A 57671-nucleotide genomic window follows, 5' to 3' on the forward strand; every position below is an offset into this window, starting at 1 on the left:
ATAAACATGTACGGACCCAGAATCCAGCGGATTGGTTGATCGTAGCGGGAGATGTAGCTGAGGATCTGGATACGGTCATTGAGGTTTTGCAGGAATGCACTCGGCGCTTCGATACCGTCATTTTCACCCCAGGTAACCACGAAATGTATTCGCGGGAGGCAGATGAACTTAAAGGCCGAGACAAGTACGACGTTCTCATTGCACTCTGCCGCGAATTGGGGGTGGTAACGCCCGAGGACACGTACCAGTCCTTCGCGGGACGAACTATCGTACCTGTGTTCACGCTGTACGATCACACGTGGCGGGATCCCGAGTTAACGCGGGATGAAGCCTTGGCTGGGGCGCAAGAACGTGGCATAGTGCTCACGGATTCCGTGGCCATTGAACCATATGAGGACGTGGGGTTATGGTGCCGCGACCGCTTGGCCTATACACTTAAACGGCTGGCCGTTGTCGACGAGCCCACGATACTGGTCAACCACTGGCCCCTAGTGCGCCAAGCCATTGATCAACTAAAGTACCCAGACATTGGATTATGGTCTGGAACCCGACATACACAAACGTGGCCCGAAAGGTACAAAGCCGAGACCGTAATCTACGGTCACTTGCACATCCCCACACAAATATCTGTGGAAGGTGTAACGCATACAGAGGTTTCACTCGGTTATCCCAGAGAGTGGCAAGCGACTTTGCCGTTGCGATTAAGTAAGAAAGCCTGGCCCTATCCAGTGCTCGTTGACGAGGAGGTGAAGTGATGAAGGTCGATTACGCCAACGGTGTTAGTGCCGTGGACTTTAAAGGTGTAGACGTCGCCCCCATTATTCCAGACCTGATGCTTCCCTCCGGTACCCGCTGTGTAGAGTTGCATTCTTCGTCGCACGATTTGTCGCGATTCCACACCCTTTCCTCCGAAGAGCAACAGCTGGTGGAGAATGCAGTGGACCGCCGGAAGGCGGACTTTGGTGATTCGCGGTGGTGTGCGCACGAGGCTATGCGCCCCATCGTGGAAGACCAGCCCATCATGCGGGGGGTGCGCGGTATGCCCCTGTTCCCTGAGGGAGTCTCTGGGTCGCTAACCCACACCGAAGGTTTTCGTGCAGCGATTGTCGGCCGCAGCCAGCGGTGGCGTTCGCTGGGGATCGATGCCGAGCCCGCCCGTGATCTCCCTGAGGGCGTGCTGCACGCCATCGCATCACAGCGGGAGCGGCGCCGGCTGCGCGGACTGGCAGTTCACCATGGTGTGGATTATGCCGATACCGTGCTGTTTTCCGCTAAAGAGGCCACATACAAAGCGTGGTTCCCACTGACACATCGGTTCTTAGACTTCGACCAGGCCGATATCGACTTGCGAGCGGATGGCACTTTCACCTCCTACCTGCTGGTTCGTCCGGTTCCGGTGCCGTTCATCCAGGGGCGCTGGCTGGTGCGTGACGGTGTCGTGGTGACAATCGCGGCGGTTGCTCGTTAACCCCACTCCCTAATCCAAACCCTGCGGTCGCGCCACGAACACGCTAGCCGCCCGTTTGCCCTTTTCCTTGACTAGGGCAATGGCGCGCCCCTCCGGGGTGACCGCCGCGCGGATACCGGAATTCCCCACGGGCTCGAGCCATTTGCCGAGTGCCAGCTCCTCGCCCTCCTGGGTGGAGATTTCCCTGGTGGGGAAGCACGTCGTCATGGCGACATCTAGATCCAGCGCCAGTAGTTCCTCTGGTTGCTGCCCCGACTCGGCAGCGTTCGCGAGCCGCTCCAACGTCGTCGCTTGTGCAATGGTAAACGGACCCACGGATGTCCGCCGCAACGCCGTGAGGTGACCGCCCACCTTGAGCGCCTCGCCGAGGTCGCGGGCAATCGAGCGGATATACGTACCGGAGGAGCAGTGGACCGCGATATCCACGTCGATGTGGTCCACGGCGGCGTCACCAAAAGAAACAACGTGCCCCGCCGCGTCCAGCGGGCGAATAGCACCCACGTGCAAAGAAAAGATAGTCACGGGGCGCTCCGGTAGGACAACGTCGTGACCCTCGCGAACTAGCTCGTGGGCGCGGCGACCATTGATTTTGATGGAGGAGACGGAACTTGGTCGCTGCATGATCTCCCCAGTTAGCCGGGCCAGCTCGCGGCGAATGCCCTCTTCGGTCACGGCAACAGGTGCAGTACTGTTGAGCACGTCGCCTTCCATGTCATCGGTGACGGTCGCAGCCCCCAAACGCACCGTGGCCTCGTAACGTTTGTCGTGAGCGACCACGTGCGCCAAAAACTTGGTGCCTCGCTCCACGCCGACCACCAACACTCCCGTGGCCATCGGGTCCAACGTGCCGGCATGGCCCACGCGCTTGGTGCGCATCACTCGGCGTAGTTTGGACACCACATCGTGACTGGTCATTCCTGCCGGCTTGTCGATGACAACCAGCCCGGACCGTGTGAGCACGCTGGCGGTTGGGGCGGGCAAACGTGAGGCGGAACGAGACTGCGATGCATTCATGGCACAAGTCTATGGGCTAGCATTTCACTCGTGAGTATTTGGTACGGATTGGACAGAATTCCAGCCTCCGTGGTGAGCGAAGGCAGCGCGGTGACTATCGGCGTATTTGACGGAGTACACCGCGGGCACCAGCAACTGGTGAAGCGGGTCATCGAGAAGGCGCGCGAACTGGACGTGCCCAGCGTGATGTTCACTTTTGACCCGCACCCCACAGTTGTTTTCAGCCCCGAGCGCGTGCCTGCGCAGTTGGGAACCCTCGAACAGCGCGTGGAGCTGGCCCACAACATGGGTATCGATCACGTCGTGGTGGTGGGGTTCACCGCAGAGATTGCCTCGTGGAGCCCCGCAGAATACGTTGACCATGCCTTAGTTGAGCTGTTGCACGCCAAAGCAGTGGTGGTGGGCGACAACTTCACCTTTGGCCACAAGGCTGCGGGTACAGCGCCGATGCTGAAGCGGTTGGGCGCCGAACGCGGCATTGACGTGGAGGTCCTGTCCCTTCTTTCTGATTCCGACGCCCCCCTGGAATCCGTAGACGGTACCCCTGGGGACTGGGTGGTGTGTTCGACGTATATCCGTGAGCAGCTGGCCGCGGGCGAGGTTACAGCTGCAGCCCGTGCATTGGGGCGCAATTTCAGCGTTCGTGGCGAGGTCACACACGGTGCGGGGAGGGGAGGACGCGCCTTGGGGTTTCCCACCGCCAACTTGTATTTCCACGATAAGTACGCGCTGCCGGCCGATGGTGTGTACGCCGGATATGTGACGATCCTGCCGGATCAGGTAGACAGGGAGGCGCAAGCGCAGCAGCCAGGTGAACCGCCGATCGTTGTGAAAGCCGGGCAGAAGGTTGGGACAATGCCGGTGGGGCAAAAGCTGCCCGCCGCTATTTCCGTGGGCACAAACCCTACGTTTGGGCACGAACCGCGCAGTGTGGAGAGCTTCATCCTAGATGGCGAGGCGGATCTATACGGTCTCAATGTGGACGTGGAGTTTGTCGAACGCATTCGAGGTCAAGAGACTTATTCGGATCTCGACGAATTGATCAACGCGATTAATCGGGACGTGGAGTCAACGAGGGCTGCCCTGCGTTAATTGGTTGCGCTAACTACGGCGAATTGGTGGCTGGCGCCATTGGTGGTAACCTTGGGCGGTCTGTGACTGTGGTCTGCGGTAGTCACACAAGGTCCGAGCGGTCGGGCCATATTTTCGCGCAGACTGAAATAACGATTTAAAGGAGATAATCCATGGCTCTCACTAAAGAGCAGAAGGCGGAGACCCTCAAGGAGTTCGGCCTTCACGAGACCGACACCGGTTCCACCGAAGCCCAGGTCGCACTGCTGACCGTTCGTATCCGTCAGCTGACTGAGCACCTGAAGTTCCACAAGCACGATCACCACTCCCGTCGTGGTCTGCTGTTGATGGTTGGTCGTCGTAAGGGTCTGCTGAAGTACCTGGCAGAAAACGACGTCACCCGTTACCGCTCCCTGATCGAACGACTGGGCCTGCGCCGCTAAGACCGCAACCCAACGCACCCGCTGCGCCTTTCCCGAAGACAAGGGAAGTGGTCGCAGCGGGTTTTTGCTGTGTGAATTAAGGGTTATTGCAACACGAAAGCCGTGAAGGGGCGGCCCTTGTGTTCAAAGGTACCGAGGACGTCGAAGCCGAGATTGTGGTGCAAGCGTGTGCTCTTCCGGTTGGCATCGTCAACGAAGGACACAATTGCCGATGTGCCCAGTCTTCGGCTTTCTTCTTGGACCGCGTGGATGAGGCGGCCACTGAGGCGTTTACCGGCTGCGGAGGGGGTGACGGCCAAAGGGCCGAAGACCATCGTCCGTTCTGCATCGAGGTCTGACTGCTGGATGGTTGTATACAGCCCACCCGAGGGATGATCCGCCGGCGCGGGGCCGGCGGGGGGAAAACATGCACACACCCACAATTTCGTTTGCCTGCACGGCGACCATGCCGCCACGCTGGGGGCTTTCCAACCAGGTGTGGAGATTGTCATCACTCATATTGCCTTGGACGAATCCCTTTTCAGCGCGCTTTTCGGCTGACAAATCTTCGTTCTTCGCAGCGCGCAGCAGGGCGCCGATCTGAGGAGCGTCCGCAGGTGTGGCACGGCGAATACTCACTGGGGTGTTTGGTGTGGGTGTGTCCACTTCGTTCATCAGTTCTCCCGTTAAGTCAGAATCTGGTAGCGTTGTTGCTGGTAATTAGAACATTTGTAAACGATTGCAAGCTCACCTATGCGCGCGGCACCGACGATCAGCGTTGCAAGCGGTAGAGCATCAAAGGCAAACGCAGCAGAAAGGCGATTGCATTCACAATGAGTCCACGTAGCACTCAACAACCAAAGTCCGGTCGTAATTCCACCCGTTCCGGGTCCCGCGGAAAATCCACGAACTCCCGTTCCCGCAGCACCAAGCCGGCACGGCCACAAATTCAGGCCGAGCTTATTGATCCAGAGGCGGGAGTGTGGGAAGCTACCGCCACCATCGACAACGGAGATTTCGGTAAACGCACCGTTCGGTTTGAAAGCGGACTTCTGGCGCGGCAGGCCGATGGCGCAGTCACGGCCTACCTCGATGACGACACGATGTTGTTGTCCACGACCACCGCGTCCCGCAACCCCCGAGAGGGCATTGACTTCTTCCCGCTGACGGTGGATGTGGAAGAGCGTATGTATGCCGCAGGTCGCATTCCCGGAAGCTTCTTCCGTCGCGAAGGACGCCCAGGCACCGAGGCCATTTTGGCGGCGCGCCTCATCGACCGGCCGTTGCGCCCCACTTTCGTCAAGGGGTTGCGAAACGAAGTCCAAGTCATCATTACCGTTTTGTCGATTGATCCGGCAGAGATGTACGACGTGCTCGCGATCAACGCAGCTTCGGCATCTACGCAGTTGTCTGGGCTGCCGGTCTCGAGTGCCGTGGGTGGCGTGCGTATGGCACTGGTCGTAGATGAGGATCACCCCCAGGGCCAGTGGGTTGCATTCCCGACGCGCGAGCAGATCGAGGCATCCGTGTTCGAGCTGGTTGTCGCGGGCCGAGTGACTGAGCCGGTGAAGGGTGGACGTGGGCGTCGACCCAAAACTGACGAGACCAACGTGGCAGTAATGATGGTGGAAGCAGGCGCGACCGCCAACGCCGTGGAGCGAATCGCCGACGGTGCGCCCGCCCCAACTGAGGCGGTCGTTGCCGAGGGCATCGAAGCGGCAAAGCCGTTCATTGCCACCCTGTGTGATGCACAGGACGCGCTGTCCCGCGCTATTGGCAGCGAGGCGCGTGAGTTCGAACTGTTCCCTCCATACGATCAGGACGTGTACACCTCGGTCGAAGCGGAGACCGCCGAGGCTCTGGGTGAAATCATGTCAATCGCCGACAAGCAGGAACGCGATGAGGCATTGGCTGAGAACATGCAGGCAACGGTGGACGAGCTGGCGGAGGAATTCCCCGAGCGCGAAAGCGAAATCCGCGCGGCCCACAACGAAGTCACCAAGCAGCTGGTGCGCCAGCGGATTCTGGAAGAAGGCTTCCGCATCGACGGCCGCGATTCCACCACGATTCGTGACCTGGGCATCGTTGTGCAGCTGGTACCACGTGCACACGGTTCCGCGTTGTTCGAGCGCGGTGAGACCCAGATCCTGGGCGTGACCACCCTCGACACATTGAAGATGGAACAGCAGATTGATTCGCTGGGCCCAGAGAGCTCCAAGCGCTACATCCACCACTACAACTTCCCACCGTTCTCTACTGGTGAAACCGGCCGGGTGGGTAGCCCGAAGCGTCGTGAGATAGGCCACGGTGCCTTGGCAGAGCGCGCGCTGGTTCCTGTGATCCCATCTCGCGATGAGTTCCCGTACGCGATCCGCCAAGTCTCCGAGGCCATGGGATCCAACGGATCGACCTCCATGGGTTCTGTGTGTGCTTCCACCTTGAGCCTCTACAACGCCGGCGTGCCTCTGAGGGCACCGGTGGCTGGTATCGCCATGGGCTTGGTGACCGGCAAGGTTGGCAGCAAGGACAAGTACGTGACCTTGACTGATATCTTGGGCGCCGAAGATGCCTTCGGAGACATGGATTTCAAGGTCGCCGGTACCGAATCCTTCGTGACTGCCCTGCAACTGGATACCAAGTTGGACGGCATTCCTTCCGACGTACTGGCTGAGGCCTTGGGGCAAGCACGCACTGCTCGCTTGGAGATTCTGCAGCTCATGGAAGATGCAATCGATTCCCCCGATGATATGAGCGAGTTCGCTCCCCGCATCACGACCATCTCCATTCCATCATCGAAGATCGGTGAGGTCATCGGCCCGAAGGGCAAGACCATCAATCAGATCACCGAGGAAACGGGTGCAGATATCTCCATCGAGGAAGATGGCACCGTGTTTATTTCTGCCACCGGTGGCCAGGCTGCCGCAGCGGCCGAGGAAAAGATCAATGCGATAGCGAACCCACAGCTGCCGAAGATCGGAGACCGCTTCTTGGGCACGGTTGTGAAGACGACCGCATTCGGTGCATTCGTCTCCCTAGTCCCAGGCCGTGACGGTTTGATTCACATCTCGAACTTGGGTGGAGATCGCCGCATCGAGCGTGTCGAGGACGAAGTGTCTGTTGGCGATAAGATCGAAGTGGAAATTGCTGACGTGGATAACCGCGGAAAGATTTCCCTCGTGCCGGTGGATGAGAACTAGATAGACGTTCACCCCCTGTGTGCCCTACCGGCCCACTGGGGGTTTTCCCATTGAAAATGCTAGGAGTGAAAACGATGACGAAGATTGGTGTTCTAGGAGCCAAAGGTCGTGTAGGTAGTGCCATTGTGGCTGCCGTCGAGGCCGATTCGAAGCACGAGCTGGCCGCCGCTTTAGATCACGACGATGAGCTGCAGCAGTTGGTGGATGCCGGGGTAGAGGTTGTGGTGGACTTCACCGTGCCCGATGCCGTGATGGAGAACGTTGAATTTTGCGTACGCCACGGCATCCATGTTGTCGTTGGCACCACTGGCTGGACCGAGGACCGTTACAACCAGGTTCGCGAGTGGTTGCAGAACTCCCCAGAAACCGGTGTGCTGGTCGCTCCCAACTTCGCCATCTCAGCTGTGTTGACCATGAAGTTCGCGGAGATCGCCGCGCCATTTTTCGAGTCCGCGGAAGTCATCGAACTGCACCACCCCAATAAGAAAGATGCTCCCTCCGGGACCGCTGTTCACACTGCGGAGGGCATCGCAAAGGCTCGACGGGCTGCGGGAATGGGAACTCAACCCGACGCCACCGAGCAGAGCCTCGACGGCGCCCGCGGGGCGGACGTGCAAGGCGTGCCGGTGCATGCAGTACGCATGACCGGAATGGTTGCACACGAGCAGGTTATCTTCGGCACCCAGGGGCAGTCGCTCACAATCAAGCAGGATTCTTATGACCGGGATTCCTTTGTTCCCGGAGTGATGGTGGGTGTGGAAAAGATCGCCACCTTCCCAGGGTTGACCGTCGGGTTGGAGAAGTTCCTGGGGTTGGAGAACTAGTCCATGGCCACGATTGCTGAGCTGCACGTGCAGCTCGTTGGGCACACCGCGTTTTCCTCCCCGCAAGACGTGCCGTGGAAAACGGACGGCGCACCAGCCAGCCAGCTGGTGGAATTTGCCGGTCGCGCGTGTTACGAAACGTGGGATAAACCAAATCCGCACACGGCGACCAACGCGGCCTACGTGCGCCATATTCTGGATGTGGGGCACCTGACAGTGTTGGAACACGCCAGCGCGACCATGTACCTGCGCGGGGTCTCTCGTTCCTGTGCTGCGGAAATCATGCGACACCGGCACTTTTCGTTTTCCCAACTTTCACAGCGATACGTGCCCACCCACGAAGCCCGCGTGGTTGTGCCCGAGCACATCAAGAAAGACAGTCACCTCACCGACCTGTTTCTACGCTCGGCGGATCTCGCCCACCAGGTGTACGAGGAACTACTGGAAGGCATGGACGGGGAGCAGGTCGGCGTCGATAAAGAAACAACAAAAACCCGATCCAGCGGTGCCAATGCCGTGTTGCGCGCCAAGCAGGCCAGGCAGGCGGCCCGGGCGGTATTGCCCAATTGTGCGGAAACACGCTTCGTTATGACAGGTAATCTGCGCAGCTGGCGACACTTTATCGCCATGCGGGCGGCCGAGCATGCCGATCCGGAGATTCGCCGCATCGCGGTCACGTGCCTACGGCAACTGAAAGAGATCGCGCCAGAGGTTTTTGACGATTTCTCCATTACAACGCTGCGTGACGGTGGGAACATGGCGACAAGTCCGTACGTCAGCGAAACCTAGAAGTACATCGGCACAGAGCGTGCGTCGGTCGACCAAGGGCAATAACAAATCACGGAAGTGATAGGGTTCACAACTTGCGTGACCTCAATGCTTCGAGAACACAAGAGAGAAGGTAGTCTGGGAAGTCATGAGTACAGGTATTGCAGCGAACAAGGGTGCTGACGTCTTCGGCACGATTTCAGTTGCGATGGTTACCCCGTTTAATGCAGACGGCTCCATCGACGTGAACAGGGGTGTGGAAGTTGCCACACACTTGGCCTCTAAGGGCTGCGACTCTCTCGTCCTTGCCGGCACGACTGGCGAATCGCCAACCGTGCGTGGTGAGGAGAAGTTGGACCTGCTCAGAGCAGTACGTTCCGAACTTGGCGATGCGGTGAAGCTGATCGCCGGAACCGGCTCGTACGATACCGCCGCCACCATCGAGTTTTCGAAGGCTTCGGCCGCTGCGGGGGCAGACAGCCTATTGGTTGTTACGCCGTACTACTCGCGCCCGAGCCAGGAGGGTGTGTATCAACACTTCACCGCGGTTGCCGACGCGGTGGATGTGCCCATTTGCCTTTACGATATTCCTTCCCGTTCCGTTATCCCCATCGAGTCAGAGACGATCGCGCGTCTGGCTAAGCATCAGAACATCCAAGCCGTGAAAGATGCCAAGGGCGATTTGTACGCGGCGATGGAGCTGATGCAGAACACTGACTTGGCCTGGTACTCCGGCGATGATCCGTTGAACCTGCCGTGGTTGGCCAGTGGCGCTACCGGTTTCATTTCGGTTATCGGCCATGTCGCGGCCGACAAGCTCAAGGAGCTAAGGGATAGCTACGACGCCGGCGACCTCGCACGCGCTCGGCAGATTGCCGTTTCTTTGGCGCCCTTGCAGCGCGCTCAGAACCGGCTCGGGGGAGTGGCGTTTTCGAAGGCAGCACTCAAACTTCGTGGATTGGACGTGGGAAGCCCGCGTCTACCCATTGTGGAACCTAATCAAGAAGAGCTGGAGCAGCTCGAAAAAGACCTGCAGGAAGCAGGCGTTTAAAGGAAGATATGACTGAACAGCGTTCGCAGAGCCGCAAGGTAACACGTAAGGCGGCTCCCCCAAGCGCGGAAACAGCCGCCACTTCAGAGGCTGGCAACACCAGCGCAGCTGAACAGGCGCATGCCAAGAATGCCTCAAACAAGGACCAAAATATGAATAATAATTCCCACACGGATGTGGCGACCACCTTTAATGACGGTGGGCAAGCACCCGCGTCCGATGCCCAGTTGGGCAACGACGGAAATGACCAGGGAGGAAACTCCCGCGGTGGTAACCGTTCCCGCCGGCCACGTCGTCGCGGTGGAAACGGCGGCAGCTCGAATAACAGCGGCAACAACAGCGGCAACAACAGCGGCAACAACAGCGGCAACGGTGGTAACTCCAACAAGGGTGGGGACAACAACCGGGGCGGTCGCGGTGCAAACAACCGTGGCTCTCGAGGGAGCCGAGGCGGGAACAACCGTCGTGGGGATGACCGTCGTAAAGGGTCGCTCAAGGCCATGCAGGGAGCGGACCTCACCAAGCGCCTGCCTAGCCCTCCAAAGGCACCGAAGAACGGTCTTCGCATCGTCGCGCTGGGCGGTATTTCGGAGATTGGTCGCAATATGACCGTGTTCGAATACAACAACCGCCTGCTTCTCATCGACTGTGGTGTCCTGTTCCCATCTTCCGGCGAGCCCGGTGTGGATTTGATTCTGCCGGACTTCACCTACCTAGAAGACAAGTGGGATCGCGTAGAGGCTCTGGTTGTCACCCACGGCCACGAGGATCACATCGGTGCTATCCCATGGCTGCTGAAGCAGCGCGCAGATATCCCTATCATCGCTTCGCGCTTCACCTGCGCACTGATCTCCGCGAAGTGCCAGGAGCACCGGCAGCGCCCCAAGCTCATCGAGGTTAACGAGGATTCCCACGAGTCTCGTGGTCCGTTTGACCTACGCTTCTTCGCCGTCAACCACTCCATTCCGGAGTGCTTGGGCATTGCCCTCAAGACCGGCGCTGGCTTGGTCGTTCACACCGGTGACATCAAGTTGGACCAGACCCCATTGGACGGCCGCCCAACCGATCTTCCCGCGCTATCTCGTTTCGGCGATGAAGGCATTGATCTGTTCCTGTGCGACTCCACCAATGCCACCACCCCGGGGGTATCCGGGTCTGAGGCTGACATTGCGCCGACGCTGAAGCGCCTAGTACGCGATGCCAAGCAGCGTGTGATCATCGCTTCGTTCGCATCCAACGTATCCCGTGTGCAGTCCGCCGTGGATGCCGCGGTGGCTGCCGGCCGTAAGGTGGCGTTCAACGGGCGCTCCATGATTCGCAATATGGAGATCGCCGAGCGGATGGGTTACTTGACCGCCCCACGTGGAACCTTCGTCACTATGGACGAGGCTTCCAAGATGGCGCCCCATAAGGTCGTGCTGGTGACCACCGGTACCCAGGGCGAACCCATGGCAGCGCTATCGCGTATGGCCCGCCGTGAGCACCGCCAGATTACGGTCCGCGATGGTGACTTGATCATCCTGTCGTCCTCCTTGGTTCCGGGGAACGAGGAAGCCGTCTTCGGCGTCATCAACATGCTGAGCCAGATAGGCGCGACCGTCGTTACCGGCCGCGATGCGAAGGTGCACACCTCCGGTCACGGTTATGCCGGTGAGCTGTTGTTCCTCTACAACGCAGCCCGCCCACGCAACGCGATGCCCGTGCACGGCGAGTGGCGCCACCTGCGCGCTAACCGCGACCTAGCGATCTCTACTGGTGTGAATGCCAACAACATCCCGATCGCCCAAAACGGTGTGTTCGTGGACTTGGTTAACGGACACGCGAAGGTGACGGGCCAGATGAATGTGGGCAACCTCTATGTCGACGGCGTACGTATGGGCGACATCGACAGCGAGGTTCTTGAAGACCGAACTGCAATGGCCGAGGGCGGCATGGTTTCCATTACCGTCGTCATCGACAACCGCACTGGCCGCCCACTGGAGGCACCGAGCGTGCAGACCAAGGGATTCTCCGACGATGCGCGTGACATGGTTGGTGAAATTCGCGAGGCCGTCGATAACGCTATGATGGACATGGCTGGCGCCGGTGAAAACGATCCTTACCGTATGGCGCAGTCCATCCGTCGGAAAGTAAGCAAGCTGATCTCCGACAAGTGGAAGCGCAGCCCACTGATCGTTCCAACGGTGGTCCCGATGACAAGCGAGATTGTCGAGGAGCTGGAAGAAGGAGAATCCCTGCCTTCCCTGTAAAGCTCTGAGGCTTAATCCGTCGCTGCACCTCCCGTCCGTGGGAGCGTGGGGCGGCGGATTTTTTGCGCGGTCGTGTCTGCATCGTGGCTACACTTGTAAAGCATGACACAGAATCACCACAATCCCTATGGCAACCCCGACGATGTCAATGAACCCAGCCTCGCTCCCGGTGGATCCGCTAGTATTTCACAATCGGAGCGCAGGCAACTGGCAGACCTGCTGCTGGCGAAGGGGCCCGACGCCCCAACGCTGTGCGAAGGTTGGACTACCCGCGACTTAGCGGTGCACTTGGTGGTGCGTGAGCACCGGCCGGATGCCGCTGCGGGTATGTTTGTTCCTTTCCTAGGCAACCACCTAGAGAAGGTCTCGGCTGAAACCGCGAAATTGCCTTACGAGGAATTGGTAGAAAAATTCCGTCAGGGGCCGCCACACTGGAATCCCATGCGCTTGGGCGATAAGTACCTCAATGCTGCGGAGAACTTCATTCATCATGAGGACGTTCGGCGCGGGGGAGGGGATACTACTCCGCGTGAGCTTCCCGCTGCGGTAGAGCGAGAACTGTGGAAGATTGCAACCCAGGTCTCCCGCCTTATGGTGCGCCCAAAGAATGTCCATGTCATTTTGCATCCCGTGTTATCTTCTACGGACATCGCTCCTGCGGCTACACCGGAGGTGTTTCGGATTGGCAACACGTCGGCTGCTGAAGTAAAGATCGAAGGGAAACCATCAGAGATCCTGTTGTGGGTTTTCGGCCGAGGCAAGGATACACACTTGACCGTGACGGAATCCGAGGCGGGCGCAAGGGACCGCGTGGATTTGCAGTCGCTTTAGGATAGGTTTCTGAGGGCGCTTTCTAGGCTTTTGTGCATGTTCGGTGTTTCGTGTGTGACTGATGTGACTTAAAGGGCTAAAGTGAATCCCATGTCTGTCACTAGTCGCCCCCGCAACGGATCCCGCTCTGCCCGTTCACGCTCCACGGCCCCTGCACTGAGTGAGGTCGAACGTAGCTCAGGCGACGAGTACGATTACGCCGATTTCGAACGTACCGGGAGTGCTTTCGGCGCAGTAGGTCACGGACTGGGTTCAGCCCTGTCCACGGTTGCCCGTGGAGTTGGTGGAGTGGGGAGAAGAATCGCTGGTTCTAACGATTCGGACAGCGATGAGCACGACCTGATGTGGGAGGAAGATACACAACACATGGCATCCGCACGGCGTTCGCAGCGTACGCAAGGAAACTCACGCGCTTACAGTCGGAAGCGCCCCAAACCCACCGGCTACGATGACGCTGAGGCGCCAACTACCAAGTTGGACCTCACGCGGGAAAGCGATGCGGAACTGCGAGAGGACGGTTACGTCGAGGGTTATTACGATCCCCATTCGGCTCGCCGCGTGGGCGGTGGACACGATGGCGCCGCACTGGGTGTGTTGGCCTTGGCAGTGATTCTCGCCGGAACCATGTGGTTCGGTGTCGGCGGCGCAGTGGGCAACGGCGTGGCGTCACTCATGAAGTGGGTTGTGGGAGCCGGAGCTTTCGTCGTACCCATCGCTTTGGGCTATGCAGCGTGGGTGCTGGCGGTTGGTGCCCGGACTACACAGCGCTCGCCGCTGCGTTTGGTCTCCGGTGTGATGCTAATTGTGGTGGGTGCATTGGCTTGCATCCACATTTTTGCAGGATTGCCCGCAGACAGTGAAGGACGGGCCTCGGCGGGAGGCATGGTGGGGCGGGTGATCGGCAGCCCCATGGCCGTGGGATTTAGCGAATACCTAGCAGTGCCGCTGCTGTTGCTGGCAATTGTCTATGGTGCCCTGCAACTGACGGGGATGACGTTCTCCCAGGTAGGATCCGAGGTCGCCCACTACTTCGGCCTCGGGATGGATCGCCTACGGTCCTTACATAATGCCGATGACGACGACGCGGTCTATGACGATCGAGACGAAGACGATCTCTATGGCAGTGTCGATCGTGAACTCGATGCCGCAGTATCCGGTGGACGAGCACCCAGGGCAGCGCGCAAAACTTCTCGCGAGCGCCACCCTGCACCCAACTATAACTACCGGGATGAGGACCACACGGGGCCGGAAGAGGCTCCCGCGCGCGAAGAGACTGCAATTCTTGGGCACGAGCCCGTGGACAAGCCCCGCCGTCGTTCCCAGCGCAAGAAGGTGGGTGCCGCTCAGTTGGATGACGTGGCCGAACTGCTGGACGATGACGAGCCCGTCACAGTAGAACCCGAAGTCGAGCCCGCGAGGAAGTCAGCGGCACGTCAGTCACAGCAGAGGAGCCTAGATTCAACGCAGTCTTCTCGTGCCGAGGGTGGCCGGCAGGATGCTGTGGCGGCTTCCCGTGAGTCCATTCGTCAGGCCATCGTGGCGCGGTCTGGTATTGACGCCGCAGCTATCCCCGCCACCGTCCCCAAGTCAGAGTTGGAGACGGTTGAGGCAGGGGGCGTCGACCAACAAAAGCCCGCAGTGGAGAAGGCGGCCGCAGAAAGCGACTACCAGTTGCCCAGTGCGGACCTGTTGATTGAAGGCGACGCACCGAAAACCAGGAGCGAAACCAACGATCGCATGATCGAGGCCATCACCGATGTGTTTGATGAGTTCAACGTAGATGCACAGGTGACGGGATTCTCCCGTGGCCCCACAGTCACCCGCTACGAGATTGAGCTGGGACCGGGCGTGAAAGTTTCCAAGATCACTAACCTGCAGTCCAATCTGGCCTACGCTGCAGCGACAGACAACGTCCGCCTGCTCACACCTATTCCAGGTAAGTCAGCCGTGGGTATCGAGGTGCCCAACAGCGATCGAGAGATGGTCCGCTTGGGCGATGTGTTGACCGCGCCGAAGGTTTCGGCAGATCTGGATCCGATGCTCGTGGGATTGGGCAAGGATATTGAGGGTGAGTTTGTGGCCCACTCCATCCAGAAGATGCCACACTTGTTGGTGGCTGGTTCTACAGGCTCCGGTAAGTCGGCCTTCATCAACTCGCTGCTGGTTTCTCTACTCACGCGTGCAACGCCCGAGGACGTGCGGATGATCTTGGTTGATCCAAAGATGGTGGAGCTCACTCCATACGAGGGAATCCCGCACCTCATCACGCCGATCATTACCCAGCCAAAGAAGGCTGCGGCTGCATTGACGTGGCTGGTGGAGGAGATGGAGCAGCGGTACATGGACATGAAGTCCTCCCGCGTGCGTCACATCAAGGACTTCAACAAAAAGGTGAAGTCCGGCGAGATCACCACGCCGCTGGGTAGCGAACGCGAGTACCGGCCCTACCCATACATCGTGTGTGTAGTTGACGAATTGGCGGATCTGATGATGACCGCGCCACGCGAAATCGAGGATTCGATTGTCCGCATCACACAGAAGGCCCGCGCTGCCGGTATTCACCTGGTGCTGGCTACGCAGCGCCCATCGGTGGACGTGGTGACCGGTCTGATTAAGACCAACGTGCCGTCGCGTTTGGCTTTCGCCACGTCGTCGTCAACCGACTCCCGAGTGATTTTGGATCAGGGTGGCGCGGAAAAGCTCATCGGAATGGGCGATGGTTTGTTCATTCCGCAGGGCGCCGGTAAGCCACAGCGTATCCAAGGCGCATTTGTGACGGACGAGGAAATCCAGGCCGTTGTGGATTCGGCAAAGAACCAGGCCGAGCCCGATTACACCGAAGGCGTGACCGAGGATAAGGCGGCTGAAGCTAAGAAGGACATCGATCCCGATATCGGCAATGACCTGGAGGATCTGCTGCAGGCAGTCGAGTTGGTTGTGACAAGCCAGTTCGGTTCCACCTCCATGTTGCAACGCAAGCTGCGCATTGGGTTTGCCAAGGCAGGTCGCTTGATGGACCTGATGGAAACCCGCGGCGTGGTTGGCCCGTCCGAGGGGTCCAAGGCCCGCGAGGTATTGGTCAAGCCCGAAGAACTAGAAACGATTCTGTGGATGATTAAGGGTGCGAACCCCGCGGATGCGCCAGACGAGCTGCGCGAGGAACCATCGGATGCGGAAAGTATCCCCAGCACGGGTGATAACGCTGTTAGTGGTCCAGGCGCAGGACCCAGCGCGGATAGCACCGCGGAGATTCCACGAGTGGTGCAGGCGGATCCGACAAAGGGCGCGTTTTAAGCACACGTGGGATTATGTGTAAGCTTGCACACCATGGAGGGGAGTACCCCAATCCGCCTGTGAACAACGGCACAGATCGTCAACACGGCAGGTCGTGAGATACGAGATTCTATATCCCGGTCGAAGACTGACCTCCCGGTCGTGCCGGTCGGGTTAGCCACATTGCGTGGACCCGACGGGGGAGACCTCCGGCTCATTCACCACGCTCTCATACTGAAAGCCGGAGGTTTTATCTAATCATGGAAGTTAATGCATTGACGTGGGGGATTACCATTGCGGTGGTCGCTGCGTTCTTCGTCTTCGATTTCTTTGCCCACGTGCGCACGCCACACGAGCCCACCGTGAAGGAATCCGCACTGTGGTCGTTGTTCTACATTGGCCTGGCTTGCCTCTTCGGTGGCTTTTTATGGCTGACATGGGGGGAGCCCGGTAATCCCCATCAACACGGTGTGGAGTTCTTCGCTGGCTATGTCACCGAAAAGGCGCTCAGTGTGGACAATCTGTTCATTTTTGCGCTTATCATGGCTTCTTTCCAGATCCCCCGTAAGTACCAGCAAAAGGTGCTGTTGTGGGGTATCGCCATGGCTCTGGTGTTCCGCGGCATCTTCATTGCCCTGGGCGCAGCGGTGATTTCCGCTTGGTCGGACGTGTTCTACCTTTTCGGTATCTTCCTGTTGTGGACCGCCGTCAAGCTGATCATTGATGAAGTTTCCGACAAGGAAGAAACTGACCCGGAAAACATGTGGATTGTTCGCACCATCCGCAAGGTAATCCCCGTTTCGCCCGATTACAACGGCGATAAATTGGCCTTCAAGGACAAGGGTAAGTGGATCATCACGCCACTGTTCGTGGGGCTGCTAGCCATCGGTTTCATCGACCTCCTGTTTGCGCTGGATTCGATTCCCGCCATTTACGGCATTACTAGCGAGCCGTACATCGTCTTCACGACCAACGCACTGGCGCTGATGGGATTGCGTCAGCTGTATTTCCTGCTAGATGGTTTGCTCGACAAGCTGGTGTACCTGTCCTACGGCTTAGGTGTGATCTTGGCCTTCATTGGTGTGAAGCTAGTGCTGCACGCTCTGCACGAAAACAATCTGCCATTTATCAACGGTGGACAAAACGTGCACGCCCCTGAGGTGTCGGTGGAAATGTCGCTCATCGTTATTGTGAGTGTTCTAGTTATCACTACTGTCCTCAGCCTCACCGTGGGCAAGAGGCACAAGGCAGCCAACGAAGAAAGCCACGAAGCTACTGATACCTCGGTGAGCTCCTAGTAGTATGAAAAATGTGGCTACGACATCGATGAATCGCACCAATCAGTCGTCGTTTGGACGGGTTGTGCACCGGCTCAGCTTGCCCAATGTCCTCACGACGGTGCGCATTGTGCTGATCCCGCTCTTCCTGTGGCTAATCCTCAGCTCGGATCATTGGGCCCAGGCCGGCCACGCGGATAAGGTCACACGCTGGTGGGCTCTCATCGTGTTCGTGTTGCTGATGTTCACCGATCAGCTCGACGGGTTTTTGGCTCGCAAATACGAGGTCATCACTGATTTCGGGAAGCTGGCCGATCCGATCGCTGACAAGGCGCTGATGATTTCTGCGCTGGTTAGCCTGAATATCCTCGGGGAACTGTGGTGGTGGGTCACCGCTGTCATCGTGTTCCGCGAGCTTGGCATCACGGTGTGGCGCGTGGTTCTGGCCCGTCGTGGTCGCGTTGTGCCCGCATCAAAGGGGGGCAAACTCAAGACCGTCCTGCAAACTCTGGCTGTGGCTCTGTACATCCTGCCTGCGGCCGGTGCGCTGACGTGGGTCGCACACATCGTGATGGGGCTAGCTGTCGTGGTCACTGTTGTCACCGGTGTGCAGTACTTGCTGGATTCTCGAGAACAAGCCCGGGCTGGCTCCGGTGAGGCTTCGGCCAACTAGTACGCCGTTCCGATGACCGCCCAGCAAAACCCTTGTGGTTACACACCGATCACTATTGACCGCCCACCCCAACAACCGCAGCAGGTGGTCGCCCAGCTGCGCGCGTCCGGCCGTACGATTGCCACCGCGGAATCCCTTACCGCGGGGCTGGTGTCTGCCACCATTGCCACCGTTCCAGGGGCCTCTACTATCCTGCGCGGGGGGTTGATCGTTTATGCCACCGATCTTAAGGCCAGGTTGGCGGGGGTGGACCAGCGCTACCTTCGACGCCACGGGCCAATCGATCCCGGTGTGGCCGCCGCATTGGCGAGGGGCGCGGCAACGGCATGCGATGCCGATCTCGGCATCGGGCTAACCGGGGTAGCGGGGCCCGACCCCCAAGAAGGCCATCCAGTGGGTGAGGTGTACGTGGGCGTCGGGACAAAAGAAGGAAATGGCACCGCGGTGGCGAAACTGCCCGCCAGCTGGTGGGATCCACAGGCCGACGACGTGAGAGCCAGCATCCGACAGGCTGCGGTGAGTTTGGCACTGACGTTATTGTCGATCGTAGATTCTGAACTTTCATAAAGCTGTCTGTGACCGCGTTATGGTGGAGGGAACAAATTCCCGCTGTCGTTCGTTAGAGCAAGTGATGACTCAAAACACTATTGTTATGGAATCCCGCCACAACGTGGCGGAGGCGCTGAAAACCGCGACGCGCCCGGTGGCTCCCGATCAGGAACCACTGTTGCGTGAAGCGTTGGGGGCAACGTTGCGCGAATACCGTTCCCAATCCGGTTTTAGTTTGCGTGAGTTAGCCAGCTTGGCCAGTGTGAGTCCCGGGTATCTCTCGGAGATCGAACGTGGCCGGAAGGAAGTCTCTAGCGAGCTTTTGGCAAGTGTGTGCCATGGAATGGGTATCAGCGTAGCTAGCGTGATTGTGGAAGCTGCTTCAATGATGGCCCTTGATGCCGCGGCTGCCGAACTGGCCGCGAGCATGTCGCACAAACGCCCCAATGCCGGTGCCGTCGCGCGCGAGCGTTGATACACTGAAGCGGATCATTTACGTCAGATAATTTTAGAGGAGTTTCGCGGTGGCGAACCCATTTGTTAAGGCTTGGAAGTACTTGATGGCGCTGTTCGACAGCAAAATTGAGGAAAACGCTGATCCTAAGATCCAGATTGAGCAGGCTATCGCCGAAGCGCAACGCCAGCACCAATCACTATCCCAGCAGGCAGCTGCAGTTATTGGCAACCAGCGTCAGCTGGAGATGAAGCTCAACCGCCAACTCGCCGAGGTTGAAAAGCTGCACGCCAATACCAAGCAGGCCTTGGGCTTGGCTGATAAGGCACGCGCTGATGGCGACCAGCAGAAGGCAATGGAGTACGAAAATGCGGCTGAGGCTTTTGCTGCCCAGTTGGTTACGGCCGAACAGTCGGTAGAGGATCTCAAGGGACTGCATGACCAGTCCCTGCAGCAAGCTGCTCAGGCCAAGCAGGCCGTGGAGCGCAATGCAATGCAGTTGCAGCAGAAGGCTGCAGAGCGCACCAAACTGTTGAGCCAGCTGGAGCAGGCCAAGATGCAAGAAAAGGTTGCGGAGTCCCTGCAGTCTATGAACCAGGTCGCCGCCGGATCCACCCCGAACTTGGATCAGGTGCGTGAAAAGATTGAGCGCCGCTACGCCAATGCGCTGGGTCAATCTGAGCTAGCCCAGAACTCTGTCCAAGGCCGCATGATGGAAGTTCAGCAGGCGGGGATCCAGATGGCGGGGCATTCCCGCTTGGAGCAGCTGCGTGCGGAGATGAATCACGATAAAGGCATTGCCGGGGGAGACAGTACACAGCAGCGATCTATCGAGCAGGCCCAGCCACAGGCTTCGAACTACACTGATGATGCAGTAGCGGAGCGGATGCGCCAGCTGCGCAACGATTCCTAATTGATTCCGCAGCGCGCACCGGCGATGACTTAATCCCCGGCGCCACGGCTGATCAGGGCTTCGCCAAAGGCTCGTGCGCGCAGCAGGCTGCGAACAAGCAGGGGCACACCAAAAGCGGTGGGGGAAAACCCTAGGCCCCGCGCACGTCGCGCTTCCAAAATCTCGGCTACGGTCACAGCCGTCAGCGGGATTAGCCTCATCGTCAAAGACATGGCGATGAGGATTTTTTCTGTCGGAAATCCGCGTCTGGCTAGGGGTTGGAGCAGTCGCTCCAACGCATCCATCAGCTGTTCCACGGTGGTGGTAAGCGTGAGGAGGATAGCGATGGCAATAGCCGTGAACAAGGTGGCGGTTGCGCATAGCGCGATCTCCCAGCTCTCGCGCCACCATGTCACCGCTCCGATGAACGCTACGACTGGCACAGGCGCCAGCATTTGGCGCCCAACTATCGCTGCGGGGATATGGGCCAGCACATACAAGACCACGACCAGCAACAATCCCCCGAGTGCGACTGGCCACCACCGTCCCAAGACCGCCGTCAGGATCACAGTGACAATAACCACCGACAGTTTCAGCCCCGTAGGTGCGGTGTGCACTACCGACCGCCCCGGGACATAGACACCCATCGGCACCACGTGGGGATTAAACACCGCCGTAGGCCTCCTCATATTGTTGGACGACGCCCCGCGCCCCGCCGCTTCCACTTCGACTGGAATCTCCGGCAATTCTTCCGTTGTCGATCCACAGCACGCGATCGAAATCGCGGATCAGATCGAGATCGTGAGTTACTACGATCACTTGTTGCGACAGAGCTGCGAGCTCGCTGGCAACCCGGCGGCGGTTGTGTAAGTCCAACAAGGTAGTGGGTTCATCAGCGATGATGATGTCTGGGCTCAGAATCAACACGCTGGCAAGGGCCAGCAGCTGCTTTTCTCCGCCCGATAAGGTGTGGGGGGAGTTGTTTGCGAGGTGGGCAATACCCATCGCATCCAACTGCGCCAGCGCACGCTGATGGCGCTGGGCGCGGGGCAGCTTGTGGCGTCGGAGGGAAAAGGCAACATCTTCTACCACGGTGGGCATAAGGATTTGGTTGTCTGCGTCCGAGAAAATGAAGCCCACGCGCTGGCGGATCTGTTTGGCTTGGCGGGCGACATCCAGCTCGCCCACGCGGACGTGGCCAGATGTGGGGGAGTTCAGGCCGTTGATGAGGCGAACCAAGGAGGATTTGCCGGAGCCGTTGGCGCCGATAATGGCCACCCGGTGCTCGGTGAGAGTGGTAGAGATATCGGATAGGATCCGACGGGTTGTGACACCGGTGGGAGAGGACTGGGTGACATCGAGGTTGATGTTGTCGAACGTTATCGGGTCATGGGAGATTTCAGCGGGTGCCATGGCTGTCTAATCGTTGGCGGCGGTATGACGGATTGGCAATTTTGCAGTGGGAATTAGATCAGGAACCGCGCGAATAGCTCCGGCCGCGATGATCGCGGCAACGACTGCTTTGGCTAGGTCGCCCGGGATGAACGGTGCGTTGGTGGCAAGGGCTGCGGTGAAATCCAGTGGTGTACGCGCCATGAGCCCGATAGTGCCACACAGGTATTGAATGGCAATGCCTGCCAGGCCCAGGATGATCAGCGTGACCAGCAGCGCGATGGGAGAGCGGCCTGAGCGACGGTGGGAGCGGATAATGCGATCAGCTGCATAACCGATCAGGAATGCCGTGACTAGGTATCCGACCAAGTATCCAACAGTGGGCCCAGGCAAAGCGGCCAATGTAGGGCGCCATCCGGCGAGGTTCGGCACACCTACCAGGCCAACTCCGAGAAAGAGAGCGACAGCTAGGCCACCACGGGTGCCTCCTAGGATGAATGCGGCCAAGAGGATACCCATGTTTTGCAAAACGATAGGAACGCCCGCGGTTCCCACTGGGATGGATACGGCGCCGAGCACGATGATGAGCGCGGCGAAGACGGCGATGAGGGCAAGGTCCATCGCGCCGAAGCGGGTGGAATGGGATGAATTGATTTCCTTCACAACAGTATTTTAGAGCACGGATTGAACGCTGTTCAAATTCGTGGAGGTGTTAGGTTGGACGACATGAGAATGGCGGAATTCGATCGATTGATGGAAGGCGAGTTCGGTGCGGACCGAGCATCGTGGGTGCTGGATACCCATTACCTATCGCGATTCGGTGGGTACCCAAAAGAGGTTATCGAACGCGGGGCCGATTTGCGGGACGTGTGGCTAGCGCTGTGTGATGACTTTGACGTGCCTGAAGATCGACGCTTAAGGGGAAGATTTGTAGTGCCGTGTCGATAGTAGAATTTCGAACACCCGTTCGTGTACGCTGTGGTGGTGTGAAAGTAGCAGCGTAGGATTCCGAGTGAACTTTTTCGGGGAGTTGCCGTGTCTAAACGGTTAGCCCCCCGCAAGGCCGGAGCCTGCGATGACATGTGGCGCTGGCTGCAGATAGCTGAACAGATTAAGCGAGGAGATTGAAGATGGCGACGAAGAAGAAGGCCGCGGCTGCGATGAGCAACGATCGTGCCAAGGCGCTGGACTTGGCCATGGCACAGATCGAGAAGGACTTCGGTAAGGGCGCCGTGATGCGCCTTGGTGATGACAATCGCCCTCCGATCCAAGCTATTTCTACTGGCAACATTGCCATTAACGTAGCGCTCGGTATTGGTGGCTTCCCGCGCGGTCGCGTGGTTGAAGTGTACGGTCCGGAATCCTCGGGTAAAACCACTGTGGCACTCCATGCCATTGCTGAGGCCCAGCGGGCGGGCGGCATCGCGGCGTTTATCGATGCGGAGCACGCGCTGGATCCCGATTACGCCCGTAAATTGGGTGTAGATACGGATGCACTGCTGGTATCCCAGCCGGATACGGGGGAACAGGCACTGGAGATCACGGATATGCTGATTCGCTCCGGTGCTATCGACATCATTGTGGTGGACTCGGTAGCTGCGTTGACACCGAAGGCGGAAATCGATGGTGACATGGGTGATTCCCACGTGGGTCTGCAGGCACGTTTGATGAGTCAGGCGTTGCGTAAGTTGACTGGTGCGCTGTATCAGACCGGCACGACCGCCATCTTTATTAATCAGCTGCGCGAAAAGATCGGCGTGATGTTCGGATCTCCCGAGACCACCACAGGTGGTAAAGCGTTGAAGTTCTACGCTTCCGTCCGATGCGATATTCGCCGTATCCAGGCGCTGAAGGACGGTCAGGATGTAGTTGGTAACCGCACACGACTCAAGGTTGTAAAGAACAAGGTTTCGCCGCCGTTCAAGGTTGCAGAGTTCGACATTCTGTACGGTGAGGGCATTTCGCGCGAGGGCTCCATCATCGATTTGGGTGTGGAAGCCGGAATCATCAAAAAATCCGGCGCGTGGTACACCTACGATGGTGATCAACTGGGACAGGGTAAAGAAAAAGCGCGTGAATTCCTAAAGGCCAATCCAGAGATGGCCAGTGAATTGGAAGACCGCATCATGCGTGAGCTCAAGGTAGGCCCGTACGCCAACGTCAAGCCGGAGCAAGAAGAGGAGATCGCACCGGAAGACCGACCCATTGACTTGGCGCCGAATTTCGATGACGACAACGACGACGAATAGGCCGTGCCCGCTAGGACAGGGGCCCACAGCCATGAATGAAACAAGGCATAATCCCGACGACAGAATCGCGCGGTTGCGGGATGCAATGGAAAAGATTGCCCGCGGGGAAGCCCACCGTGAATCCCAGATAGTCGATCGGGAGTTTGAGCAAGCGCTTGCCCCCGTGGCGGCAAAAGCAACCCGGTTGATCAATCATCGCGCGAGGTCGGAGCATGAGCTGCGGACGCGCCTACTAGAAGAGGATTTTGCTGCCGAGTTGGTCGAGGAAGCCATTTCCAGGTGCCAGAATAACGGCATGCTAGACGATGAGCAGTTCGCTTCGGAGTGGGTGCGGCAGCGTTCGCAGCACTGCAAGAAGTCAACATCCGTACTGCGCCAGGAGTTGCAGCGCAAGGGTGTGCAGGCCGGTCTTATCGAACAGGCCTTGGAAACAATCGATGAGGATCAGCAAAAAGAGATTATGCGACAGCTCATCGATAAGCGCGCCCGGAGTGTCAAGCGCCGTCCGACGGATTGGAAACAATATCGCAGTGAGCTACGTCGTTTAGTGGGCGTAGCAGCCCGGCGTGGTTTCCCCGAAGTCGAAGCGAAGGAATATGCCGAGATCGCGCTGAATAGGCGAATTGAGGAGCTGTAGTCGCCACCAGCGCGTTCCCCCCCCTCGGCACGCGTCCCCCAGTCGCGCACCTACTGGCGATTAGTAATCTTGCTTCAAATCGCGATAGTCAGGGTTGTGCCAGTCCACGTTGGTTTCGTCTTTGGTGACCACGCCCACGTCCTTTTGGTGTGGAACCTTCGCCACAATATTGCGGCGAGCACGACCGGCCCGTAGCTGGGTTTCCATACGTTCGGCCAGGCGGGAGAGCAGATAGTTGACCAGGATCATGACGATCGCGACCACAACCATCGCCGCCAGGTAGTTCTTGTACCACGATGCGGCCTGCAGGCTGGAACGCACAACCTCTACGTATCCAATTAGGTAACCCAGTGCGGAATCCTTCAAGGCGATGACCATCTGCGACACCAACGCTGGCAGCATCGAAGCGACAGCCTGGGGGAGAAGGATCTTGAACATAGTTTGGCGTCGAGACAATCCAAGGGCAATCGCGGCTTCTTCCTGACCGGCCGGCAGTGACCGAATACCAGAGCGCAGGATTTCGGCGATCACCGAACCGTTGTACATGGTCAGGCCGAAAATCACCGCGGCAAATGCCAAGTGTTTCGTTGGCACCAGACCATAGATAGCGAATACCTGGTAGGCAAAGATCATGAGCAGCAGCACGGGGATGGAGCGGAAGAACTCCACGATGACCGTGCATACCCAGCGAACTGGTGCGATCTCTGACAGACGGCCCAAACCGAGGATCGTGCCCACGATGATAGCCAGGATGATGGAAGCCACCGCGGCCTTCAGGGTGCCCCACAACCCGGGCAGGACGTAGGTTGTCCACATGTCGCCGGTAAGGAACGGCTGCCAATTCTCGGCTGCAAACTGGCCGTTGTTGTTCAACCGGATTCCGACCCACAGCGACACGGCCGCGGTGATGGCAATCGTGGCTGCAGTCAGCAGCCGGTTGATTTGTTGACCCCGGGGACCCGGGGCGTCGTACAAAACAGTTGCACGCGTAGACATTTATCGCTTCACCGCCAATCGCTTACCCGCTGCGCCGAAGATCAAGCCCATTGGCAGCGTGAGGATGATGAAGCCGAGGGCGATAACACCGAAGATCACAAACACCTGGTTAGCGTGATTCTCCACGGTGGACTTCATCAGTAGGGATGCCTCTGCCACACCGATCACGGACGCGATCGTGGTGTTTTTCGTCAATGCAATCAGGGTGTTGCCCAAGGGCACAATCGCACCGCGCAGTGCCTGCGGGAAGATGATGTGGCGGAAATTCTGCATGAAGCTCAGGCCCAACGAGCGGGCAGCCTCTGCCTGGCCAAACGGCACTGTGTTGATGCCAGAGCGTAGCGACTCGGCCACGAAAGATGAGGTGTACAGCACAAACGCCAACACAGCGAGGCGGAAGTTGTTGGTCGTCGTAAAAGTAGCACCTTGTCCTGCCAGGGCAATGTCCAGATTCACATACAGACCCAGCGAGGCGAACAGGACAATCAACGTCAAGGGTGTATTACGGACGGTGTTGATATAAAACGTCGCGAGGCTACGCAGAATCCCGACGGGGGAAACACGCATCGCCGTCAAAATTGTGCCTAGGATCATGGATCCCAGGGCCGACCAGAACGTGAGTTTCACGGTCGTCCAAAACGCCGGAATAAGCTCCGGCCCCATTTCAGACCATAGTTCGGCATTCATCGGTGTTACCCTCCTTCCTATTTCTTATCGATGAAGGAGAGGTCGCCGATCTTGGGCTTGTCTCCAGGTTGGATGGCATCACCGAGGTTGTCCTTGATGATGCGTTCGTATTCGCCAGAATCATGCATGTCGTTAAGGGCATCGTTGACAGCCTTTACCGCGTCCGGTTGCCCCTTGGCCATACCGATTCCGTAATTCTCGTTGGTCCAGTAAGAGCCGTCTTCCTTTTTCAACTCGACCACGCGCATCCTGCCGGGGTACTGCTCCGCGAACCCAGCCAAGATCGTGGCGTCGGTAGAAAGAGCATCCACCTTGCCACGCGCTAGCGCTTCCACGCAGGCGGAATAGGTGTCGAATTCTTGTAGTTGAACCTCTGGCAGCGCATTCTTGATCTTCTGCGCTGGAGTGGATCCCGTCACCGAGCACACCTTGGTGCGCGCGCCCATGTCACTAAGGCCCTGGATCGGGTCGTCCTTACGTACCAGAATTGCCTGGTGAGTAAGCAGGTACGGACCACCGAAATCCACGGACTTATACCGGCCCTTGTTGATCGAATAGGTGGCGGCGATCATGTCCACCTCACCGTTTTTGATCAGCGTTTCGCGCTGGGCCGATGGGGTCTCTCGCCAGGTGATCTGTGGCTGCGCCCAGCCGTTTTTCTCCGCGATGTGCTTGATGACATACCGCGAGACATCGGTATCCACGCCTTCGTAATCCTTGGACGGTGTGCGCACGCCCAGTCCCGGCTGGTCGAACTTTGTTCCCAGGATTACGTGACCGGACTTGATGGATTCCAACAGCGTGCGGGCTTCATTGGATCCGCAGGCCGCGAGAGCTGCTGCGCTACATAGAGCAACGATCGCCGCGAGGATCCGTTTGGGTAGCAATTGAGTTCGCATATTCGCCCGCTTCCTCTAGTGGCCCAGGATTTTGCCGAGGAAGTCCTTGGCACGATCGGACGTTGGATTGGTGAAGAAGCTCTCGGGGTCTGTGTCCTCCACGATGCTGCCATCGGCCATGAATAACACGCGATCAGCGGCTTTGCGTGCGAATCCCATCTCGTGGGTCACGCATACCATGGTCATGCCATCGGCAGCTAGGCCAGCCATGACGTCCAGCACCTCGTTGATCATTTCAGGGTCGAGCGCGGATGTCGGCTCGTCGAACAGCATGACGCGGGGCTCCATGGCGAGAGCGCGGGCAATGGCCACGCGCTGCTGTTGACCACCCGATAGTTGGGCGGGGTATTTCTCGGCCTGCGCGGCAATGCCTACTCGATCGAGCAGCTGCATCGCCAGCTTCTTGGCCTCTTCTTTGCCTAGGCCGCGAACCTTCATCGGGGCCAGTGTGACGTTATCCAGAATCGTCATGTGGCTAAACAGGTTGAAGGACTGGAAAACCATGCCCACTTCGGCGCGTAGCTTTGCAAGCTTCTTGCCCTCTTCGGGAAGTAGGTCACCGTAGATGCGAATCTCGCCGGAGTCAATTGTTTCCAGCCGGTTGATGGTGCGGCACAACGTGGATTTGCCTGAACCCGAGGGGCCCAGAAGCACGACAACTTGCCCGGAAGGTATCTCCAAGTTGATGTCGCGCAGAGCGTGGTAGTCGCCGAAATGCTTGTTTACATTCCGCAACGTGATTGCGGAAGTAGATGTGTTTTCTGCCATAGGCGATAGGTTAGTGCACGAGGGCTCACTTTTAAGAAACTTTGCGCCACCAATTACAGGTATTTGACGGTAGTTTCTGCTATTGGTGGTCTCTGCGATAGGATGGCTGGCTGTAACAACCCCCGCGTGCCCCCGCTGCTCATAGTTCGTTGACGTGGTGTTTTCTCACTTTTGCAGGCAGTGTAGACCGGCTCGGCACGCTCTTTTTTATTCCGACGCCCACGAGGTGAATAGCGACGATGAACCCCCAGGCCCGCACGTATGAGGTGCGCACGTTCGGCTGCCAGATGAATGTTCACGATTCCGAGCGGCTCTCCGGCCTCCTAGAAGACAATGGATATATACCTGTTGGTGACGGTCAGACTCCGGATGTCGTGGTTTTCAACACCTGTGCTGTGCGTGAAAATGCCGATAATCGACTGTATGGAACCCTTGGCCAGATGAAGGCGGTCAAGGAAAACCACCCGGGCATGCAAATCGCGGTAGGTGGATGCATGGCGCAGAAGGATAAGCAGACGGTTGTACAGAAGGCTCCGTGGGTTGACGTAGTCTTTGGCACGCACAATCTGGGTAGCCTGCCTACGCTGCTGGCCCGTTCCGCCCATAACGATCGCGCGGAAGTGGAAATTGTGGACAGCCTGGAAGAGTTTCCTTCGGTTCTTCCGGCCAAGCGCGAATCGGCCTACGCGGGCTGGGTATCCGTGTCTGTGGGCTGCAACAACACTTGTACGTTCTGCATCGTGCCCTCGTTGCGTGGCAAGGAGCAAGACCGCCGACCGGGGGAGATCCTGGCAGAGGTCAAGGCGCTCGTGGACCAGGGGGTGAGCGAAGTGACGTTGCTGGGGCAAAACGTCAACGCCTACGGTGTGAACTTCTCCGATCCCCACCTAGAGCGTGACCGCGGCGCGTTCGCGAAGTTGCTGCGTGCATGTGGCGAGATCGAGGGCTTGGAACGGTTGCGCTTTACCAGTCCGCACCCGGCAGAATTCACCGACGACGTGATTGAGGCTATGGCGGAAACCCCTGTTGTGTGCCCGCAGCTGCACATGCCGCTGCAATCGGGCAGCGACAAGGTTCTTAAGGATATGCGCCGGTCCTACCGTTCCAAGAAGTTCTTGGAGATCTTGGAGAAGGTGCGCCAGCGGATTCCGAATGCGTCCATTACGACGGACATCATTGTGGGCTTTCCCGGTGAAACGGAAGAAGACTTCCAGGCCACCCTGGATGTGGTAGAGAAATCCCGGTTTACCAGCGCGTATACCTTCCAGTACTCTCCTCGTCCGGGCACTCCTGCGGCTGAAATGGACAACCAGATCCCTAAGCATATCGTCCAGGAGCGTTACGAGCGCTTGCTGGATCTGCAGGAACGCATCAGTCGCGAGGAGAACGAAAAGCTTATCGGCACTACTCAAGAGCTGCTCGTTCAGGCAGATGGCCGCAAGAACGACGAAACTCGGCGCATGAGTGGGCGGTCCCGGGACGGCCGACTCATCCACTTTGACCCCACGGTGGAGGGCATTCGCGCTGGCGATATTGTGGAGGTTGAGGTCACCGGTGCTGCGGCCTATTTCCTTTTCGCCGACGCCGGCGTGCTCAGCCACCGCAGGACCAAGGCGGGGGACATGACTGCGGCAGGACAAACTCCAACCACGGCGCCCGTCGGCGTCGGGCTTGGAATGCCAGGATTCAGCCGGCACACGGCAAGTGTAGAACAGCAACCGGTAGAGACGGGATGTGCAACAGGAGGATGCGGCTGTGAGTAATCGAGACGCGCAAGAGATAAATCCGCAGAAAGCTAGTGCGCAACGAACTGCGACAGCTAACCCGAAGCGGGCGGATGCCCTAGCACAGTACCGCGGTGATCTGGAATCTGCCGAAAAGAACGCAGCGCGCGATGTAAATTATCAGCCGTTCCTGCCTTTCCTGGCGATTGGAATCTTCGGCGTGCTGCTGGCGATCTTTTTGCCACACGCGGGGCAGGTCAAGGGCTACGATGTGTTGTTTAATTCCCCGGTAGCCCAACAGTTCAATACTAAGTTGCCCGAGCGCGCTTTCAGCTGGCTGGCGCTAACGGGTGGCGTTTTGCTGACCGCGGGAACAATTGTGTCGCGGTCGTGGCTGGTCGCGTGGGTGAACTGGTTCTTCGTCGGTGTGGCGTGGTGGTACTCTGCTTTCGCGATCTGGATTCGCCAATCGCGTCCGGTGACGGATCCCGGTGAGGGACCTGCTTACGGCCTGATTATCGCCGCCGTATGCCTGACGATCCTGTTTGTCACGTTGTCGATCCTCTTGTTCCGCAAAACTCCGCTGCAAAAGGCCCTTGCTAAGGCTCGGCGCGAGGAGGCCCACCGGGACGAGGAATCGCGTCTCAAGCAGCAGCGTTTGCGCACGGGGCTGCAGGAGCGCGAGCAGGTCAATGATTTCGTGGATGACCGTCGCGCGGTTGTCGCGGAGCGCCGCCGGCAGCGCCGCGCCGTGCAGGATGCACCCGCGGACCAGCCTGAAGAGGACTAACTCTCGATAGCTGCTGCAGCGGTATCTGCCCACTGCTGCCACTGCGCCGCCTGCTCCCGGAGCGTGGCGGCTTTTTTGCTATTGCCCTTAGCTTCGGCGGCTTCAGCTTCTTGGCTGTACTGGTCGGCCTTGGCCTGAAACTGTGCAATTCTGGATTGCGCTTCTGGGTCGGTGCGGCGCCATTCAGCATCGGCGGCCTCGGACACACGCCGCTCTACAGCTGCGATTTTGTCTTCAAATTCACGCACTTGTCCACGGGGGACATACCCGATGTCTTCCCACTTTTCCTGCAGCTCGTGAAGAGCCTCGCGGGACTTCTCCACACCGTGCGTGGAGGGGTCGACCTTGGCATCATAGTCATCTAAGAGCTTCTGCTTGGCTTGGGCGTTCGCCAAAAATTCCTCGTCGCGCTTCGCATCGTTGGCTTTGCGGGCATCGAAGAACTTATCCTGAGCTGCGCGGAAGCGTTGCCATAGCTTGTCATCAACGTCGCGGTGTGCTCGTCCGGCGGCTTTCCATTCCTTCATAAGCTCGCGGTAAGCGCGGGAGGTCTCTGCCCAATCGGTGGAATCCTGCAGTGCTTCGGCGCGCTCAACTAGGTTTTCCTTGACGTTTTTCACGGCCACGCGGTTGCGATCTAGCTCGGCGAAGTGTGCTCCCCGCCGCTTGCGGAAATTATCGCGGGCTGCCGCGTAGCGTTTCCACAATTGATCGTCGGTCTTGCGATCCACGCCCTTGATGGATTTCCATTCGTCGACGATGGTGCGCAGGCGATCTCCCGTTGCCTTCCAGTCCGTGGAATCCGCAGCCAGTTTTTCTGCCTCGGTTGCGAGTGCTTCCTTGCGCTCGGTGGCCTCTGACCGACGGCGCTCCTTCAAGGACTCGACCTGCTGCTCGACCCCCACTGACTGCGTGGCAATAGTAGCCAAGCGGGTCTGCAGGCTTTCGATGTCTCCGATGATGGCGGCGGTATCGAGGTCCTCGCGGATTTTCGCGGCATCTGAACGGATGCGACGCGCTTCTTCCGGGTGGGTGGTCAGGCGCATTTCAAGCAACGCAATCTCCGTAGAGACGTCGTCGTAACGGGCGCCGAAGTGCGCTAGGCCCTCCTCGGGGGTTCCTGCCTTAAAGTCTCCGATGTGCCTTTCACCGCGAGAAGTCACGACATATGCAGTGCCGTCGTCCTCCACGCGACCCCACTTGGCAGGATCGTTGTGCGGAATGTGCACACTGCCCGTCAGTGCTTGCGCGCCTTTCGCTGCAGTGCGGTTTTTGGCCAGAGCAGCAGGGCTAGGCTTTGGCTGAGGCCTTGGATGTGGCTTTGGCTGGGACTGTGGGTCCTGCTGGTTAGCATTCGCCTGATCATGCGGTGGGTTGGTCATCGTGGTACTCCTTGCTCCCGCGCCTGGAGGGCTAGAAACTGAGTGAATGCTCTCCAGAGCGGGACTTTCATTCTTGCCGCGCGTCACGGCTGCCGTGGAATAGCTATAGAACAGCTATGGAATAGCTAACGGGTGCGATTCCTTCTTCTGCTGAGTATGGCAGATTCTTGCAATCTTGGGTGGAATTACTCCCCACTTATTCCTCGCCACTGTGTGAGGCCTCCTGGGGTGTGGGCCGCTAGACTGGCAAGTCATGAATGGAATTAGCGCCACTAATGGGATTAGCCCAGTGGCGGTGGTGGGGCCGACGGGCGCGGGGAAATCAGCAATGTCTCTCGCGCTTGCGCACGAACTCGGTGGTGAAATTATCAACATCGATTCCATGCAGCTTTATCAAGGCATGGATATTGGCACCGCTAAGCTCACTGTGGCCGAACGCGAGGGCATCCCGCACCACCAGCTGGATATTTGGCCGGTGACCAAACCGGCTTCCGTAGCCGAATACCGCGCGGGCGCGATTGCCGATGCCGAAGCAATAATGGCCCGCGGTAAAACACCCATATTTGTGGGTGGCTCCATGATGTACGTGCAGGCCTTGGTCGATGAATGGGACTTTCCTCCCACCGACCCTGCGGTCCGTGGGAAATGGGAAAGCACACTGGCAGAGATTGGGGTGGAAGCACTACACGCGCATTTAGCAACGGTTGATCCCCAGGCGGCCTCGATTATTGAAGCCCGGGATCCACGTCGCACAGTTCGTGCTCTGGAGGTCATTGAGCTCACAGGCAAACCGTTTGCCGCTTCTCAGCCACCCAAAGACCGCCCGGCGCGGTGGAACATGGACATCTTGGGTTTGCAGGCGGATGCGCAATGGCTGAATCCACGACTGGAACAGCGCGTGGACATCATGTTTGAGCGTGGCCTGGTAGCGGAAGTCGAGCGGTTGAAAGCTGCAGGACTGCGCCGCGATTCCACGGCTGGGCAGGCGATTGGTTACGCCCAGGTGTTGGACTACTTAGACGAGCACATGACGGAAGCACAGGCGCGGGAGGCCACGGTGATTGGCACTCGCCGTTATGCCCGCAGGCAGCGCAGTTGGTTCCGCCGTGATCCTCGCGTGCAATGGATACCGGCCAATCAGCCCGATGCAATCGGACGTGCGCTACAACTGGTCCGCTCACGGTAGGCTGGGACACCATGACTGACACACAATCTGCCCACGAGCCCGGTGTGAGCTTCCCGGAGGGGACAGCCACGCGCTTCATCAAGGCGCATGGCACAGAGAACGATTTCGTCTTCCTCGTCGACCCATCCGTCGCGGTTGATTTGACCGACGAACGGGTGCGCCGAATTGCCGATCGCCGTGCGGGGATCGGCGGGGATGGTGTGATTCGTGTGGCGACTGCTGCTTCTCTTATCGACGCCCGCGTCGTCGACGAATCCATTCTCGCCCCGGCCCCTGATGACCCATCGTCTGCTATCCAGGGGGATGAGTGGTTTATGGATTACCGCAATGCGGATGGTTCAATCGCGGAAATGTGCGGCAATGGTGTGCGCGCGTTCGCTCACGTGCTGGTCGCAGAACACCTGGTGGGCGGGGATAAACCAGAATTCCCACTGCAGGTGGGAGTAGGAACGCGTGCGGGTCGTAAGCTCGTCACCATTCACAGTGCTGATGAGGTGCACGCATACGTCAGTGTGAACATGGGCCAACCGGAGGTTACGGGGATGTCCACTGCCACGGTGGGAGGGTTCAAGCTGGCCGGGCTGGGCGTGGACATGGGGAATCCCCACCTGGCTGCGGTTATTCCCAACCTCACGGCGACCGACTTGGCAACCTTGCCCGTGGGTCAGCCCGTGGAGTGGGATAATGCGTTCTTCCCCAACGGGGTGAATGTGGAGATTCTCACGCCCTTAGAGAACGGTGCTATTCACATGCGCGTACATGAGCGAGGTGTGGGGGAAACCCGCAGCTGTGGCACGGGAACGGTAGCAGCCGCGGTGGCCGCGTTGGCCGACGCCGAACAGGAATTCGGCACGGTCACCGTGAACATCCCCGGCGGCCAAGTGATGGTAGACATTACTGAAGACGCCGCGATCCTCACTGGACCCGCGGAGATCGTCGCCCGAGGCGAGATGGTTGTGTAGCCACTAAGGTGTTGGTGCTGTGGTGGCTGTTGAAACTGTGGTGGGCGCTGCAGTCTCACTGGACGCCGGCAAGGTGAGAGTCCTCAGCTCTTGCTGGGGCCATGCCGTACTAGTGGGCCCCGCCGCAGCCACAGGTGCCGGACCCGCAACCTCCACTGGTGGCGCAGCTGGCGGCTTCGACGGCGGTGGCGGTGAAGGCGACGTCTCCGGACAGAATGAGCGGACGGGGCTGGCCGTTAATGCTCGTCGCCAACGCGACAAGATCCCCGGCGCTTTCCGGCAGTACCACCGAAAACTCGAACGGCGAGTGTACGGTGCACACCCAGAACGACTGTCCAGTCAGGTCCGACGTGCGTTTCACAACCTCCGTAGTCTCCACCGCGATGTGTGCTTTGGAGTGTGGCGCTGCAGCTCCCGAATTCATCTCGGAAAGCCCGATCGATTCCACAGTTCCCACAGAGGTGCCACCGGCGGCGGCGAAGAACGTGGCGTCGGTAAAAAGTGAAACATCGACGGCCAAAGCGGTCACTTCCACTGGTTGGTACTGCATGCTAGTGACATCGGCCAGCATGGGGCCCTGTGCAATGGTCGCGGTGAGGGAGGAAACGACCGGCGCATCTTGGTTGCTTGTTTGCAGCGCTGGGCTATCGTCGACGATGTCCAGCACGCCAACAACCTCGTTGATCATGGAAATGTGCGCGCTGGTGCCCACGCCGCCGGAAAAGCTAGCGAAAGAACCATATGGAGGGGCGGTAAGAATCACCAGGCGGGCTCCGCTGGGATCATCGTATTGGAGGACCTGTCCACCCTCGACCTCACCCGATACGGCTAAACGCCCAGAAGCATAAGCGGCCTCTAGCGCGTCCTGCCACTGTGGGAATTGAAGACCAACACTCGTCAGCTCAGCAATCATGAATCCCACTGTAGACCCCACAGTGTGAATGACCCGCATCGGATTGGTTTCGTGCAGGTAAACGTGCAAAAATAGTACCTAATGACTGAAGAAAGCAAGCTTTACCCCGGCGCTGAGCGCGCTACCGAGGGGGAAAACCTTTTTATCGACGCCACCACGCCAACCATTGGTGAGCTGGATTTGGAAGCACGTTCCTCCCTGCGCAGGCTCACACGCGGAACCAGCACTTACACCGATGAGCAAGCCGACGGTTATGACGTTGAGTACCGCAAACTCCGTCTTGAAAAGGTGGTGCTGGTAGGTGTGTGGACCGAAGGGACCGTGGAGCAAATTGAGGCGCGGCTCGAGGAACTGGCCGCGCTGGCAGAAACCGCCGGATCAGAAATCGCAGATATTACCTATCAAAAGCGAGATAAGCCCGATGCTGGAACGTACATCGGGAGAGGCAAGGTGGACGAACTACGGCAGGTTGTCGTGGAAACCGGTTCGGATACCGTGATTTGCGACGGCGAATTGAGCCCGGGACAAATGATCGCTCTGGAGAAGGCTCTGGATGTAAAGGTAATCGACCGCACCATGCTCATCTTGGATATCTTCGCCCAGCATGCGAAATCCAAGGAAGGTAAAGCTCAGGTTGCTTTGGCTCAGATGGAATACCTCATTACGCGCGTGCGCGGGTGGGGCGGTGCGCTGTCTCGTCAGGCCGGTGGTCGTGCCGGAGCCAATGGCGGTGTGGGTCTGCGTGGCCCGGGTGAAACGAAGATCGAGGCGGATCGTCGCAGGTTGCGTGCCGATATGGCACGGTTGCGAAAAGAGATTGCGGGAATGAAAAAGTCGCGCGATATTAAGCGCGAACGCCGTGATTCTGCTGCGATTGCGCAGGTCGCAATCGCAGGGTATACCAACGCCGGTAAGTCGTCGTTGATTAATGCCTTGACCGGCGCCGGTGTACTAGTCGAAGATGCGTTGTTTGCAACATTGGATCCCACCACGCGTCGTGCCGAATTGGCCGATGGCCGTGCAGTCATCTTCACCGATACCGTTGGATTCGTGCGCCATCTGCCCACGCAATTGGTAGAGGCTTTCCGTTCCACCTTGGAAGAGGTCATGGCCGCGGATGTGGTGCTGCACGTGGTGGACGGTTCGGATCCATTCCCACTGGAGCAGATCGCCGCTGTAAACAAAGTCATCGGCGAAATCGTGGAAGAAAGCGGCGAGCAGGCTCCACCTGAAATTTTGGTGGTCAACAAAATCGACAAAGCTGATCCCTTGGTTCTCGCGGAATTACGTCACCGTTTGAGCGATGTGGTATTTGTCTCCGCGCACACTGGTGAAGGTGTGGACGAGCTCGAAACGCGATTGGAGCTGTTCCTCAATTCGCTCGATTGCCAGGTAGTGCTGCATGTGCCGTTCGACCGCGGGGACGTGGTGGCCCGGGTGCATGAACTAGGCACCGTTTTGTCTGAGAGCTATGACGAAAACGGAACGCGACTAGAGGTCCGTCTCCCCGCCCAGGTTGCCGCGGAATTGGATCAATTCACTATCCGGCAATAACAGCCTTTAGAGTTTGAGGCTGTGAGTAACCATTTAAAATCCCCGGAACACGGCTCCTGGTTTGGGTGGGCCCTACACGGTGACGGCAAGACTATCGGTTTTGGCGAGGTAGTCGCGCCCGAAGAGCGCCTATCGTGGGGTCGCACCATCGGAATCGGAATGCAGCACGTCATTGCAATGTTTGGTGCCACGTTGTTGGTGCCGACCCTCACCGGTTTTCCTGTGAACACCACTTTGCTGTTTTCTGGTGTGGGAACCATCCTGTTTCTGCTGGCCACCCGAAATCGACTGCCGTCGTACTTGGGTAGCTCTTTTGCATTTATCGCTCCATTGACCGCGACGCAAGCGCAGGGAATCGGCGCCCAGCTGGGCGGTGTCATTGCTGCGGGCGCGGTCCTCATCGCTGTAGGCATCGTGGTTACTGCTTTGGGCCGAGGCGTTATCGACGCCGTGATGCCGCCTGCCGTGACTGGCGCAATTGTTGCGCTCATCGGATTGAACTTGGCGCCAACTGCCACCGCCAACGTGGAGAAGCAGCCTCTTATTGCTGGGGTCACATTGTTGGCGATCGTATTGATCACCGTGGCGGGGCGGGGAATGCTGGGGCGCCTCGCGATTTTGCTGGGGGTGACTATTGGCTGGGTGTTCGCATGGACCACCGGTGGCATTAGTAGCGAGTCCCGGGAAGCGATCGCCGCCGCCCGATGGGTTGGACTGCCACAGTTTCACCAGCCCGAATTTCACCTGGCAGCAGTGGCAGTGACCTTGCCAGTAGTGGTGGTGCTCATTGCGGAAAACGTCGGGCATGTGAAGGCCGTAGCAACCATGACTCAGCGCAACCTGGATGACCTGGCGGGGCCCGCGTTGATGGCTGATGGTGCCGCCACTGTCCTCGCGGGTGGGTGTGGTGGAAGTGGCACTACGACGTATGCGGAGAACATCGGGGTGATGGCCGCTACCCGTGTTTATTCTTCTGCTGCCTATTGGGTGGCGGCGACCTTCGCAATCATCTTGGCCTTCATTCCTAAATTCGGCGCCGTGATCCTGACGATTCCAGCCGGAGTTCTTGGCGGGGCAACGATCGTGCTCTACGGCATGATCGGTCTGCTGGGAGTGCGTATTTGGCAGGATAACAAGGTGAAGCTGACTGACCCCGTGAACCTGACGGCAGCGGCTGTAGCGCTCGTTGCAGGCATCGGCAACCTTACCCTCAATGTGGGCTCTATCGCGCTGGAGGGAATTGCATGGGGTTCGGTGGGGATCATCGTGGCCTACCCAGCGATGCGTTGGCTCTACGACCATGTGGGTGAGGGGCAACAAAGTAGACAGCTTGACTAGGTGCCAGGCTGGGCAAAGACCACGTCGATTCCCGAATTTTTGAGCGCCTGTACGTAAGTATCGGGCGCCCCGGGATCAGTCACGAGCATTGATAAATCGTCAATGGAGGCAAAACTGACCAGGTAGTCCAAGCCGAACTTTGAGGAATCGCATAGGGCGACGACACGGTCGGCATTGGTGACCATGCAGCGCTTGATTGCTCCCTCCGCGGCGTCGGGAGTAGAAAGCCCATGTGCCATGGTGAGTGCGTTTGTACCGATGAAAGCGACATCCGCGTGAAGCACACCCAGTTGTCGGGTGGCGATGGGACCAACGACGGCACGGGATTGAGGGCGCACGTCACCGCCGATAAGCAAAATGTCAATGGAGGGCGTGTTTGCCAATCGGTAGGCAATGTGGAGGGAGTTGGTGATCACCCGCAGTGGGGGAAAGTGCGTGGTAGCCCCGCTGTTGGGGGTGGGCGATGAGTGATCCCGGCGGGACTCTGCCTGGCCGGGAGAGATTCCGTCACCGTCTGCGTCGATCAGATGGGGGGCGTTGCCCCTGACAGACTGTTCGGCTAGGTAGTCGGCCAGCACGCCCGTGGTTGTGCCGGCATCGAGAAAAATAGTCGAACCGGGTTTAGGCAGATGCTGTGCGGCTTCTCGGCCGATGGCCAGTTTGGCCTGAATACTAGCTTTCGAGCGGGTTTCCACACTGGTGTATTCAGTGTGGTACTTAGGCACGGGTACGGCCCCGCCGTGTACGCGATAAAGCAGCCCGCTGTCATTGAGGGCGGCGAGGTCGCGACGAATAGTTTCGGCCGTTACGCGAAAACGATCGGCAAGTTCGTTGACTGTGACTCGACCTTGCACCGCGGCGAGGGAGACAATCTGTCGTCTGCGTTCGGTGGATTGCACTCCTGTCGCTCCTTGCTGGGAATATGCCGACTACTTTTGGCCTGTCGAACAAATTCTAGCGAGGTAGTTGAACCCCGGGCGTGAGTGCCGGGGAACGGGGGTGGCGAGTGTTAGATTTTGCGGAGCACGGCGACAACTTTGCCAAGTATTTGGGAGTGCTCGGCTGGGATTGGCTCGAACAGATCGTTGTGGGGGAGCAGCCACAGTCCCTCAGAATCTTTGTGGAATTCCTTCACGGTCGCTTCGCCATCAATCATCGCTGCAACGAAGTCACCAAAGTCAGCGGTGGACTGGGAACGTACAGCGACCCAGTCACCGTTGAGAATGCCCGCATCCCGCATGGAAGCGCCGACAACCTGGAGCAGGAAGAGTTCTCCGCCTCCCACCAACTCACCCGGAAGTGGAAAGTGAGCTTCCACGTTTTGCTCTGCGAGGATGGGGTTACCAGCAGCAATCTGCCCGACAACGGGGACGTAGGTTGCCGCCGGCAGGTTTTCATCACCTTCAGAGAGTTGTTGGCGGCCGGGTTTACGCCCTGGGGTCTTCTTGCCACGCTTTTCATATTCACGAACGTCTACGGCGCGCGGTTTCTTATCCTCACGTCGCAGGTAACCGGCTTCCTCAAGCAGGTTGAGATGGTAGGAGACCGACGAGGTTGACTGCAGGCCGACTGCATCGGCGATTTCACGAATACTTGGGGGATATCCGCGCAAGCTCTTTGAGTTTTGAATCACCTCTAGAATGCGGCGCTGGCGCTCCGTTGGTTGCTTCCGCCCCTGAGCCTTTTCGGCCTTACGATCGGCATCGGATTTTTTGGGTCGACCGCGACGCGGTGGCGTGCTCGCGTTGGGCAATGGGGTGGGGGGCGTAATGGGTGAACTATCGGTGGACGTTGGGTTCGCAGATCGGGGTTTCTGGCTGCCGGCGGGTGACATGGGGGCTCCTAACTTTGATGACTCATCGATTCTTACACTACCGCAGTTGCGGACAGTTTTGGCATAGGTGTTCGAAAAATGTTCGAAAAAACACTCGACAACAATCGAACAACCGTGCTAGCGTGTAAAACGTCGTCATAATAGAACAGTAGAGCGAAAACTTGGTTGTTCGAGGCTGGGTTGTCGCCCCTGGTTCGTAATGTGGCGATCGCAAGCTTTCAGTCGGGTTGTCCGGCGGGCTATGGGCCACCGGATCACCCTTCGGAGCGCTTCCGCTTATTTAGCTAGTGAGAACACTAAGAAAGAGGTTATGACATGTCCACTCCAGTTATTTCTTCCCGTCGTCCCCTAGCAGACATAAACAATCAGCAACGGGGGTATGCGATCGTGGCAGGTCGCCGCGTACCGCGCACCGCAGAAGTGCGGCGACCTCACACCGTTAAACCCCAGTGGGAGCAAGAGGATTCTCGTGGAGGTTCGAACACGCGTTTCGCCGGTCCAGTATTGGAACGGGCACCCCGTAGCGTGGCGAGCGGTCATACCTTAGCCACCTCCCATTGTCGAACGCATTCGAAGCGATTGGGTTTGCTCGAACGTATTCGTCGCCGCACCTTGGCTATAGTGTCGTCTCCGGGCGGAGTTATCATTTCCACCTCGGCTATCTTCCTTTCCATTACCTTGGCGCCGGTGGTAGCCGAAGAGCCCGTGCAGTTGTCGGGAACAGCTCCAGCGCAAATCGCACAGATGAAGTAGGTCGAGGGCAAGTCATAGAGAGTAGGAAAACCGCAGGGGCGGGGGCTCTCAGCAGCCACAGGTTCCGCGTTATACCAGCCCACTGTTCTGGGATTTGGGTGTGGGACTAGCATTAAGGCCGTGTTGTGTCCGTCCTGTAGTTCTCAATCCTCGAAAGTGGTCGACTCCCGCACCGTCGATCACGGCGTGGCGATCCGCCGGCGCCGTGAGTGCAACAAGTGTGCCACCCGCTTCACCACACTAGAACGCAGCATCTTGTTAGTCACCAAGCGCAACGGGGTGACCGAGGAATTTAGCCGCGACAAACTCATCAAAGGCGTTCGGCGGGCGTGTCAAGGTCGGGAAGTGTCCGACGATGCCCTTAAGGTGCTGGCACAACAGGTGGAACAATCCATACGTGCCCAGCACGGATCCCAAGTCCAAGCTAACGATATCGGTTTGGCGATTCTGGACCCGCTACGAACCCTGGACGAGGTTGCTTATCTGCGCTTCGCCTCCGTCTACAAGTCGTTTTCCAGTGCAGATGACTTCGAACGGGAAATTGAATCCCTCCGCGCGCACCGTGCCGACGGCTGCCAGTAAGGCCAAGGCTTGGCCCGTCTAAGCTCTCGGGCCAGCGCGGCACAGCTCTAGCGTATCTTGGCTAGGGCTTTTCTGATGCGTTGTGCCGAAACACTCTTCGTAGTCCCCAACTGCTGGGCAAACAGGCTGACACGTAATTCCTCGATCAACCACCGTACTTCTTTGAGCTGCGGGGAAGCCGCGCGGGCTGAGGGCAGGCGCTTTACTGTTTCAGCGTAGTCCGCCAAGACCGCGCGGACCTCGTCGTCCAAGTCCATCTCGCGATCAGGATCTGAATTCATCATCTCCAGTCGCGCCCTCATTGCGGCGACGTAGCGTGGGACATGTTTCATCTGACTGATTCCGGCGCGTGCGATAGCTCCCGGGCCGGCATAGAAATCCAGTTGCTTCTTCATATCGTCAATTGCTTCGCCGCTCCAACCGTCCAACTCGGTACGCATATCGGCAACAGCTAAAAGGGCAGGGGCCACGGCCACTACATATTGCCGGACTAAAGAGGGGCCCTGTTTACTGGCGACGGCTAGTACTTCCGCGCACTTATCCGGATCACGGATAACGGACCCCGCCTTCGTGAGAATTTCTTTGCAGGCCAGTGCAACTAACGAATCCAGCAGAGGCTCCAATCCGCCGGGAGACGATTCCAGTGCTACACGCTGGCGCAACGGCAATCCCTTAATCATGGTGGCAGGTGCCACCTTGCATTTTTCAACCATCATGTGCAGAACCGTAGAAAACTGCTGGGCGGCTGCTCCATTTGCACTGGGTAGAGCCGTAAGCACGACGGTACCGTCGCTTTCCAGCTTCAGTGCCGGATAAGTGTGTACCGTGTGCCCGTCGATAACGGTTTCAATAGTCTCCGGAATGGTTCCAATACCATCGATTGTCCAGGTATCTTCGCGGGCAAGTACCCCTCCGGTGCCAGTTCCTCCAGAACCAGTTCCCTCAGAGTGACCGGTCCTCTGACCGCTGGGGCGGGTGGTTCCCACATTCTTGGTGCCACGGTCGGCGCCAGAATTGCTTTTTCCGCCACCAGTTTTTGAGGGCTTTTTTCCCGAGTGCACGCTATGCGCCGATGCATCGACCGGGGAGGGCGCGCTTCCACTGCGCTGGCCGGTCGCCCTTGCGGTGGCTTGGGCAATAGCCTGGTTAATCTGCCCGGTCAGGCGCTGTTGCAGCGCCTCCAAGTGACGACCCTTGGCGACGACCTTCCCGCGCCGATCAACTGCAGCGAACTGCATCCTTAGGTGATTCGGCACACGCGACCAATCGAAATCATCCGCGTTGATACCACTCCCGCCTAAGCTACGTAGGGCATCGGCAAGGGCAATATCGATGGGCCCGTCAAAAGGAACCATCCGCTCCAATGCCCGTTCAGCAAAATTGGTTGCCGGAACCACGGACTTGCGCAGCGCCTTCGGTAAGGTCTTGATTAGCGCGACGCACAATTCCTGGCGCAATCCAGCTACCAACCACTGCGTTTCCTCCTGGCTGACGTTCACCAACAGGGGTAGCGGAACCACCATTGTTATTCCGTCGTCTGGATCGCCAGGCTGGAATACATAGCGGAGTTCGAACTCCAGTGAACCCTGCCGCCACGTATCGGGGAAAGCATCGGCGGCAGCGGCCGCTTCCTCTGAATCAATCAGATTGTCATAGGTGAAATCCAACAACTCAGGATTGGTATGCCGCGCCTTCTTCCACCAAGAATCGAAATGTCTCGCGGAAATGATGTTGTCTGGAAGCTTGGCGTCGTAAAAATCAAAAAGCGTTTGATCGTCGACGATAATGTCGCGGCGGCGAGCCTTGTCCTCTAGCATGCCTGCTTCGTCCAACAGCTTCTGATTACGCTTGAAGAAATGGTGGCGTGTGGACCAATCACCCTCCACTAGTGCGTGGCGAATAAACAATTCGCGTGCCAGCGGACGGTCGATGCGACCCAAATTGATGCGTCTATCGGCAACGAGGGGGAGGCCCAATAGTAACACCTTTTCGTGGGCCATTGCGGCCCCCCGTGAACTGGACCAATAGGGTTCGCTGTGGTTGTACCTCACCATATGTGGAGCGATGTCTTCAATCCATTCTGGTGTAACGGGTCCCACCGTGCGGGCAAATAATTGCGATGTTTCTACCAGTTCCGCAGCCATGACCCATTGCGGCGGTTTCTTCGCTACGTGAGAAGAAGGATGTACTACGAAATGCGAATTACGCGCACCCGTAAACTGTCGACTGGTTCCTTCTCGCATTCCAATATGTGTGATCAACCCGGCAAGCACACTGCGATGAACGGATTCCTCATTGAGCGTCGCGGGATCGATTGCTAGGTCTCTTATGTGACGAAGATTTGGAACCTTCCAGGAAAGGTCCTGGATAACCGTGAGTAATTGCCTCACTAAATCCATCCATTCACGCACACGCATGTAGTGTATGAATTCATTTTGGCATAGCCTCCGGAATTGATTTCCAGATAGCTCTCGGCGTTGTTCCTGCAGGTAAGACCACAGTTTTAGAATGCTGATAAAATCTGAATCCGCAGCAAACCGAGCATGGCTTTCATCAGCTTTGGCTTGCTGTTCCAATGGGCGCTCGCGGACATCTTGAATACTCAAGGCTGCAACGATTACCGCCACAGGCTCAAGCACATCGTGTCGATGCGCTGCCTCTAGCATGCGTGCTAGTCGTGGGTCAGTAGGGATTCGCGCGAGGTCCCAGCCTATGTTCGTTAATTTTAGATTGCCGCCTTGCTCTAGCGCGCCCAGTTCTTGCAGTAGGCTCACACCATCCCGGATCGATTTTCTATCGGGGGATTGTAAAAACGGAAATTCTTGAATATCGCCAAGTCCTAGCGCGGCCATGGCTAGAATGACACTAGCCAGGTGGGTGCGCAAAATTTCGGGGTCAGTGAATTCGGAACGGGCTTGAAAATCCTCCTCAGAATAAAGGCGTATTGCTATACCGTCAGCTGTACGGCCGCAACGACCAGAGCGCTGTTTGGCGCTGGCTTGGCTAATTTCTTCAACCGGCAAGCGCTGCACTTTCGTTCGATGCGAATATCGTGAAATACGTGCGTATCCGGTGTCGACGACATAATGAATTCCGGGTACGGTGAGGGAGGTTTCCGCTATATTTGTGGCTAATACAATGCGACGGCGGCCGCCGGGATTAAAAACGCGGTGTTGTTCGGCATTGGATAGGCGCCCGAATAGCGGAAGGATATCTACGCGACGTGGACCCTTGGAGTTGAATTCCGTTTCCAGAGCGTCAGCTGCATCGCGAATCTCGCGCTCGCCCGAAAAGAAGCACAGGATGTCCCCTGGACCTTCCTTGACAAGCTCTCTACATGCTGCCACTAGACCTTCCAGCGGATCGGTTTCCTGCGTGATAATGGCACCCGACTGTTCGTCTAGGTGCTCTGTGCGTAAAGGTCGGTAGCGGATTTCCACTGGGTAGGTACGGCCACTGACTTCGATGATCGGGGCTGGGGATCCATCGGGCGAGCTGAAATGCTCTGCGAAACTCTCAGGGTCGATGGTGGCCGACGTGATGATGAGTTTGAGATCGGGGCGCTGGGGCAATAGTTGCTTGAGAAAACCCAGCAGGAAATCGATGTTGAGGCTGCGCTCATGGGCCTCATCCACAATGATCGTATCGTATTGGCGCAACATGGCATCGTGCTGGATCTCATTGAGGAGCACACCATCGGTCATTAGCTTCACGCTGGTCGCAGGCGCGGTCCGATCATCAAAGCGGATTTTGTAGCCCACGGGCGATTCTGGGTCTCCTACATCGTGGCCCAGTTCTTCTGCGATGCGCTCTGCCACAGTTCGGGCTGCGATACGACGAGGTTGGGTATGGCCGATCAACTTGCGTCGGCCACGGCCGAGCTCCAAGCACATTTTCGGGATCTGTGTGGTCTTACCGGAACCAGTTTCACCCGCAATGATGACTACCTGGTTGTCGCGAATTGCCTCAACGATATCGTCGTGCCGTTCACTAACTGGTAGAGCGGCAGGATAAGTGAGGGCGGGGGTGGGGCGTAGGGGTTTGTTCCGCCGGCTCCGCGAATGACCCTTTTTGCGAGAGCGAGGGCCGGTTGTAGTGGTGTTTTGGTCCTGAGGGTTGGCGGGATTCACCTGCTTAACACTATCAATTGGGGTGAAGTCAATAAAACTTAGGCAATTTAACCACGTGGCTGGTTTTGACTTTCTAATATGTGTTCCAATCCATAAGTATTTTTGGGAAGCTATGTCTTCTCTACGAGTCCCCAAGGAGCTTGCTGTGAGCCACCGTTGTTCTTCCGATTCAGCGCCCTCAGTTTTCCCTGTGTTCGAATCCGAGTTGAGTCGCCGTAAGTTTTTCGGAGGGCTAGCAGCGGTTTCCGGAACGGTCCTGTGGGCTGGCTCTTCAGAAGGTCAACAGGGTGTTGCCAATGCCGAACCGCGGGCAACCAACCCGTCCGCTCCCGGCCTGCACGTGGGCCGGGCTATGGCTGATATCACCGGCGAACCTTGGGGTGCGGGTTTTAACGGCTATGCCGTATTGGAACAAACGGCAGTGGGTATTCAGCGCCGTCAGTACGCTCGAGCGTTCATTTTTGCCGACGAAGCCAATCCGGACAACCGGGTCGTACATGTCACTGCGGACATCGGTTTGATGTTCCAATCGATCCAGTTGGAAGTGCTGCGCCGTCTGCGTGGTCGTTTCGGAAGCTTGTACGGGGAGCACAATGTGCTCATTACCGCTACGCACACCCACGTTGCGCCGGGTGGTACGTCACAGCACCTCATGGTGGATCTCACCACCGCGGGATTCCGGCCAGTCACGTTTGAAGCTACCGTCAAGGGTGTAGTGGATGCCATCGAGCGAGCCCACGAAGATGTCTCACCAGCGGATGTCACCATCGCCGAGTCCACCGTCGAAGATGCAGGCCGCAACCGTTCACGTCCGGCGTGGGAAAAGAATCCAGCTGAAGACAAACTGGTGAACCCGACCGGGGTGGATACTCGCAGCGTCACCGTGCACGTTTCCAAAAACAATCGCCCGGTGGGCTTGATCAACTGGTATTCCATTCACCCCACTAGCTTCTCTAGTGAGTATCAGCACATCGCCTCGGACAATAAGGGATATGCCGCATGGGCCACGGAAGAGGCTGTGGGCGTTGACCATCGCTATCCAGACAAAGCCGAATTCGTGGCTGCTTTTGCCAACGCAACACCCGGTGACATCACACCAAACCACGGACTGGTGCCAAAATCGGGACCTGGCAAGGACGAACGTGAATCCGCGAAGATTCTCGGTGAGCGAATGATGGAAGGTGTCGCCAAGGGTGGAATGGGTTCGGCGATGGGCAAGGGCGGCATCGATGTCCGGTATCGCTGGGTCGATTGCACCACGTTGACTGTGGATGGGAAATGGACTCCCGATGGCGAGCCAGGTGAATTAGGTCCAGCGATTCTGGGTGCGGCATTCGCGGCTTCTTCCCAGGAAGATGGCGGGGGTGAACCTGCGTTGGGTCTGAATGAGGGCGAGCGGGGCGGAACCCCATGGGTGAAAGCCCTGAATGAAGTCACCGTCCCACCGGGGGTTGCCAAGATTCACGGGAACAAGGAGATTTTGCTTCCACTGGGCTACGTGCCCGGAATGATTCAGCAGACCCACCCGTTCTATATCCACCGGATCGGCGGGTTGGTTCTGGTCGCATTGGGCTTTGAACCCACCATCACATCCGGCCTGCGCCTACGCCGGACGGTGGCGGATGCTCTGGGCGTCGATACATCTGCAGTGGTCGTGCAGGGGTACACCAACTCCTATGGTCACTACCTCACCACACCAGAGGAATATCAAACCCAGAACTACGAAGGTGGCGCGACAATCTTCGGCGTGAACCAGTTGCCCGCATTCCAGCAAGTTTTCCACGATCTGGCGGTCGCGATGAAGAATGGAAAAGACGTGGAGGCAGGTCGACCAGCCGGTGACCTCACTGGATTGATCCCTAAGTCCTTGAAGGGGAATCCGTGGTTGGATACCCCGCCTGCAGGCAAGAAATTTGGCGAGGTGTTGAAAAAACCTGATGTGGTTAAGGCGGGTGAAATCCTTTCAGTGGAGTTCGTTGGCGCGAATCCAAACAATAATCTACGCCACGGCGAAGGCTATCTCACCATTGAAGATCCATCTGGAAAGGTAATTGCCAACGATTCTTCTGAATCCACGTTGCTCACGTTCGCCAACAACTTCTCCACCACAACCGCGACCGTAGAATGGAACACCGCGGAGGTGAAACCAGGGGAGTACACTATTCGCTACCGAGGAGATTCGCGGGCGTTCCTCGGCAAGGTCACGCCATTTGAGGGGGTGGCTCAGGTAACTGTTTCCTAGTACTGGTGAGAGTGCCGGGGCAGGCTATTGCGCTGGTTCCCGCAGTTTTCTGTGTCCACAGCAGGTTGCGATTCGTACAATGGTAGCCTCGGTGGCCCCGAAAAATCCGAAAATGGTGAACAGAATTAGCCCAGGCATAACGAATGCTTTTGAATGCCCCTGCTGCAAATCTATCGTTTCCCCAGATTAAGCAAATGTGGGGATTTGTATTGTAAGCTAAAGCATGTGTCTACCAGAGAATATCGCCCTACAATCACGCAGCTCCGTACTTTCGTCAGCATTGCAGAGTACGGGCATTTCGGAACGGCCGCATCCAACCTAGGGATTTCCCAGCCGTCGTTGTCGCAGGCACTGGCAGCTTTGGAGACCGGTCTGGATGTTCAGCTCATCGAACGATCTACTCGTAAGGTTATCGTCACCTCCACCGGTGAAGAGCTGCTGCCTTTGGCCAAGGCGACGTTGGCTAGTCTCGACGACTTTGTGACCAGAGCGCACGGCGCACAAGGTGGCTTGGAGGGAGGGATCTCTATCGGCATGATCCCTACCTTGGCGCCCTATATCCTTCCCGAGTTCTTAGCCGAGACCAGCGTTAAATTACCTACGTTGCAACCGGTGGTGACGGAGGATAAAACCGAAGCTCTGCTGGATAATCTGCGTTTTGGGAAGTTCGATCTGGCGATTATTGCCAGCCCCGATACCACCACGGGGCTGAAGTTCGAGCGTCTCTTCCTGGAAGAATTCGTGCTTGTGGTTCCACAGGGTCACCAGCTGGCCGGACGGCGAGATTTGAAGGTCTCTGACATCCCCCAGGACGAACTGTTGCTGCTGGACGACGGACACTGCTTGCGCGACCAGGTACTAGACCTATGCCGCACTGTGAAAAACAGCGGCGAAGTTCGAAACCTAGCTCGGGCAACTAGCTTGAATACGCTGATCCAGTTGGTGGCCGCGGGGCAAGGTATCACCCTCATTCCGCTGAGTTCAATCACATCTGAACATCGACGTCCCGGGGTGGATTTTGCCACGTTCGCGGGTGGGGCCTCTGTGGCTGGTCGACAAATGGGCTATGTATTCCGTACGAGTAGCGCGCGGGGCAGTGATTATGCAGAGCTGGGCAAGATCATCACCGTCGCATTCGATAGGGCCGAGAAAGCATCGCGAGAGTTGCTGGAATCCACGATGCAGGGCCGGTAGGGCTGGCCCATCTAGGCGCCTCGGCGGTGCCTAACCCGCGATGATTTCCAACTCGCGTAGACGCACTTCACCGGCCTCGTCGGTCGCATTGAGATCCACTGTGCCGCGCAGCGACCAACCGTGATCCCCCTCAGGATCGTCAAAGATTTGCCTCACGAACCACAGCCCTGCTTCCTCGCCCGTTCCCGGCCGGATGGAAATCAAATCGCCGGAGCGGGCATTGGCGTCCACCCCCAGATCGGCATACTCATCGAAGTAATCATCCATCGCAGCCGGCCAGTCCGGTGGGTTGTCTAAGTAGGAATCCATCTGCTCGAGAGCCTCCTCCCGCTCGAACGCGAACAGTTCCACGTGACGGAAGAAGTGGTTGCGCACCATGCGGCGCAAGGCGCGGGGATTGGCGGACAGGAGGTTGGGATCCGTCACACCAAATGCGTGCTCTTGCACCTGTTCCTCGGTCAGTGCCGCGTTCTCATCCCCCATCTGGGCCCACTCGTCGATGAGGGAAGAGTCGATTTGACGAATTAACTCACCGAGCCAATTCAGAATATCCGCGAGTTCATCAGTGCGGTACTGCTGCGGAACCGAATGCTCGAGGGTCCGCCACGCATCCGTGAGGTAACGCAACACAACCCCTTCGGCGCGGGCGAGGCCGTAGGTTGCCACGATGTCACTGAAGGTCATAGCCTTCTCAATCATGTCGCGCAGAACCGATTTGGGGCTGAGCTCGAAGTCTTTGGCCCACGGATTGCCCTCGCAGAAGGTTTCGAAGGCTGCTTCCAATTCTTCCGCCAGTGGCTGTGGCCACGTGATGTCTTCCACGATGGCCATCCGGTCGGTGTAGTCCACACCTTCGGACTTCAAGGCGGCGATCTCTTCACCACGGGCCTGCTTTTGCTGAGCAAGTAAGATGGCCCGCGGATCATCTAGCACTGCCTCAAAGGTGCTGATCACATCCAAAGTGAACGTAGATGAATCGGGATCTAGCAGTTCCAACGCGGCCAATGCGAAGGGGGACAGCGGCTGGTTGAGGGCAAAGTCGCGTTGCAGATCCTGGGTGAGCCGTGCGTCCTTACCCGAGGGTGTTTTGGCCTTGAACTCCTCCACAATGCCTGCGTTCACTAGCCCGCGGTATAGTTCAATCGTCCGCATGATTGATGCATTTTGCTTCGCGCGCGTGTCATGATTGCTGCGCAGGATGTGGTACAGGGAACCGTAGGTCCATTCTGGGCGAGCTACAAGGTTGAGCAGCATGGAGTTAGACATGCGGAACTGGCTAACTAGCTGCTCTGGTTCCGCCACCTTGAGGCGATCAAACGTTTTCTCGCTCCACGTCGCCCGCCCCTCAGGCGCGGCTTTCTTCCGGATCTTCTTGATTTTCTTCGGATCTGAACCGGCGCGCTGCCGAGCACGGAAGTTCTCGATCTCGTGTTCCGGCGCTTGCACGACTACCGTGCCCTCAGTGTCGAAACCCGCGCGCCCGGCGCGCCCGGCAATCTGGTGAAATTCGCGGGACTTCAGGACGCGGTGGCGAATCCCGTCGTATTTCGTCAACTCCGTCATCAGCACCGTGCGAATAGGCACGTTGATGCCCACGCCCAGCGTGTCCGTTCCACAGATGACTTTGAGCAACCCTTCCTGGGACAGCTTTTCAACGAGGCGACGGTACTTCGGCAGCATTCCAGCATGGTGCACACCAATGCCTTTACGAAGCAGTTTGGACAGGGTTTTGCCAAACGTCGTAGTAAACCGAAAGTTACCAATGCCGTTGGCGACAGCATTCTTCCCCGCATCATCCAGCAGGGACATACTGGTGAGGGCTTGGGCGCGCTCAATCGCTTCACGCTGCGTGAAGTGCACCACGTAAATCGGTGCTTTACCTTCTGCGACCAGTTCGGCGATTGTCTCGTGTACGGGGGTGTAGACGTAATGGAAGTCCAAGGGGACCGGGCGCGTAGAGCCCGTTACGAGGGTACTGGTGCGTCCAGTGCGCTCAGTTAGGTCCTCTTGTAGTGGCGCGGTATCACCCAATGTCGCGCTCATCAATAAAAATTGGGCCTGGGGCAGTTCCAACAGGGGAACTTGCCACGCCCAACCGCGGTCGGGCTCACTGTAGTAGTGAAACTCATCCATCACTACTTGATCGATGTGCGCATTCTTACCTTCGCGCAGCGCGATATTGGCCACGATTTCGGCGGTGGCGCAGATGATCGGCGCTTTGCCGTTGACGGTAGCATCGCCGGTCATCATGCCCACGTTTTCGGGTCCGAAGGTTTGGCAGAGGTCGAAGAACTTTTCGCTCACGAGAGCTTTGATCGGGGCCGTGTAGAAACTCCGCTGGCCCCGAGCCATTGCGATGAAGTGCGCGGCGATAGCCACCATTGATTTGCCGGATCCCGTGGGGGTAGCGAGGATGACGTTGTCCTCCGCGACCAGCGCCGTCGCGGCGTCTTCCTGCGCGGGGTACAGCGTGATTCCGCGGTCCCTTGTCCACCCCAGAAAGGACGCGAGAATCGCATCATCGACCAAGCTTTCGGGAACTTCATCGAGGTCGGGCAAAAGCCTAGCGAGATCAGATGCAATGGACACAGGGGCTTCAAGCTTCCTTTGGTTTGGGTGTTCACGGCACGCCACGGGCCATTCGGCTAGGCGTTGCCGTCCTCACCGTCGTCTTTTTCACGGCTGTCGCGGCCTTCTTCCGGTTGTTCCCCAGCGCCCTTGTGGGGGTCGACGCCACGCTGTTCAGGGGCGTCGGATGAACCATCCGTCTCGCCGCGTGCGACATTGGCCAAGAAGGCCTCCAGCTCAGCGCCGATTTCGTCACCGGTAGGCATTGTTTGGCCAGGTTGCAGCAGGGTATTTTCCTTGCGTCGACGAATCCGCTCCGCGTTCGCGTCGTACTGCTGCTCAAGAGCCTGTACTACGGTGCCGATCTCGGCGGATTCCTCCACTTGTTCGGTTAGCTGGGATTGCACGCGCGCAATGTCACTTTCCAACGCTGTCAGCGGGAGCTTGCGCCCCGTAACTTTACTTACTGCTTCTAGCAGGTTGTGCGTGGCTTCGGGGTAGTCACTGGCAGCGATGTAGTGGGGCACATGCGCGGTGAATCCAATGGTTTCAAAGCCGTGGCGGGACAGCTTGAGCTCCGTGTCGAGAGCCGCGGCCCCAGGCAAGATCATGCGGGAATCCCAGGTGTGGTAATCCGCCGTTAACTGGTAATTAGTGGAGTGGGCAGAGATCACGAGGGGACGGGTGTGTGGAACGGTCATGGGTGCCGCGTACAGCGTGACCACCCTGTCAACGTTGAATTTGCGAGCCAGTTCCAGCACCGCATCAGAAAATGCGCCCCACTTCAGATCCGGTTCCGGACCGCTGAGAAGCAAGAACTTCTGCCCCTCGGTGTCTGTCACTACGTCGAGTGTCAGCGCTAGTTCCTCACGGTCAACGACCCGGGAGTGATCCATGGTCACCCCTGGGCGACGAGAGCGGTAATCCACTAGGTCATCCACGCGGAACTTTGCCAGCGGCTGGCTATCGAGTGCCTGCAGCAGGTGGGTGCCTGCATTATGCACCGCTTGGCCGGCGTCCGCATATCCCTGCAGGGCGATCATCAGCGGCAAAGTGGCCGTGGTGTCGGCGGCCTCGTGATCAACCTGAGGACGTTCTGTCGGGTTGGAAAGCGAGGTGTTGAGCTGCGATTCGAGCTGAGGAGTGGCACCCCCTAAAGGATTTGGGTACGCCAAATCGTATAGCTCTCGGCGCTGGCCATCAGATTGCGGAAAATTCTCGGGCATCGTGCAGCACTCCCTTCACACGCGATACCTTTGCTACAGCCTACCAAGGTGGTTCGAGCTGCGGATTCATGACCTGCGCAACGGCAGAAGAAAAATTCTTATCCACATCCCCGCTGCTATCCACAGGGTGCAGGGTGGATGCCATGATTCTTCTGCTGTGTGCCGGAGTTAGGTCCACGACCTCACCGACAATGCTGGCATGACTTCATTCAAAGATTTTGCAGACATCCTTAACAACCGACTGGAGCGTGAAGGTATTCCCGCTGGCCAATTGGATGACTCTTCCGGGGCGTCCACGCACTCGCGGACGGTCAACTTGGGTTCGGATCCGGGTGCTTTGTTGGCATCTCTCCCGGCGCTCTTAGGCTTCGTTCCAACCCAGTCTCTGGTGGTGGTGGGTTTGGTACCCACAATGGCAGGTGAGCCGGCGCGGATGACAGTCGGGCCCGTGGTCCGCGTGGATTTTGATAAAGGGGCGGTTCGCGAAGGCGTGCAGACACTGATCGAGGCCATGCAATCTGACGATGGTATTGACCTGGAGGCGTGCGAAACCATCTTGATCGGCATTGGCTCTCCTGGGAAGAAGCGCAGTCGAGCGATGGCACAGGCACGCGGGATCCTAGAGGAGCACTACCTCACGATCAACGGTCATTTCCTCGTGAAACAACTCGCGACCGGGGCGATTTGGCGCGAGAGCAACACAAACACCAGTGGCCATGTGGGCAGCATTGATGATAATCCGCTGCAGAACATCGCCACCCTGGCTGGAGCCTTGCGTTTGAACAATCGCGATGAAATGGAACATTGGTTGGATCAGCGAGAAGATCCCTTGGACCTCTTGGCACAGCGATGCTTGCTCGGATGTCAATTGGAAGAGGCTGAAGAGTGCAGAGCGGAAAGCCACGGGTTGTGTTCGCAGGGCCCTGGCGATGTGGACGACGTGGTGAGGCTCTACGAGACGATTGCGGCAGTGAAAGAAGGAAAGCGCTCTGTGGAGGATGCGTGCGACGACGTTGATGTGCTTACCCGCGTGACGTATCTGGCGCTTAGCGAAGTCCTACACACCACCATCATTGTGGCGGGCGCAGGGGTTAACGCACCCATCGTGCGGGAAATACTCGCCGCCGCTGCGCGGCGGACCGAGGCCACCCCGCGCTGGCGTTTAATGGCGCTTTTGGCCGTGGTCTTGGGTGGAAATGACGAGGGTACCGTTGCTTTTTCCACGTTACTGCGCACGATGAACGAACTGGACACGGTGTGCGAGGACGATGCCGTCACGGTGGGCCTAACCATCAGCGCGCTCGGTGCTCACCATCGGGGAAAAACCCGTGACCTCCTGCGCCTAGCTTTGGAACGCGGAACTCATGTGCTCGCCGCGTGTCACGATGAGCTGACCCTAGCGGTAGATCTGGGCGCCAGTGTGGATGAATTCCTATCTGATTTCGACGCCTGCCTAGATATCCTCGACATCGAATTCCTGAAGGGAGCCGGGGCGTTCGACGGAGATGGGGGAAACAACAACGACATGCGCCCCGAAAAACGTCGGGGCGCATGATATGAGCATCCGGGTAGTTGAGCTAGCCGAGTTCGGCGGAAAGCGGCCGATTAATCCAGTGGCTGCACCCGCAAAGCGTGGCTAATATCCTCCGGAATCGTGAGACTGCCTTGGGCGTTGGTGACCGTAAGGTTGCCGTCCTCTGCGGACTGCAAGGTCACTTCGCTGCCTAACGACATGTTGAGTGCTGCCATCTTGGCCATGATTTTGTGCTCGACTTGGACGATTTCGTTGACGGCCAAGATGATCACGCGGACTTCTTTGCCGGTATCGATATCAGAAGCTCGAACGGATTCCCGCTCCCGAAGTGCTTTCACACTGTTGTTGAGTTGGTCCAGGCGATCATCTTCGGTATCGGGAACGAGAGCTTGAAGTCCTGGAATGGGGTTACCGAAAGGGGAGGTGGTGTATTCGGTCAGAACCTCTACGAGGCGCTGTTCCACCTCGTCACCCATGACGTGTTCCCAGCGGCAGGCCTCATCGTGGACCTTCTCCCACGGTAGCCCGATTACGTCCGTGAGCAGGCGTTCTGCCAGACGGTGTTTACGCATGACGGCAGTGGCAAGCTCGCGACCCTCAGCGGAGAGCTTCAAACTGCGATCCCGTGCGATGCTGAGCAGACCATCGCGCTCCATACGCGCAACAGTTTGGCTCACTGTTGGCCCAGACTGGGCCAGACGCTCTGCGATGCGTGCGCGCAGTGGGGGAATGCCTTCTTCCTCCAATTCATAAATCGTGCGCAGATACATCTCAGTGGTATCAACCAAATCTCGCACTTGCGATATACCTTTCCGAGTCTTCGAAGAGAGGGGGAGTTAACCTACCTATTTAAGATACACAAACACTTGCTCTAGATAGCGTATTCGCGGAGCTTGGCAGCGCGATGCCCCTCGCGCAGCTTGGCCATAACCTCGCGCTCGATCTGGCGCACACGCTCGCGGGAAAGACCGAAGCGACGGCCAATCTGATCCAAGGTGCGAGGCATGCCGTCATCCAAGCCGTAGCGCAGTTTGATGACGTCCTGCTCGCGTTCCTCCAACGTGCCAAGCACGGCGCGGACGTCGGAGTGGCGGAGGGATGCCACAACCGCCGCCTCGGCATCTGTGGCATCGGAATCCTCGATGAAGTCACCCAGCGGCGCCTCTTCATCGGAACCCACCGGCATGTCCAAGCTCACTGGGTCGCGGGATTGTTTCAACAGCAGCTCAATCTTGGATTCCTCAATGCCCGATTCCTCCGATAGCTCCTCATTGGTGGCTTCGCGACCTAGGTGCTGGTACATCTCCCGCTTAATGCGAGAGAGTTTGTTGACCTGCTCCACCAGGTGTACCGGCAGGCGGATCGTACGGGACTGATCTGCCATACCGCGGGTAATGGCCTGACGGATCCACCAGGTGGCGTAGGTAGAGAACTTAAAGCCCTTGGTGTAATCGAACTTCTCCATCGCGCGGATCAGTCCAAGGTTGCCTTCCTGGATGAGATCCAGCAGTGGCATTCCACGGCCCGTGTAGCGCTTCGCTAAGGACACAACGAGGCGTAGGTTGGCTTCTAGGAGGTGGCTGCGGGCAGCCTTACCCTCACGGGCTAGGATCTTCAAGTCACGCTTGCGGGCACGGGTGAGGTCCTTCGTGTTCTTTAAAAGGTGCTCTGCATACAGTCCGACCTCAATGCGCTGGGACAGCTCCACCTCGTCTTCTGCAGTCAGCAGAGCAGTCTTGCCAATGCCGTTAAGGTAGACGCGCACTAAATCGGCAGAGGGGTTTTCGTTATTTCCCCGACGGCGACCCTTATCCTCGGATCGTTCGTTGTCGCGATCGTCGGCTTCGCCCGCCATGTCGTCATACATGGAGTTGCTCATTACGCTGATCTCCTCCTGGAGAAGCTCGGTGAAAAGAAGACATTGACTTCGTTAAGTCTCTAATATTTCGTTAGTTTCTACATCGTCAACGGACAAGTGGTGCGAATTGTTCCGATTTAGGTTGAACCCTGCGCCCAGATGTACCCCCTTATGGGGTGTGTTGGCCGTGACCAGCAATTTTTAAGTCTCTACGAGAACGGTAAACGGGCCCTGGTTCACGGATTGCACCGCCATATTTGCCCCAAACTGACCCGTGGCTACGCAGATGCCTCGCCGGCGGAGTTCGGCCACTATCTTCTCGATGATGGGTTCGGCCTCCGGACCCGGGGCGGCATCGGACCATGACGGTCGTCGGCCTTTGGCGGTTCGCCCCATGAGAGTGAACTGGCTGACGACCAACACGCTGCCACCGATTTCTTCCACCGAAGTGTCCCGGGATCCCTCCCAGTGATCGGTTGCTGTCTGCGCGGGATCGGCGGGAAACAAGCGCAATTCCGCTATCTTCCGCGCCATCGTCTCCCAGCTGTCCGGAGCATCGTCTCGACCCGCACCGATCAGCGCCAACAGCGCGGGACCTGTGACCTCCGCGATTGTTTGGCCGTCCACTGTGACACTCGCTTCGCTCACCGTTGAGATTATTGCCTTCATCTGTCTTTTTTTCCTGTTCGCTCTAGCTACGCTGGTTCCCGATCAGCACTAGTCACGCTGGTTCCACATAAATTCTGGGTCCCCGTGCCTTAGCCACGCACGTCGGTGCGCTATGCACTCTCCGTCGCCGGCAGCAAGAACCCGTGCCTGATCAGGTCGGTGATGATGGGCATGAGGGCGTCGGTAAATGCTGCCTCGTCCAACCCGTGCACCGCGCAGTATAGTCCGGCGACATCTCGCAACTTCAGGCCCTGGGGGTTTAATCCGCTGATCACGGCGCGGACGTGCTCATCGATCTCGTGCGACCACGCAGGCCCCTCTGTCCGGCTCAGTCGCAACGCGTATGGGGTAAAGCCTTGGCCTTGTTCCACATCAGCCACTTCGATGTGCTCCACAGCGACCCCGGGGCGTATGGCGTACGTGGAATCCAGCAGATCCGCGCGATCCGTTGCGGCCAGCCACTGCATACGGGCAAACCACTCGTGGACCTCGTAGCCTAGAAACGTGCCCGGCGGCAGAGGTTGGTCCAGGACCTCAAAGGTCATGTCCGATGGTTTGGAATCTGCAATCCGTTCTAGGTGTACGTAACCCATTCCGATGCGTTCCACTTCGTGGGCGCCCAGGTAGTCCAACCATTCATTCACACGCGCGCGACCTTCGCTGCTTCGGGTATCGACTTCCTCATCGGCCAGCCACGTGGTCACGTAGTCCGCTACGCTCACCAGTTCCCGTTGCACTACCCATGCGCGCACACCGTGGGTGGGTAACCACGCGGATACTCGCTGGGCCGCAGATTCCCCGTCCGCTAGCGCCCATCCCGTCAACAGGTGCGCCCGGCCTCCGACCCGCAAGTATTCGGGCGCCTGACCAACCACCAGCGCACTGGCGCCGTCTAATTCCATACCGGACTCGCGGTATGTCTTCGCCTGATCGCGGTGCGGCGGGGCCATGACGAACGGCGGATTGCTGACAATCACGTCGAATTCGCGCCCATGTACTGGTTCAAACCAATTGCCACACAGCCATTCCACCTGCGGAGCGGTAGTTGCGCTGTCGCCACTTTTATTTTCGACGCCCCGCTCTGCCACCTCTCGCCCCGCTCTGGCAAAGGCGAGCGCTCTGCTGGAAATATCCGTGCCGGTCACCCGAAGGTGCGGATAGTTGGCTGCGAGGACTGTAGATAACACACCTGATCCACACCCTAGGTCTAGGACTTCCGTCACTGACCCGTGAGATTCTGAATCGGGATGTGGAGTCTGTGGCGGTATGACGTTCAGCAGGGACATGCTGGCGTTTCCCGCCCCTGGAACATGGTCACTGGTTCCCATCTGTACCTCAGCGGAAGCATCGGGGTCGCTGACCACGAGAACCTCGGTTGTGCCGTGGGACGCGACAACGACCGGCCGGATATCCACCTGCAGACGGCCGTGGGCAATCACGCCGGTGGCCAATGCATCTGCGGTTATACCTGGGCCCAGCACCAATTCCCATTGGGAACGGTCTAGTGGTTCGCGCAGGAAACAGCCCAAAATTAGGTTTCGTTCCCTGTTTCGTTCCCCGTTGTCCATGCGCTGTGCATACCATTTGGCGG

Annotated in this window: 50 protein-coding genes (2 of these 50 cut by a window edge); 30 read left to right on the plus strand and 20 right to left on the minus strand. The window is 58.1% G+C overall.

All coding sequences use genetic code 11. From position 1 onward, the window contains the following. On the plus strand, positions 1-755 hold the 3' portion of the coding sequence (locus HMPREF3098_RS04905) for a metallophosphoesterase family protein (RefSeq protein WP_070434224.1). It extends 64 nt beyond the left edge of the window; only the last 755 of its 819 coding nucleotides appear in the window; its start codon lies off the left edge, out of view; it ends in the stop codon at positions 753-755. 77 nt (positions 756-832) lie between these two features. Continuing rightward, positions 833-1468: a 4'-phosphopantetheinyl transferase family protein gene (locus HMPREF3098_RS04910; protein WP_210385941.1), complete on the plus strand. Its 636-nt coding sequence runs from the start codon at positions 833-835 to the stop codon at positions 1466-1468. Between the two features lie 9 nt (positions 1469-1477). Here the strand turns inward: HMPREF3098_RS04910 and truB are convergent, their stop codons facing one another. Next, a complete protein-coding gene (gene truB / locus HMPREF3098_RS04915; protein WP_070434225.1) occupies positions 1478-2482 on the minus strand; it encodes a tRNA pseudouridine(55) synthase TruB in 1005 nt (334 codons plus the stop codon). A gap of 30 nt (positions 2483-2512) precedes the next feature. Here truB and HMPREF3098_RS04920 point away from each other — a divergent pair, with 30 nt between their 5' ends. Both HMPREF3098_RS04920 and rpsO read left to right on the plus strand, forming a co-directional pair. Further along, entirely contained in the window at positions 2513-3574 is a 1062-nt protein-coding gene (locus HMPREF3098_RS04920) for a bifunctional riboflavin kinase/FAD synthetase (protein WP_083284117.1), read from the plus strand. 152 nt (positions 3575-3726) lie between these two features. Further along, positions 3727-3996 (plus strand): 30S ribosomal protein S15, encoded by a 270-nt coding sequence (gene rpsO / locus HMPREF3098_RS04925; protein ID WP_035112852.1) that lies wholly within the window; start codon positions 3727-3729, stop codon positions 3994-3996. Positions 3997-4079: 83 nt separating this feature from the next. Here rpsO and HMPREF3098_RS12065 read toward each other — a convergent pair whose 3' ends face one another. Then, entirely contained in the window at positions 4080-4487 is a 408-nt protein-coding gene (locus HMPREF3098_RS12065) for a GNAT family N-acetyltransferase (protein WP_141739673.1), read from the minus strand. Between the two features lie 321 nt (positions 4488-4808). Between HMPREF3098_RS12065 and HMPREF3098_RS04935 the strand changes: the two genes are divergently transcribed. From HMPREF3098_RS04935 to HMPREF3098_RS04990, 12 genes are all read left to right on the plus strand, one after another. Next, positions 4809-7172, plus strand: a complete 2364-nt coding sequence (locus HMPREF3098_RS04935; protein WP_246815851.1) for a polyribonucleotide nucleotidyltransferase — start codon at positions 4809-4811, stop codon at positions 7170-7172. A gap of 74 nt (positions 7173-7246) precedes the next feature. Then, entirely contained in the window at positions 7247-7996 is a 750-nt protein-coding gene (dapB, locus tag HMPREF3098_RS04940) for a 4-hydroxy-tetrahydrodipicolinate reductase (protein WP_070434228.1), read from the plus strand. A 3-nt stretch (positions 7997-7999) separates the two neighbouring features. Then, entirely contained in the window at positions 8000-8785 is a 786-nt protein-coding gene (gene thyX / locus HMPREF3098_RS04945; RefSeq protein ID WP_070434229.1) for an FAD-dependent thymidylate synthase, read from the plus strand. 127 nt (positions 8786-8912) lie between these two features. After that, positions 8913-9815 carry a 4-hydroxy-tetrahydrodipicolinate synthase gene (gene dapA, locus HMPREF3098_RS04950; RefSeq protein WP_035112861.1) on the plus strand — a complete coding sequence of 301 codons (903 nt, stop codon included), beginning with the start codon at positions 8913-8915 and terminating at the stop codon, positions 9813-9815. An 8-nt stretch (positions 9816-9823) separates the two neighbouring features. Then, positions 9824-12064 (plus strand): ribonuclease J, encoded by a 2241-nt coding sequence (locus HMPREF3098_RS04955; RefSeq protein WP_070434230.1) that lies wholly within the window; start codon positions 9824-9826, stop codon positions 12062-12064. Between the two features lie 102 nt (positions 12065-12166). Further along, complete coding sequence (locus tag HMPREF3098_RS04960) at positions 12167-12895, plus strand: TIGR03085 family metal-binding protein (RefSeq protein WP_083284119.1); 729 nt, start codon at positions 12167-12169, stop codon at positions 12893-12895. A 90-nt stretch (positions 12896-12985) separates the two neighbouring features. Continuing rightward, positions 12986-16189: an FtsK/SpoIIIE family DNA translocase gene (locus tag HMPREF3098_RS04965; RefSeq protein ID WP_083284121.1), complete on the plus strand. Its 3204-nt coding sequence runs from the start codon at positions 12986-12988 to the stop codon at positions 16187-16189. A 239-nt stretch (positions 16190-16428) separates the two neighbouring features. Continuing rightward, the gene (locus HMPREF3098_RS04970) at positions 16429-17466 is read left to right on the plus strand and encodes a TerC family protein (protein ID WP_070434231.1); all 1038 of its coding nucleotides are present in this window, start codon (positions 16429-16431) and stop codon (positions 17464-17466) included. A gap of 4 nt (positions 17467-17470) precedes the next feature. Beyond that, the gene (pgsA, locus tag HMPREF3098_RS04975) at positions 17471-18118 is read left to right on the plus strand and encodes a CDP-diacylglycerol--glycerol-3-phosphate 3-phosphatidyltransferase (RefSeq protein WP_070434232.1); all 648 of its coding nucleotides are present in this window, start codon (positions 17471-17473) and stop codon (positions 18116-18118) included. 12 nt (positions 18119-18130) lie between these two features. After that, complete coding sequence (locus HMPREF3098_RS04980; RefSeq protein WP_083284123.1) at positions 18131-18685, plus strand: CinA family protein; 555 nt, start codon at positions 18131-18133, stop codon at positions 18683-18685. 64 nt (positions 18686-18749) lie between these two features. Continuing rightward, positions 18750-19142: a helix-turn-helix domain-containing protein gene (locus HMPREF3098_RS04985; protein WP_035112869.1), complete on the plus strand. Its 393-nt coding sequence runs from the start codon at positions 18750-18752 to the stop codon at positions 19140-19142. 49 nt (positions 19143-19191) lie between these two features. Next, positions 19192-20034, plus strand: a complete 843-nt coding sequence (locus HMPREF3098_RS04990; RefSeq protein ID WP_070434233.1) for a PspA/IM30 family protein — start codon at positions 19192-19194, stop codon at positions 20032-20034. A 29-nt stretch (positions 20035-20063) separates the two neighbouring features. Here the strand turns inward: HMPREF3098_RS04990 and HMPREF3098_RS04995 are convergent, their stop codons facing one another. The 3 genes from HMPREF3098_RS04995 to HMPREF3098_RS05005 are packed head-to-tail and all read right to left on the minus strand — an operon-like array spanning position 20064 to position 22026. Beyond that, complete coding sequence (locus tag HMPREF3098_RS04995) at positions 20064-20684, minus strand: energy-coupling factor transporter transmembrane component T family protein (RefSeq protein WP_168155992.1); 621 nt, start codon at positions 20682-20684, stop codon at positions 20064-20066. Beyond that, positions 20677-21426 carry an energy-coupling factor ABC transporter ATP-binding protein gene (locus tag HMPREF3098_RS05000; RefSeq protein ID WP_070434235.1) on the minus strand — a complete coding sequence of 250 codons (750 nt, stop codon included), beginning with the start codon at positions 21424-21426 and terminating at the stop codon, positions 20677-20679. The genes HMPREF3098_RS04995 and HMPREF3098_RS05000 overlap by 8 nt, the downstream gene beginning before the upstream one ends. A gap of 6 nt (positions 21427-21432) precedes the next feature. Beyond that, a complete protein-coding gene (locus tag HMPREF3098_RS05005) occupies positions 21433-22026 on the minus strand; it encodes a biotin transporter BioY (RefSeq protein ID WP_070434236.1) in 594 nt (197 codons plus the stop codon). 105 nt (positions 22027-22131) lie between these two features. Here HMPREF3098_RS05005 and HMPREF3098_RS10945 point away from each other — a divergent pair, with 105 nt between their 5' ends. The 3 genes from HMPREF3098_RS10945 (at position 22132) to HMPREF3098_RS05015 (ending at position 24291) form a co-directional block, all read left to right on the plus strand. Further along, positions 22132-22353, plus strand: a complete 222-nt coding sequence (locus tag HMPREF3098_RS10945) for a DUF3046 domain-containing protein (protein ID WP_083284127.1) — start codon at positions 22132-22134, stop codon at positions 22351-22353. Positions 22354-22535: 182 nt separating this feature from the next. Beyond that, on the plus strand, positions 22536-23654 hold the full coding sequence (gene recA, locus HMPREF3098_RS05010) for a recombinase RecA (RefSeq protein ID WP_070434237.1): 1119 nt from the start codon (positions 22536-22538) through the stop codon (positions 23652-23654). 31 nt (positions 23655-23685) lie between these two features. After that, on the plus strand, positions 23686-24291 hold the full coding sequence (locus HMPREF3098_RS05015) for a regulatory protein RecX (RefSeq protein WP_070434238.1): 606 nt from the start codon (positions 23686-23688) through the stop codon (positions 24289-24291). Between the two features lie 60 nt (positions 24292-24351). Here the strand turns inward: HMPREF3098_RS05015 and HMPREF3098_RS05020 are convergent, their stop codons facing one another. Genes HMPREF3098_RS05020 through gluA form a run of 4 tightly spaced genes read right to left on the minus strand, consistent with a single transcriptional unit; the run spans position 24352 to position 27641 of the window. Next, positions 24352-25287, minus strand: coding sequence for an amino acid ABC transporter permease (locus HMPREF3098_RS05020; RefSeq protein ID WP_070434239.1), 936 nt, complete (start codon positions 25285-25287; stop codon positions 24352-24354). Further along, positions 25288-25974 (minus strand): amino acid ABC transporter permease, encoded by a 687-nt coding sequence (locus tag HMPREF3098_RS05025; RefSeq protein WP_070434240.1) that lies wholly within the window; start codon positions 25972-25974, stop codon positions 25288-25290. A 17-nt stretch (positions 25975-25991) separates the two neighbouring features. After that, entirely contained in the window at positions 25992-26873 is an 882-nt protein-coding gene (locus HMPREF3098_RS05030) for a glutamate ABC transporter substrate-binding protein (RefSeq protein ID WP_070434241.1), read from the minus strand. Positions 26874-26888: 15 nt separating this feature from the next. Beyond that, positions 26889-27641, minus strand: coding sequence for a glutamate ABC transporter ATP-binding protein GluA (gluA, locus tag HMPREF3098_RS05035; RefSeq protein ID WP_070434242.1), 753 nt, complete (start codon positions 27639-27641; stop codon positions 26889-26891). Between the two features lie 239 nt (positions 27642-27880). On the opposite strand from gluA, the gene miaB reads away from it, so the two are divergent. Both miaB and HMPREF3098_RS05045 read left to right on the plus strand, forming a co-directional pair. Then, the gene (gene miaB, locus HMPREF3098_RS05040; protein WP_070434243.1) at positions 27881-29404 is read left to right on the plus strand and encodes a tRNA (N6-isopentenyl adenosine(37)-C2)-methylthiotransferase MiaB; all 1524 of its coding nucleotides are present in this window, start codon (positions 27881-27883) and stop codon (positions 29402-29404) included. Further along, on the plus strand, positions 29397-30155 hold the full coding sequence (locus HMPREF3098_RS05045) for an Rv2732c family membrane protein (RefSeq protein ID WP_246815852.1): 759 nt from the start codon (positions 29397-29399) through the stop codon (positions 30153-30155). Before miaB ends, HMPREF3098_RS05045 begins: the two co-directional genes overlap by 8 nt. Here HMPREF3098_RS05045 and HMPREF3098_RS05050 read toward each other — a convergent pair. Continuing rightward, entirely contained in the window at positions 30152-31537 is a 1386-nt protein-coding gene (locus tag HMPREF3098_RS05050) for a DUF349 domain-containing protein (protein ID WP_070434244.1), read from the minus strand. The genes HMPREF3098_RS05045 and HMPREF3098_RS05050 overlap by 4 nt on opposite strands. A 253-nt stretch (positions 31538-31790) precedes the next feature. On the opposite strand from HMPREF3098_RS05050, the gene miaA reads away from it, so the two are divergent. Together miaA and dapF are read left to right on the plus strand one after the other, a co-directional pair. Then, positions 31791-32723 (plus strand): tRNA (adenosine(37)-N6)-dimethylallyltransferase MiaA, encoded by a 933-nt coding sequence (gene miaA / locus HMPREF3098_RS05055; RefSeq protein WP_371440957.1) that lies wholly within the window; start codon positions 31791-31793, stop codon positions 32721-32723. 11 nt (positions 32724-32734) lie between these two features. Next, the gene (gene dapF / locus HMPREF3098_RS05060; RefSeq protein ID WP_083284128.1) at positions 32735-33685 is read left to right on the plus strand and encodes a diaminopimelate epimerase; all 951 of its coding nucleotides are present in this window, start codon (positions 32735-32737) and stop codon (positions 33683-33685) included. Between the two features lie 109 nt (positions 33686-33794). Here the strand turns inward: dapF and HMPREF3098_RS05065 are convergent, their stop codons facing one another. Continuing rightward, positions 33795-34598 (minus strand): hypothetical protein, encoded by an 804-nt coding sequence (locus HMPREF3098_RS05065; protein WP_070434316.1) that lies wholly within the window; start codon positions 34596-34598, stop codon positions 33795-33797. Between the two features lie 81 nt (positions 34599-34679). On the opposite strand from HMPREF3098_RS05065, the gene hflX reads away from it, so the two are divergent. After that, positions 34680-36152, plus strand: a complete 1473-nt coding sequence (gene hflX, locus HMPREF3098_RS05070) for a GTPase HflX (RefSeq protein WP_070434245.1) — start codon at positions 34680-34682, stop codon at positions 36150-36152. Positions 36153-36173: 21 nt separating this feature from the next. Then, the gene (locus tag HMPREF3098_RS05075) at positions 36174-37490 is read left to right on the plus strand and encodes a uracil-xanthine permease family protein (protein WP_035112900.1); all 1317 of its coding nucleotides are present in this window, start codon (positions 36174-36176) and stop codon (positions 37488-37490) included. On the opposite strand, the gene HMPREF3098_RS05080 is transcribed toward HMPREF3098_RS05075, so the two are convergent. Both HMPREF3098_RS05080 and lexA read right to left on the minus strand, forming a co-directional pair. After that, on the minus strand, positions 37487-38389 hold the full coding sequence (locus tag HMPREF3098_RS05080) for a DeoR/GlpR family DNA-binding transcription regulator (RefSeq protein ID WP_070434246.1): 903 nt from the start codon (positions 38387-38389) through the stop codon (positions 37487-37489). The genes HMPREF3098_RS05075 and HMPREF3098_RS05080 overlap by 4 nt on opposite strands. A gap of 110 nt (positions 38390-38499) precedes the next feature. Next, complete coding sequence (gene lexA / locus HMPREF3098_RS05085; protein WP_083284130.1) at positions 38500-39324, minus strand: transcriptional repressor LexA; 825 nt, start codon at positions 39322-39324, stop codon at positions 38500-38502. 315 nt (positions 39325-39639) lie between these two features. On the opposite strand from lexA, the gene HMPREF3098_RS05090 reads away from it, so the two are divergent. Next, positions 39640-40077: a hypothetical protein gene (locus HMPREF3098_RS05090; protein ID WP_070434247.1), complete on the plus strand. Its 438-nt coding sequence runs from the start codon at positions 39640-39642 to the stop codon at positions 40075-40077. 120 nt (positions 40078-40197) lie between these two features. After that, positions 40198-40659 carry a transcriptional regulator NrdR gene (gene nrdR / locus HMPREF3098_RS05095; RefSeq protein ID WP_070434248.1) on the plus strand — a complete coding sequence of 154 codons (462 nt, stop codon included), beginning with the start codon at positions 40198-40200 and terminating at the stop codon, positions 40657-40659. A 47-nt stretch (positions 40660-40706) separates the two neighbouring features. On the opposite strand, the gene hrpA is transcribed toward nrdR, so the two are convergent. Further along, positions 40707-44789 (minus strand): ATP-dependent RNA helicase HrpA, encoded by a 4083-nt coding sequence (gene hrpA, locus HMPREF3098_RS05100; RefSeq protein WP_083284132.1) that lies wholly within the window; start codon positions 44787-44789, stop codon positions 40707-40709. 145 nt (positions 44790-44934) lie between these two features. Here hrpA and HMPREF3098_RS05105 point away from each other — a divergent pair, with 145 nt between their 5' ends. Beyond that, entirely contained in the window at positions 44935-47031 is a 2097-nt protein-coding gene (locus HMPREF3098_RS05105; RefSeq protein ID WP_070434249.1) for a neutral/alkaline non-lysosomal ceramidase N-terminal domain-containing protein, read from the plus strand. Positions 47032-47256: 225 nt separating this feature from the next. Beyond that, complete coding sequence (locus tag HMPREF3098_RS05110; RefSeq protein WP_070434250.1) at positions 47257-48225, plus strand: hydrogen peroxide-inducible genes activator; 969 nt, start codon at positions 47257-47259, stop codon at positions 48223-48225. Between the two features lie 30 nt (positions 48226-48255). On the opposite strand, the gene HMPREF3098_RS05115 is transcribed toward HMPREF3098_RS05110, so the two are convergent. Further along, positions 48256-50814 (minus strand): DEAD/DEAH box helicase, encoded by a 2559-nt coding sequence (locus HMPREF3098_RS05115; RefSeq protein ID WP_070434251.1) that lies wholly within the window; start codon positions 50812-50814, stop codon positions 48256-48258. A 56-nt stretch (positions 50815-50870) separates the two neighbouring features. Continuing rightward, positions 50871-52019 carry a PAC2 family protein gene (locus HMPREF3098_RS05120; protein WP_083284134.1) on the minus strand — a complete coding sequence of 383 codons (1149 nt, stop codon included), beginning with the start codon at positions 52017-52019 and terminating at the stop codon, positions 50871-50873. 199 nt (positions 52020-52218) lie between these two features. Between HMPREF3098_RS05120 and HMPREF3098_RS05125 the strand changes: the two genes are divergently transcribed. After that, a complete protein-coding gene (locus HMPREF3098_RS05125; RefSeq protein WP_070434252.1) occupies positions 52219-53574 on the plus strand; it encodes a DUF4192 family protein in 1356 nt (451 codons plus the stop codon). 50 nt (positions 53575-53624) lie between these two features. On the opposite strand, the gene HMPREF3098_RS05130 is transcribed toward HMPREF3098_RS05125, so the two are convergent. The 4 genes from HMPREF3098_RS05130 to HMPREF3098_RS05145 all read right to left on the minus strand — a co-directional run. Further along, positions 53625-54350: a metal-dependent transcriptional regulator gene (locus HMPREF3098_RS05130; RefSeq protein WP_070434253.1), complete on the minus strand. Its 726-nt coding sequence runs from the start codon at positions 54348-54350 to the stop codon at positions 53625-53627. Positions 54351-54424: 74 nt separating this feature from the next. Continuing rightward, complete coding sequence (locus HMPREF3098_RS05135) at positions 54425-55408, minus strand: sigma-70 family RNA polymerase sigma factor (protein ID WP_141739678.1); 984 nt, start codon at positions 55406-55408, stop codon at positions 54425-54427. A 204-nt stretch (positions 55409-55612) separates the two neighbouring features. Continuing rightward, positions 55613-56080 (minus strand): D-aminoacyl-tRNA deacylase, encoded by a 468-nt coding sequence (dtd, locus tag HMPREF3098_RS05140; RefSeq protein ID WP_070434254.1) that lies wholly within the window; start codon positions 56078-56080, stop codon positions 55613-55615. A 110-nt stretch (positions 56081-56190) separates the two neighbouring features. Continuing rightward, on the minus strand, positions 56191-57671 hold the 3' portion of the coding sequence (locus tag HMPREF3098_RS05145) for a N5-glutamine methyltransferase family protein (protein ID WP_083284136.1). The gene runs 151 nt beyond the window's last position; the window shows 1481 of its 1632 coding nt (coding positions 152-1632); the start codon falls outside the window, past its right edge — the gene reads right to left on this strand; its stop codon occupies positions 56191-56193.

Source organism: Corynebacterium sp. HMSC28B08 (genome assembly GCF_001806865.1).
GTDB lineage: Bacteria > Actinomycetota > Actinomycetes > Mycobacteriales > Mycobacteriaceae > Corynebacterium > Corynebacterium auriscanis.

Bases quoted from the DNA above. Each gene is read 5' to 3' on its own strand.
- HMPREF3098_RS05025 (WP_070434240.1), bottom strand. From the start codon at position 25,974: ATGAATGCCGAACTATGGTCTGAAATGGGGCCGGAGCTTATTCCGGCG.
- thyX (WP_070434229.1), top strand. From the start codon at position 8,000: ATGGCCACGATTGCTGAGCTGCACGTGCAGCTCGTTGGGCACACCGCG.
- miaA (WP_371440957.1), top strand. From the start codon at position 31,791: ATGAATGGAATTAGCGCCACTAATGGGATTAGCCCAGTGGCGGTGGTG.
- HMPREF3098_RS04935 (WP_246815851.1), top strand. From the start codon at position 4,809: ATGAGTCCACGTAGCACTCAACAACCAAAGTCCGGTCGTAATTCCACC.
- dtd (WP_070434254.1), bottom strand. From the start codon at position 56,080: ATGAAGGCAATAATCTCAACGGTGAGCGAAGCGAGTGTCACAGTGGAC.
- rpsO (WP_035112852.1), top strand. From the start codon at position 3,727: ATGGCTCTCACTAAAGAGCAGAAGGCGGAGACCCTCAAGGAGTTCGGC.
- HMPREF3098_RS04965 (WP_083284121.1), top strand. From the start codon at position 12,986: ATGTCTGTCACTAGTCGCCCCCGCAACGGATCCCGCTCTGCCCGTTCA.
- HMPREF3098_RS04960 (WP_083284119.1), top strand. From the start codon at position 12,167: ATGACACAGAATCACCACAATCCCTATGGCAACCCCGACGATGTCAAT.
- pgsA (WP_070434232.1), top strand. From the start codon at position 17,471: ATGAAAAATGTGGCTACGACATCGATGAATCGCACCAATCAGTCGTCG.
- HMPREF3098_RS12065 (WP_141739673.1), bottom strand. From the start codon at position 4,487: ATGACAATCTCCACACCTGGTTGGAAAGCCCCCAGCGTGGCGGCATGG.
- gluA (WP_070434242.1), bottom strand. From the start codon at position 27,641: ATGGCAGAAAACACATCTACTTCCGCAATCACGTTGCGGAATGTAAAC.
- HMPREF3098_RS05005 (WP_070434236.1), bottom strand. From the start codon at position 22,026: ATGGACCTTGCCCTCATCGCCGTCTTCGCCGCGCTCATCATCGTGCTC.
- HMPREF3098_RS05125 (WP_070434252.1), top strand. From the start codon at position 52,219: ATGACTTCATTCAAAGATTTTGCAGACATCCTTAACAACCGACTGGAG.
- dapB (WP_070434228.1), top strand. From the start codon at position 7,247: ATGACGAAGATTGGTGTTCTAGGAGCCAAAGGTCGTGTAGGTAGTGCC.
- HMPREF3098_RS05050 (WP_070434244.1), bottom strand. From the start codon at position 31,537: ATGACCAACCCACCGCATGATCAGGCGAATGCTAACCAGCAGGACCCA.
- HMPREF3098_RS05065 (WP_070434316.1), bottom strand. From the start codon at position 34,598: ATGATTGCTGAGCTGACGAGTGTTGGTCTTCAATTCCCACAGTGGCAG.
- HMPREF3098_RS04985 (WP_035112869.1), top strand. From the start codon at position 18,750: ATGACTCAAAACACTATTGTTATGGAATCCCGCCACAACGTGGCGGAG.
- HMPREF3098_RS05120 (WP_083284134.1), bottom strand. From the start codon at position 52,019: ATGCCCGAGAATTTTCCGCAATCTGATGGCCAGCGCCGAGAGCTATAC.
- HMPREF3098_RS04980 (WP_083284123.1), top strand. From the start codon at position 18,131: ATGACCGCCCAGCAAAACCCTTGTGGTTACACACCGATCACTATTGAC.
- recA (WP_070434237.1), top strand. From the start codon at position 22,536: ATGGCGACGAAGAAGAAGGCCGCGGCTGCGATGAGCAACGATCGTGCC.
- HMPREF3098_RS04910 (WP_210385941.1), top strand. From the start codon at position 833: ATGCTTCCCTCCGGTACCCGCTGTGTAGAGTTGCATTCTTCGTCGCAC.
- HMPREF3098_RS05030 (WP_070434241.1), bottom strand. From the start codon at position 26,873: ATGCGAACTCAATTGCTACCCAAACGGATCCTCGCGGCGATCGTTGCT.
- HMPREF3098_RS04970 (WP_070434231.1), top strand. From the start codon at position 16,429: ATGGAAGTTAATGCATTGACGTGGGGGATTACCATTGCGGTGGTCGCT.
- HMPREF3098_RS04955 (WP_070434230.1), top strand. From the start codon at position 9,824: ATGACTGAACAGCGTTCGCAGAGCCGCAAGGTAACACGTAAGGCGGCT.
- HMPREF3098_RS05020 (WP_070434239.1), bottom strand. From the start codon at position 25,287: ATGTCTACGCGTGCAACTGTTTTGTACGACGCCCCGGGTCCCCGGGGT.
- lexA (WP_083284130.1), bottom strand. From the start codon at position 39,324: ATGTCACCCGCCGGCAGCCAGAAACCCCGATCTGCGAACCCAACGTCC.
- truB (WP_070434225.1), bottom strand. From the start codon at position 2,482: ATGAATGCATCGCAGTCTCGTTCCGCCTCACGTTTGCCCGCCCCAACC.
- hflX (WP_070434245.1), top strand. From the start codon at position 34,680: ATGACTGAAGAAAGCAAGCTTTACCCCGGCGCTGAGCGCGCTACCGAG.
- dapA (WP_035112861.1), top strand. From the start codon at position 8,913: ATGAGTACAGGTATTGCAGCGAACAAGGGTGCTGACGTCTTCGGCACG.
- HMPREF3098_RS10945 (WP_083284127.1), top strand. From the start codon at position 22,132: ATGAGAATGGCGGAATTCGATCGATTGATGGAAGGCGAGTTCGGTGCG.
- HMPREF3098_RS05090 (WP_070434247.1), top strand. From the start codon at position 39,640: ATGTCCACTCCAGTTATTTCTTCCCGTCGTCCCCTAGCAGACATAAAC.
- HMPREF3098_RS05135 (WP_141739678.1), bottom strand. From the start codon at position 55,408: ATGGCGGGCGAAGCCGACGATCGCGACAACGAACGATCCGAGGATAAG.
- dapF (WP_083284128.1), top strand. From the start codon at position 32,735: ATGACTGACACACAATCTGCCCACGAGCCCGGTGTGAGCTTCCCGGAG.
- HMPREF3098_RS05000 (WP_070434235.1), bottom strand. From the start codon at position 21,426: ATGGCACCCGCTGAAATCTCCCATGACCCGATAACGTTCGACAACATC.
- HMPREF3098_RS05015 (WP_070434238.1), top strand. From the start codon at position 23,686: ATGAATGAAACAAGGCATAATCCCGACGACAGAATCGCGCGGTTGCGG.
- miaB (WP_070434243.1), top strand. From the start codon at position 27,881: ATGAACCCCCAGGCCCGCACGTATGAGGTGCGCACGTTCGGCTGCCAG.